Below are 57671 nucleotides of genomic sequence, written 5' to 3'. Positions count from 1 at the left end.
CTATGGATTGATATTCTTTAGAAGAACATACTTTTTTAAAAGTTAAAGAGGTTTGTTGTTTTAGCAGTTGCCAGTAATATGACCAACTTGAGGGGAGAAAATCCATCTCTATTTCATCAATAGTCATGTTCAATAATTTCTGTCTAGAATATCCTAATAGATAACAGGCAGCATCATTAATATAGTAAAATCGACCTTGATGATTTAAACAAAATATCGCTTCCTTGACTTGATTTATCAAATGCTGAATCAAAGAAAAGGGTTCATCTAAGTTTGACTGAGCATATGTATTGATAGAGGGAAGAGTTTGACTGGAAAACATAATTTTTAGCAATTGTATAGTTGTACTTAGATTTTGGGCTTTGGTTAGAAATCACTTTTGTCCAGATTTCTAAGTCATGGATTTGTTGCTTTTATCTACTTATTCAGGGTAAACAGAAGTTTTTATGCGATTTCTATGACACTCTGTAAAAATATAATTTTGCCACTAAAAAATCTGGGGCTGTAATTGTTCACAGCAAGTATGATTCATACATAAGCAGAATTACGATTATGTAGGTTATGTCATACATCGTTTATTGGTGTCAGTTTCATGAGCTGATGAACTAACACTAAAGAGACAAACGTGACAAGAGATGGCAATAGAAAGCTGATCTATTCAATGCTGTACTTTACTGTAGGTTGTTTATTTGTAAAGTGCGTGAGTCCTTGTCGTGTATTTATTCATCAAGAAACATACTAATTTTTATGTCACTCCGTTACATAACTTAACAAATGAGTTGATGGGATGTAGTCTAGTCTGCCGTGTGAACTCGTCTAAACCCTAAGGAGTAAGAGCAAGACAAGAGCGATCGCAAATACTAAGGAATATCTGGTTAATAGATAACTTCTTAAGGAGAGCCAATGCCTTCGGCAACGCTAAGGGCGAATGCAGACTTGTAGGCGTTAGTGTGGATTTAAGTGGATATAAAACTTTTTGCTACCAAGATGAGGACTTTTAAAACGCCTTCTCAGAGAGTAAGTAAGTCGTGGAAAAAATTTACAAGTATGTAACGAACAATTAAACGTAAGAATTAGAATTAAATCTGATACATGGTACACGGTAGTTACCTTTTCTCTATCAATCACAGCATTAGGCTTGCGTCTAACTCTAGATAAAAAATCTCCATTTTTAGCAGAAAATAATCCATTGCATGAGCATTAAAAAAAAACTAACCTCAAATTAGAAATAATAACTATTGTAAGAAAGCTTAGTTATTTATTAGATGTGTTATACCCTCAATTAAACATTGAATCCTTGACTAACATAGGTTAAGCAACCTTGGCTTATTCTATGTTTAATTCAATCCATCTATTGAGTAAATATACATCTTAATTTATATCTTTCACCTTCTCAATAAGCTTGTAGTGGGCAATGCCAACCTACGAAATTATCAGCTTTTGGGACTGTTATTTTGTCAATAAGAGAATGGTGTAAGATTTGAGTTAAATAAGTACGATCTTAAATTTGGTAGCACAATCAATGAAAAAATTAGCAATTATTGGCTCTGGCATTTCCGGTACTCCTATTGCCTATTATCTACAAGATCAATACGACATTGAAATCTACGAAAAAAGTAGTCGTATTGGTGGTCATGCTCATACATTAGATTTCGATGAAGATGGTCAAAAAATTTCTATTGATACAGCTTTTGTCGTTTGTAACAAGCCTAATTACCCCAATCTAATGAAATTCTTTGCTGATTTAGGGGTAGAGACTCAAAAACATTTAGGAGGATTTAATTTCTATAATCTAAATAGTGGAATGCAGTTTAATTCCTTAGATTTAGAACTTTCTATAGAAGAATTTCAGAAACAGCAACCTCCAGAATTAGTTGCCTGTTATCACGAAGCTAAACGTTTTTTTTCTGAGGCTCGCTCTGATTTTTGGGAAGGAAAAACACGAGTTTCAATGCAAGAATATTTGGATGCTAATAATTATAGTCAAGGCTTTCGAGATAACTTTGTGATGTTAATGGGTTCGGCTGTTTGGTCAATTCCTACTGATTTATTAATGGAGTTCCCAGCTTCGACTTTTATCAGCTTTTTTATGACTCATGATCAAGGAGGTTTAGGAGGCAAAACTGTAGAATGGGAAACAGTGAAAGGGGGAAGTAGTCGCTACGTTGAAAAAGTTAAAGATGCCCTCAAACGACCCATTAAGATACAACAAGAGGTAATTGCAGTTAAAAAACTGTCAGATGACAAAGTTATCGTCAAAACTAAGCATGATGAAGCCATTTTTGATAAAGTTGTCATTGCAACTCATGCTGATCAAGCCCTGGAAATTCTGGCAGAACCAACTGAATTACAGCAAAAAGTATTGGGCTGTTTTAAATATAATGAAACATCTGTAACGGTTCATACAGATCCAGTGATCATGAATCCAGATCGAAGCAAATGGCAATCTTGGAATTATGGTCAAGTTGTAAAAGAAAGACAACTGTATACTTATGTGACTTATTATTCTAATAAAGTGCATAGTTTTTCAGCTAAGAAAGATTATTTTGTTTCGTTAGACACTCCACCTATGGCTATTGATGAAGATAAAATCATCAGAGTTATTAAGTATAGACACCCTGCCTATGATATGAATACTTTAGAGGCTCAAAAACAGATTTATCAGTTGAATGAAACTGGGCCTATTTATTTTTCAGGTACATATTTTCATATCAAAAAGCGAGGTATAGATTCATATGGCTTTCATGAAAGTGGTATTGGTTGTGCTGTTGAATTAGTTGAGCGTCTAAAAAATCTTAATCTTAACACATAATTTAGCAAGAGAACTAGTTATTTAAAACTACTGTTTTACTACCTAGAAACTGAGAAATGAACCAAAATTTTTGGACGACTGTGTTGGGATTAGCCTCTGTAATTGTGCTGAATACAGATTTTCCTGTTCAAGCTGAACCTGTTATTTATGTTGAGACGGGAGGAAAAGAAAGCCTTACCTTTGATCCTGATGGACTAGCCTACTTAGAAAGGATTGGCTTATCTTTAAGATCCATTGAAAGCACGGACACTCCTGCTCCAGGATACGATCATGCTTTTGATATTCTTCCTGTAAGTTCAAACCCTAAAATACGGGGAACTAATTGGGTATTTAGTTACGATAGTAAAACAGGAAATTATGGAACTATTAGCGGAACCACGGAATTTACAGGGAGTGTCTTCTTTAATGTGGATCAAACTAAGCTCAATCTCCCCCCTATATTGCAGATAGGAAATTTTTCTGCTTCCTCTGAAATTAATACCGATCCGAATATTCCTCAACCGTTCTTTGTTTGGATCACAGATACAGCCAATACAGGCTTAAAAGTTTTCACAACTGTAGAACCTGAATTTCCCAACGTTGATTTAGAAAATCATACTTGGTCACTAGAACCAGTAGGAGTTCTCATCACTAAAGAATTTAGTAATTTCCTGATAGCAGCAGGGGCAACTCAGTCAGCCGAAGGTGTACAAGTTGCTTTGGCTAGGGCAGATCGTGAATTTGTACTCGTCTCTGTCCCAGAATCTTCTGCTATTTTAGGAATTTTATTTACCTCTGGTTTAGGGTTAATTGTAAAACGCAAAAATCAAAGAAGTAGATAGGCACAAATAAACCGAACTATGTAACAAAATGTAAAAACCTCAAAATCCTTGCGATTGCTACCCTGCGGGAACGCTCCGCCAACACTGCGCTACGCTCCGTTCGCAATGACATACCTTGAAATTTTCCCGCCTACCTACTTACTAATTCAATATCATTATTTGGAGTCAAATCACTAACTATGCGAACTCAATACCTTTCTATATTACTGGGAATGACTGTCACAGCAACCGCAAATATGATATCCGCAGCACCAGTGCGTGCGGCAAGCCTGAGTTGCGAAACTGGCAATTTCTTCGATTATAGTTCAGTCCAATTTATCAAAACCCGACCTCTTTCATCTAATAACTGTTTACGGTTATTTGGAGAGCGAGTGGGTGCGACAGATCCCGATCCTCAAGGATTTGTGGCATATGGATTTGGTCATATAGAAATGAGTCTTAATTCTCCTAATAATCCTGCTCCTTACTATGCTGCGGGGATTGATTTTAGTCCTGAAAATCTACCAGGGGCAAGACAAGCAGCTACTTTACTTGATGACATTACAGGCTTTGGCAATTTTGCGACCTTCTTAACACAGAATAATATTGCAGCTGATCGGATTGGATTTAGTTTTGGTCCAAAAGATAGGGACTTTACCAAAGCTTTGAATTTAGGAGAAGATATCAATGGAAAAAACTATTTTTCTTCTCCTACTTCCACATTAGAGGAGCGTATCTATTCAGCTAATCCTGATGAAGTAGAAAGTTTTCTCTTGCTAGATGGTAACAAGTTTGTCACCTTTGGCTATAGCGATATTTATTCATTTTTGGAATATGGCGCAACTCGCGCTCCTGACGATGACACTGAAGCTATTATTAGCAACCCCTTTAGTGTATTTAAAGTTGCAGGACTTAATGGGTTAGGTGATGGTTTAGCCGATGCGTTTTTAGCAGATGTAAAAGGGAATAAAATCCAATTAGTGAGTGAAGATGCTGGAGTTGTTCCTGATTTCGTATCTGTTTCCGATCCTTTCGGCCCTTTAGATCCCATTGTCTCGATTCGTTTTCCAGTTCAATTAAGAATTGTAGACGTTCCTGAACCTTCTATAACCTTTGGCTTTTTGGGGCTAGGTTTACTAGCCTTTGGCTCTCGGCTCAAACATAAAAATCGTCATCGTTGTTAAATTCAGGACTTAGGTACTCAGGCTGTCTATTGAGGCTGGGTGTAAGGGTGTAAGGGTATAGGGGTGTGAGGGTTTTCAACATTTACATCCCTTATTTCCGTACCTCTATATCCTTGTCCAAACCCTTGATTTTTAGTTTTCATGGGTAAGTATGGAAATTCATCCAGGGGCAATGGGCAATATTTCCTGCGTAATTAAGACCTAAGGAGATGATAGTGATAATAACCTTCAGATAGTGCTTTAGGAAAATAGTTAATATGCAAGATACCAATCCTGCTTCATGTTCATCACCGGAAGAAACTCTAGAGATTGCTGCCTCCTCTGTTGAACACAATAAAACTCCTAAAAGCTCTTTGAGGTTTTCTTGGGGATTATGTCTAAGTAGCCTACTCTTGCTAGGATTGGGTTTTTGGCTGGGTTCAATTCGTCAAACACTAGAACCCATTAGTTCTGCAATAGCAGAAAATCAAAATTTCCTGCCCGTGGAAGTGGATAATCTAGTTGCTGCCAGTTCTTATCAGCAGTCTCGTACCTATACGGGAGAAATCGTTGCCCAAAATACTAGTAGTTTAGGATTTGAACGGGCTGGTAAAGTTGCCCAACTTACGGTAGAAGCAGGACAATGGGTGAGTGCAGGTACTCCCTTAGCCCGTTTAGATACCAGTCAGTTGATGGCTCAAAAGCAAGAATTATTGGCTCAAAAGCAACAGGCACTGTTCCAATTGAGAGAGTTGCAAGCTGGGCCCAGGGCAGAAACCATTGAGACAGCGAGAGCTAAACTAGCGCAAGAACAGGCGCTACTCAAGGAAATGCAATCAGGGCCTCGGATACAAACGATCGCCTCAGCACAGGCTAATGTCAATAATTTACAGGAACAGTTAGAATTAGCACGCTCTAAAAGTAAGCGACGAGAAGCCCTTTATAATCAAGGAGCGATCGCTCGTGAACAATTTGACGAAGCGATTACCGATGTTAATAGTCAACAAGCTAGGGTAAAACAAGCCCAAAGTCAACTGGATGAATTATTAGCCGGAACTCGCTCAGAAGTGATTACAGCTCAACAGGCTAGGGTAAAACAAGCCCAAAGTCAGCTCAATGAATTATTAGCCGGAACTCGTTCAGAAGTGATTGAGGCTCAAAAAGCCGCCCTCAAACAATTACAAAGCCGTCTAGCCAGTTTAGAGCTTGATTTAGAAAAAAGTGTTCTCAAAGCTCCTTTTTCTGGTAAAGTTTCTCAGCGTTATCTTGATCTAGGTACAGCCGTTTCTAGTGGACAAGCGATCGTCCGTCTGGTTCAAGTAGAACAGGTGAAAGCCCATATAGGCATTCCCGCATCCCTCGCCTCTCAAATTAAAATCGGGGAAGTTCAATCAATACAGGTGGGTCAAAAATCCTATCGGGCAAAGGTTGATTCCTTCTTACCAGAACTAGACAAAGCTACTCGTACCATAACCATAGTTTTAAAATTGGAAGATGCTGCCAGTAAAACTTTAACAGCAGGGCAAATCGTCAATTGGCAACTAAAACAAAAGATATCAACTTCCGGTTATTGGCTGCCAACAACAGCATTAGTACGTGGTATACGGGGGTTGTGGTCTGTCTACATTTTAGGAACAGTTCCCGGAGGCTTTGAAGTAGAACGTCAGGATGTAGAAGTTCTTTATACTGACGGCGAACGGGTTTTGGTAAGAGGAACCCTAGAAGGTGATGAACAAATTATTACTAATGGCACAAATCGGCTGGTTCCTGGCCAAAAGGTGCGTCCTATCTCAATAGGGCGTTCCAAATGAATCAATTCAAAATACCCTGCGGGAACGCCAAGGGCGAACAAAATTCAAAATTCAAAATTAAAGACAGCCACCCACAAGGGGGAGCCACTGCGGTGGACGGGTTCCCCGGCATATAGCAAGTGGCGTTGGGGTTTCTACCTACATTGGGAAACAAGGATTTTTTCTCTGACGAGACGCTAACGCGAACGCCCACTAGGGGCGAGGTTTTAAACCTAACTTTCTCCTATAAAAATATCCTATGAACAATCTTTTTTATCAGAATGTCCGGCTACTAATATTAACAGTTTTAGCGATCGCTGTTTGGGGCTTATCTTCCTTTTTTAGTTTACCTCGCATTGAAGATCCAGAAATTACTCCCCGATTTGCGGTGATTACAACGAGTTTTCCAGGTGCGGCACCAGAACGGGTCGAAACCCTAATCACCGATAAATTAGAACAATCCCTATTTGAAGTAGAAGAAATTAATAATATTGAATCCACCTCACGTCTGGGATTCTCCAGCATTACAGTTGAGTTAAACGAAACAATCAACGATGTCGATCCTGTTTGGTCACGGGTGCGGGCTAAAATCAATGATACGATTCCCCTATTGCCTTCAGGTGCCGCAACTCCTAAATTTGAACAATCGAAACCTAAAGCTAATGCTTTAATTGTCGCTTTGACTTGGGATTTGGAATCCGCCCCAAATTATGCAATTTTAAGCCGTTGGGCGCAAGAATTAGACGATCAATTACGTTTGATTGGGGGAACAGAAAAGGTCGAGCAGTTTGGTACCCCCCAAGAAGAAATTACCATTGAGGTAAACCCAAAACAACTAACGAATTTAGGGTTAACAATACAATCTCTTTCTCAACAAATTTTACAGAGTGATGCTAAAGTTGCGGCAGGGCAACTGCGGAGCAACCAAAGTAATTTATTATTAGAAATTAATGGAGAACTTGATTCTCTTGACCGTCTCAATCGCTTATCAATTCAATCGGGTAACTCCAGCAATGTAGTACGACTAGGAGATATTGCTCAGATTAAAAAGGGAATTTTAGATCCCCCTAGAGAATTAGCTTTAGTTAATGGTCGTCGAGCGATCGCCATCTCTGCGTTCGTTGAATCAGAACAGCGTTTGGATGCTTGGGCAGCGATCGCCAACACAACCTTGAAGAAATTTCAGCAACAATTACCAAAGGGCGTTGGTCTGCAAATACTATTTGACCAAAGTCATTACGTAGAACAGCGTCTCAACGAAGTGTTAATGAATTTAATCACTGGAGCTGTTTTGGTGGTTGGCATTACCCTAGTCATGATGGGCTGGAAGTCTTCGTTAATTGTTGGTTCTGCTTTACCTCTGTCTGTTTTCATGGTCTTCGGTAGCATGAAGCTTTTAGGGGTGCCGCTACATCAAATTTCTGTGACTGGTCTGATTATTGCCTTGGGACTGTTAATTGATAACGCCATTATCGTTGTAGATGAAGTTCAAATTTATTTACGAGAAGGACTAACACCTAAAAAAGCGGTTGCTACTACTGTCCGGGAAATCTTTTCTCCCTTATTGGCATCGACATTTACCAGTGTTCTGGCTTTTGTACCGATCGCCACTGCACCTGGGGGAACGGGGGAGTTTACGGGAACTATTGGAGTAACTGTAATTCTCGCCCTAGTTAGTTCTTTATTTTTAGCTCTAACAGTGATTCCCGCTTTAGCAGGTCGGTTACATTATTGGAAGCCCACACCAGTATCAGGAAGTTGGTGGCAAGTGGGCTTTTCTCACCATCACTTAGGCCAATTTTACAGTTGGAGTCTGGATCGCACTTTCAGCCGACCCTTATTGAGCATAGCTTTAAGCTTGATCCTACCGTTGTGGGGCTTTATGTCCTTGGCTAATCTGGAGCAGCAATTTTTCCCCCCCACAGATCGCGGTCAATTTTATTTAAATTTTGAATTGCCCATTCAAGCTTCTTTGCAACAAACACAGTCCCAAGTGACTCAAGCGCGAGAATTGATGTTACGCCATCCCGAAATTGCCGATGTTCAATGGTTTATCGGCAAAAGTGCGCCACCTTTTTATTACAATGTGATTCAAAATCGGGAAAATTCTCCTAATTATGCTCAGGGTCTGGTTCAACTTCAGAAAAATGTCAAGTCTGGTTCCTTAATCCGAACCTTACAACAAGAACTTGATCAAGCCTTTCCCGCAGCCCAAATTATTGTCCGACAGTTAGAACAAGGCCCACCCTTTGACGCACCCATTGAACTGCGAGTTTATGGAGCTGATTTAGATCGATTACGAGAGTTAGGAGATCAACTGCGAGCTGAATTGGCCAAAACACCCAATGTCATCCATACCCGCGCTAATTTAACCGAAACCTTACCGAAGTTGGCATTAAACCTAGATGAAGAACAACTGCGTTTAGCAGGATTAGACAAAACCACCGTTGCTAGACAATTGGACACCAACTTAGAGGGAATTGTTGGGGGTTCGATTTTCGAGGGGACGGAAGAATTACCAGTACGGGTACGTAGTTTAGAATCAGAACGAGGAAATTTAGGAGATATTGCTTCATCAACCCTTTTATCTCCAGGAAACTCAAACCAGTCTGGTAATAGGGTTGTTCCCTTATCTGCGGTTGGTAACGTGGAAATTGTTCCAGATGTGGTGACGATTTCTCGCCGCAATGGCAAAAGAGTTAATACTGTACAGGGCTTTATTCCCGCAGGAATGCTAGCAGCGCAGGTACAGAATGACTTTCAAGATCGTTTAACAGCAAGTAACTTTACCCTACCCTCTGGTTATTCTTGGGATTTTGGCGGAGAAGAAGGAGAACGGGGTGATGCTTTAAGTAACCTCATCTCTACCGTTGGGGTGTTAATGATTATGATGATCGCCAGTTTAGTACTAACTTTTAGTTCTTTTCGGTTGGCAAGCATTATTTTAGTGGTTGCTATTTTATCGATGGGTTTAGGATTGGGATCGTTAGCTTTGTTTAATTATCCTTTTGGATTTACGGCAATTTTAGGCATGATTGGTTTGATTGGTGTTGCCGTCAACGATTCAATTGTTGTTCTGAGTTCCCTTAACCATGACCCCAAAGCCCGTCAAGGCGATCGCTATGCAGCCAGAAAAGTAGTCATCCGTTCCACCCGTCATGTCATTGCAACTACTTTAACTACTATTATTGGATTTACACCCCTATTATTAGATACCAGTGGTTTTTGGCCACCACTTGCCATTACCATTGTCGGTGGATTAGGGGGAGCTACTTTAATTGCTTTATATTTTGTCCCTTCGGTATATTTGTTGCTGCAACGTTCATTGGTCAAGGATTCAAAAAAATCACTTGAACAATAATCAAAAAGATGAAGGAATTAACCTTACACAATTAATTATCAATAATTTCTCACTTTCTATTTGTAGAGGAGTTTAACTTCTCTACAATAATTTTATTTAGAAAAAATCCAAGATCATTCAACGTGATGAAAACCAACACATCAAGTTACAACTCTTGGGTGATTTGTCCCAAGCCAAATCCTGTAGCGGCTTCGCGTTTATTTTGCTTTCCTTATGCGGGTGGTAGTTCTTTTATTTTTCGCACTTGGCCAAATTATCTACCTGCATCTGTAGAGGTTTGTGCTATTGAACTTCCTGGGCGAGGAAGACAAATGCAGTTAGCGCCTTTTCACAAGATGGAACCGCTTGTGGAGGCGATCGCCTCCGCTATCTACCCATATTTAAACAAGCCCTTTGCCTTCCTGGGACATAGCATGGGTGGCTTGGTCAGTTTTGAGGTAGCGCGTTTCCTGCAAAAACAGTATGATACTCACCCCGTTAACTTGTTCATATCCGGTCGTCGCCCCCCACACATTCCCGATTTACATCCACCTATTCATAATCTACCCGAACCAGCTTTTATAGAAGAACTACGCCATCTCAACGGTACACCATCGACAGTATTAGAGAATGCAGAACTAATGCAGCTATTTTTACCGATTTTACGGGCTGATTTTGCAGTTTTAGAAACTTATACTTATACTCCTGAATTACCTTTAGAATGTCCCATTACAGTTTTTGGCGGATTACAAGATTCAGAAGTTACTGGTGATGAATTGCAAGCATGGCGAGAACAAACAAAAGCTGACTTTAACTTACATATGTTCCCCGGCGACCACTTTTTTCTACACTCTGCTCAATCTCTTGTACTCGAACAATTGGCTAAGTATTTGTCTGGAATTTAGGGGTGTAGGGGTGTAGGGGTATAAATTTTGGTTGGAAACTCCCTGTAGGTTTGGAACAACAGAATATTAGATATATTAATATTTAGTTCAGCATATATTATGTATATGAAATAATTTGAACAAGAGTTTGTAAATTTCTAGGGCTAAAACTTATAGAACTTACACATGAATGTTTAAAACCCTAAACCCTTACACCCCTACACCCCCACACCCAATCTCAACAAAAAATCTGCGTGCATCAGTCCTAACTTAAGAAAAATACATAAATTTTGTTGCCCTGGTACAGTTCCCTTCCCCCAGATAGTTAAAAATTTGTATTCTAAAGTTAATAGGTCTTAATAGTTCTTAGAAAAACTGGTGCAAGAAGATTTTAGATTAATTGTTGATTTAGTGTCAGTTCTCGCCGTTGCTGCCTGTGGTGGATTGTTTGCGGCGTTGCTCAAACAACCTGTGCTGCTGGGCTATCTCATCGGCGGGATGGTGGTGGGGCCGGCTGGGCTGGGGCTGATTAAAGAAGTTATTCAAGTAGAAACTCTGGCACAGTTTGGCGTTGCTTTCTTGTTGTTTGCCTTGGGCGTAGAATTTTCCTTTGCTGAATTGAAAAAAGTAAAGGCGATCGCCCTTGGTGGTGGTGGGCTGCAAATTGCCCTGACAATCTTAACTACAGTGCTGGTTTGTGGGTTAACGGGAGCCTGGGGAGCCTTACCTGCTAAGGGCGTGTTTCTAGGGTCGATTCTCTCCCTATCATCTACAGCCGTTGTTCTCAAGTGCTTGATGGAGCGTAACGAAACGGAAACGCCCCACGGTCAAGTAATGCTGGGGATTTTGGTAGTCCAGGACTTGGCGCTGGGATTAATGCTAGCGGTGTTACCTGCTTTGCATGAACCGGGGGAAGTTATTGTTGTGGCCGTCCTCACAGCCTTGGTCAGGATTGGTCTATTTGCGGCTGGGGCGGTGGCGGCGGGGATTTGGGTCATACCGCCTTTATTGCGACTGTTAGCCCGCACAGAAAGCCGAGAACTATTCTTATTAGGTGTGGTGGCGCTGTGTTTGGGTATTGCCCTGCTGACAGAATCTTTAGGCCTGTCAATTGAAATGGGGGCTTTCGTCGCTGGGTTAATGATATCTGAGGTGGAGTATGCCGACCAAACCCTGACCTATGTAGAACCCCTACGAGATATTTTTGCTAGTTTATTCTTTGCAGCGATTGGGATGCTCATTGACCCAGTGTTTTTGTTGCAGAACATAGAACTAATTCTGGGGTTGGTAGCTTTAGTTTTCTTGGGCAAGTTCTTGATTATTACTCCCTTGGTCAAACTATTCCGCTACCCATTAAAAACAGCCTTAATCGCTGGTTTGGGATTGGCGCAGATTGGGGAGTTTTCCTTTGTGTTAGCCAGTGAGGGACAGGCACTGGGGTTGGTTTCCCGACGCGTATATTTACTGATATTGGGGACTACAGCTGTAACACTCATGCTTACCCCATTTGTGTTACGTGTACTGCCAGCAGTATTTAACTTTGCCGAATCTATACCCTGGCTCAAACCCTACATAGCTGGAGAAGGTCAAGCATTAGATATATCAGAAGACCTACCATTTCAAGATCATGTAGTAGTGTGCGGTTATGGACGAGTAGGTAAGAATTTGGTGAAGTTGTTGCAGCAACACAACGTGCCTGTAGTCGTTATCGACCAATCAGAAAGCCGGATTCAACAGTTACGAGACGCGGAAATACCTTATGTATACGGTAATTGCGTCAGCCTCCACGTTCTAGAAACAGCAGGGGTAAGTCATGCCAAAGGTATGGCGATCGCTCTTCCTGACCCTATGAGTACCCGTTTGTGTGTGAAACGCGCCCTGGAACTCTGTCCTGAACTAGATTTGGTGGTTCGCGCCACCCAGGACAAAAACATTGAGTTGCTGTATCAACTGGGAGCGAGGGAAGTCGTGCAACCAGAGTTTGAAGCCAGTATCGAAATGGCGACTCACTTATTAACCGATGTAGGCTGGACATCAGGTTTATTACAACAAGAAATGCAGCAAATCCGCAGCGATCATTACTTAGATTTTCGCCCAGAACGGAACGCTGATGAAGTTTCCCGCCACTTACAGCAAGCTACTCAAGATTTAAATCGCCGTTGGTATGCTCTACCAGCCGATTCTCCCCTGATTGGGATGAATTTAGAAGAAGCGGATATGCGCTACTTAACAGGGGTAAGCTTAATGGCAATCCGCCGCGCCAACGGTGAAGAAATCGATTATCCCAACAATCAAACCAAATTAGCAGCAGGCGATCGCTTGTTGATTGTCGGCGCTAATGAAGAACTAGCAGCGTTAGAGGAATTTGCCCAAGGTAAGGTGGGTGTTCCCGGACAAAATAGCGCTTGTCAGTGGGTCGCCGTTGATGGTAACTCCGCCGTTTTGGGTAAAACCCTCAAGGATTTGGCACTGGATGTACAAAGCGGTATAAAAGTACAAGCGATAAGGCGAGACGGTAAATTTATTCGCTCTCCCAATGACAACATTGACCTGCGGACTGGCGACCAAGTTCTACTATGCGGTAGCCTCCCAAGTCTGAATCAAATACAGCCTCTATTTGCCGTAGTCAACGCAATACCCCTAGCGATTCCCCAAGTAAAAGCCAAGGAGACGGAAACTGTGAAAGAGATACGGGGTTAATAATTTAACATACCCTATGGGTACTCTGCGAGAACGCCTTTGGCGAACGCGGTAGCGTTCCGAAGGAAAGCTAAAGCTACAAAATTCGCGCATTAAGTAAAGCCGAACAAAATTAAGGTATGTCTACTTCTTTCCTAATCCCCAATCCCCAGTCCCCAATCCCTACCCTTTGGGTTTTAAATAAGCGATCGCTTGTTTCCAAATAGTAGTTTGACGGCTGTTTTCGTCAGCGACACATACACAGGTAGGGTCTTGCCATAAAACCCTACCTATAATTGCATCTCCTGTCACCAGTTTGATTTCTACTGGTGCTGCTTGTTTAATCAGGTTTTGTAGTTGACGAATACTAGGTAGTGAAGTGTCAAATTCAGTTATAGCCATTTTTGATAATGATGGAATAATTGAGGGATTGGAAACTGAGGACTGGGGGCTAGGGAATAGGGGCTGGGACATTATTAAGTCGTCTTATCAATCCCCAATTCCCAATTCCCGATACCTAATCCCCAATACCTAATCATTGATAATTCATCATGGGAAAAATGGCAATCGAATTTACTAAGTATCACGGTCTAGGCAACGATTTTATTCTCATCGATAATCGCGCTTCTAAAACGCCGGCAATCACTCCAGAGAAAGCGGTGGAGATGTGCGATCGCCACTTTGGTATCGGGGCTGATGGTGTAATTTTTGCTTTACCTGGAGAAAACGGTACTGATTACACCATGCGGATTTTTAATTCCGATGGTTCAGAACCGGAAATGTGTGGTAACGGTATTCGCTGTCTAGCTGCATTTCTGGCTGATTTGGAAGGTCTTTCTCGTAATAAAGATACCTATCGCATTCATACCTTGGCTGGTGTGATTACCCCCCAACTCACCCCTGATGGACAAATCAAGGTAGATATGGGTTTACCTCGGTTACTAGCTGGGGAAATTCCGACAACTCTTGGTGCTGCGGATGGGAAAGTCATTAACCAACCCCTAGAGGTGGAAGGGCAAACTTGGCAAGTTACTTGTGTCAGCATGGGGAATCCCCACTGTATTACTTTTGTGGAAGATGTGGCAGCGATTCCTTTAGAAACCATCGGCCCTAAATTTGAACATCACTCAGCTTTTCCTCAACGAACAAACACCGAATTTATTCAAGTTGTCAGCCGTGATTATTTAAAGATGCGTGTCTGGGAACGCGGCGCAGGAATCACTTTAGCTTGTGGTACAGGGGCTTGTGCTTCCTTGGTAGCGGCGGTATTGACTGGCAGAAGCGATCGCCTCGCCACTGTAGAATTACCTGGTGGCCCCTTGGAAATTGAATGGTCAGAAGTAGACCAAAGAATTTACATGACCGGCCCTGCTGATAGGGTGTTCACAGGTAAACTGTGAGCAGGATTCCTGGGTGCTGAGTTGAAAGACAACTCGTATAATGTTTTACACCCCTACACCCTTACACCTGGTCTCAACAAAAAATCTGGGTGCGTCAGTCCTAACTCATAACTAAATCAACAAACCTCAGGTTGTGGTAGTTTGATTTACAGATGTATACCAAAGGGCTAGCCCCCACTAGCCCTTTGGTATGACTTCCTCCGTAATTGGTTTGGACAACTAGGGAGGCTATAATAGCGTGGCAAATAACTCGGAAGAACTGCATCCAGAAGACGTTACAAATTATTTTCAGTCTTTAGATGGTTTGCACATTTTAGCAGTAGATGATAATGCTGATAGTCTGTTTTTAACTACCTGCGTTTTAGAAAGCTATGGTGTTCAAGTAACAACAGCCACATCAGCATTGGAAGCACTAGAGATTATCAAACAACTAAAGTTTGATATTTTGATTTTTGACATTGCCATGCCCGATATGGATGGATATACATTAGTAAATGAAATTAGAAACAATGCCCTATTAGACAACAGAAATATTCCGGCGATCGCTCTCACTGCACTAGGTTCAGAAGACAGTTTGAACATGGCCTTCATGTCTGGATTTCAAAGCTATGTTAATAAACCTCTAGATCCCAATATTCTGGTAGCAGAAATTCTCAAGCTCATAAGAAGTTCTGTATTACAAAATGGGACTAATAGTCATTAGTCAGAGACGGAATTAATCGCGTCTGTACAGTTGTTAGAAATGCGATTAATCCCGTGTGTACTGCTATTGTTTACCTATGGGAATAGCTTGTGGGGGAATTTCTGTAACTATGCGAAAAGGAAATGACTGGGTTGAAGCCAATTGAGCGTAATCCGGAGTGAGAAAGACCGCATACTTTTCGGCTTCTGGCGTGAGTTGTGCCGCCATTGCTAGAGCGATCGCCTTGACAAATTGGCGAACATCGGCAGCTTGTTCTCCCACTATTTCACCACCAGTCAGGGGTGTGTTGGGTTTGTCTACCTGATCTAATGTGGCGCTGGGGTCTTTTACACTCAAATGTGTACCGCCAATGATACCCACCAACCATTTAGGCGATGGAATTTTGCTAAATCCCATAATTTGTTCGGTTAAAGCAGGGGTAGTTTTATCTGCGGAAGCAGCGACAATTAAAGTCGGAATTTGCACCTTTGTTAAACCAGTTTCGCCAAACATTAATGAAGTCGTGGGAGTTAAAGCTATTGCTTGTTTAATTCTGTTATCCCGCAGTTGATAAGTTTTTTCTGGCAATTCTTGAGCAACACATTGGATAGTTTCTCCCAGGCTGAAAATAGTTAATTTATTCTGACAGCGTTCTCTGATTCCTGTTATTTGTAACTCGGCTCCAGCCAAAGATAAAGCTGTACCACCACCAAAAGAATAGCCAATCACCATCGTGTTATTAGTTGCCAGTTTCCCTTGTAAGGGATTACCTGTTGCTTGGTTGAGTTTTTCTAATACATCCAAAACAAAGCTGACATCTTGAGGACGATTTAAAAACTCTTGGGGTTCTAAAAGTCGCACTTTACCTTTGGTTGCTAAATCTGTATTTGCCTGATTACTTCCTGGATGTTCTAAAGCAACAAATACATAACCGTGAGAGGCAAAATGTTCAGCTAAATAGTGTAAATCTGTACGGACTGATCCCATCCCGTGGGAGTAGATAATTACGGGTTTTTCTTGAGTTGCAGATGTTGACCAGTATATATCCACCGGAATTTGGCGATCGCGTTTTTGATCATTCAAGTTCAATTTCAGTACTTGCACTTGAGCGTTTCCTGGTTGGCTAGGGTCAAAAGGTAAGGAAATCTGCGGTTTCGTCGTGGGATCAAGTTGAGGACTAATCGCCAGCATAAATTGTTGTGTACGCCAGAAAGCATTGTTTAAACTCCCCGCCACTTGGAAAGCTTGGGGTAAGTTAATTTCTAGGCTTCGACTGGGGTAAGCAGCAATAAAGCTGAGAATAGAAAGACCCTGCGGTGCTGTAGAACCCAGTACCAAACTAGCTCTTAAGGCTTTTGCCCCAGATTGATCTTTGCGAACCACAGCTGTAGCGAGGTCATTGAGAATAGTTGTCCCAATTTGGGTGTTAAGTAACCTGCTAATGGTAACAACATTCAACGGTACTCTCATCCTTAGCGCTTCGATGACAGTGCGGCGTTGTTGTTCTGATAATCGTCTGGTGAATAGGTTTAAACTGCTGGGAAATTCACCAGTCTCCGCCGCTTTCTGTAAATCAGCCACAGGTATAGATTCGGCAAATAACCCAAATCTCACTACGACTGTTTCAGCTGCTTGGACAGGAGTATTTGTAGCCAAAAATTGTGTGAGGGTGAGCGTGCAGAAAAAACCTATAGAAACTTTGATACTTTTCCAACTGATTCCCATATAAGTATGTATTCTCTGAAGTAATACTTAGGGGAATATAGCTAATCCTAGTGTATTTGGCTACTATAAGCTAAAAAAAGTAAGAAATAGATGTTTAGAAGAGACTATACCAAAAACATTTTTTTCATATAGCTGGGGACTGGAGACTGAGTGAAAAGTCTTTTTGTGTCTAAGTTTATCAGCTAAGGATATGCCTAACACACCCAGAAATCATACACCAAAGTTATCTATTGAGATGGGGTATAGGGGTGTAAAACATTTATTTTGAATTTTGTTGGCGTAGCCTACTCTTCTCCTTCAAAGACGCTAACAGTGGTGAGAGAATGCTACCGTGTTCGCCAAAGGCGTTCTCGCAGAGTACCCGTAGGGTATTGTGAATTAATTCATACTCTTATACCCGTGTACCATTGCGAAGACCCTTGATTTTTCGTTTTCCTACATAAGTACTATTTTAGTTATAAATACTCATCTTTTTGTCTAAAACACATTCAGTGTAATTATTGATGATTTTCATCAATAATCTGACTCAAAGCTATTGCAAGAGATCGATTTAGTCATCCAACGGTAAATTGTGAATTGGTATTATCCCCATTGGGTGTAGGCTAAATATATCCCACGCAAAAGTATAAAATGCCTAACCTTGCGAAATCGAAACGGGTTGTATTTACCGTCTTTTCTCTGGGGTTTCTCTGCTACAATCAAATAGCCTCAGCCACTATTACCGTACCTCTGCGTAGTAAAAAAGGCATGGTAGTATCTGCCCATCCTTTGGCAAGTGAGACCGGTGTAGCAATTTTACGCAAAGGTGGTAATGCACTCGATGCAGCAGTCGCCACAACTTTAGCAATTTCTGTTGTTGAACCATTTTCTGCCGGAATTGGTGGCGGGGGATTTTTGCTGATGCGTTCCCAGAAAACGGGAGAAATCAAAGCGTTAGATTTTCGAGAACGCGCACCCCTCAAAGCTACAAGAAAGATGTATTTGGATGATGCAGGGAAGGTGCGCCCAAATGCAAGTATCAACGGTTATTTGGCGGTAGCTACACCAGGAACAATCGCCGGGATGTATGAAGTACATCGTCGTTATGGTAAATTACCCTGGAATGAGGTGGTAAAACCTGCGATCGCACTCGCTAAAGATGGTTTCGTTCTCAGTCAAAAACCAACTTGGCGTTCCATGCAGGTACAGGAAACTCGCAAGCCAATCATTCTCAGCAACTCAGCAGCCAGGGAAATATTCACTCGCAACGGCGAATTTTATCAGCACGGGGAAAGGTTGGTGCAGCGTGATTTAGCACGCACTTTAGCGGAGATCGCCCAAAATCCTCAAAGTTTTTACATTGGTAATATTGCCCGTGCGATCGCGGATGATATGGCGAAAAATGGCGGCTTGATTACTTTAGCAGACCTGAAAGCTTACAAACCCATCTGGCTTAATCCTGTCTGTGGCAATTTCCGTCAAGCTAAAATCTGCTCAATGCCACCACCTTCATCAGGTGGTGTGTTGCTATTGCAGATGTTAAATATTATTGGTGACACAGATTTAAAATCTTGGGGTTGGCATCATCCCAACGCTTTGCATTTATTCACAGAAGCAATGAAAATTGCCTACAGCGATCGCTCACAATATTTAGGCGACCCCGATTTTGTCAAAATTCCTCTACAAGCGCTGATTAGTCCAGCCTATAGCAAAAAGCGTCGTGCAGAAATTGATTTACACAGAGCCACACCCTCAACTCAGGTCAAACCCATCGCCCCAGAAATTTTACAACGGTTTGGAAAAGCCGAGATTCCCCAGAGAGTATATGCAAATCGCTATGAATCTCCCGAAACCAGCCATATAAATGTCGTCGATGAAGAACGTAATGCAGTCAGCCTCACTTTTACCGTTAATTATGGCTTTGGTTCTGGAGTGGTTGCATCGGGGACTGGTATTTTGCTCAACAATGAAATGGACGATTTTGCTGCTGCGCCAGGGGTTCCCAATGTATTCGGGTTAGTAGGAAGCGAAGCCAATGCGATCGCACCCCGCAAAACTCCCTTATCGAGTATGACACCAACTATCATCACCGAGAACGAACGCCTCCGCATGGTAGTAGGTGCGCCTGGTGGTAGCACCATCATCACTCAAGTTTTGCAAGTTATTCTCAATGTTTTGGAATACAATATGAATGTTGGTGCAGCCGTATCTGTCCCACGCATACATCACCAGTGGCTACCCGATGAGTTACGAGTAGAACCTTGGGGATTAGATGCGCTTACCCTACAAGACTTACGCCGACGCGGACATAACATCAAAGAAACTAATCCTTGGGGTAATATTAATGCGATCGTTGTCACCAAAGAAGGCGACTTAGAAGGCGCAGCCGACCCACGCGGCGAAGGTATTCCAAAATCAAAATGACTGTCAACTGTCAACTGTCAACTGATAACTACTGACCATTAACAATAGACTCTGCATGAACACTGCTACCAAATTCGTTGGCACGGGCGCTGGGAACTAATGTCCAGCCTGCTTTTAGTAACTTCTGATAGGTTGCCCAACCTTTGGAGCCACCTGGTATCTGATAATCTGGTACTGAATATTGGGGAAAAGCTGTGTATGGTCGCCAGGGTTGGCTGGGTGCAGTTTGCAGATATAAAATTTTGTCACCATCTCCGCTAGTCTTAGATATCCAGCACATTTGTCGATACATGGCAGACTCCTTTGCATTAAGCATATATTGCATATTGACAGAATTTTGTCAACGGTCACATCACCCTTGTGGGATAATTTGAGTGTTCTTAGGGTATGTCAACTTATGTACAATCCAAAATCGTACAATTACGTAAATAAATATGAGAGATTTAGATTGCTTATTATCGGCTAACTAGAAAAATAAGCCGAATAAGCTTCATACCTGCCTTTAATCTAGGATTAAGATTTTTTCAATGGTATATGCGGTTTCTATAAGCGTATGTATCAACAGTTACTTTTTTAGAAAATATTTAAAGTTTTATTTCAAAAAAAGAGTTTTGACGGCATGACAAATGACCAATTAATGAACGATCGCCCGAATTTCTTCTACAATCTGCCCATAATCAGAATCGGACAAGACTGGTTGAGAATCTTGTAGTTGTATGGGTGAAGTGATATCAATCCATGATTTGCAGCCGCCATATTCTGCACAGTAGGGAATTTCCTGCTCTTGGGGTAGTTTGTAAGTCCGCAGGAGGAGAATAAATATTGGCTGTTGTGGCTTCCATTTTAGGCGATCGCTAATAAAATTCTCGTTCCAAATATGAAAAGGTAATAAGGCGTTGACAGTGACCTCATCACTGATGGGCAGAATATCGGTAATTTGCGCCCAACTTCCTATCCTCACCGTTTCTGGATGCCAACCAGATGTTACTGGGTGAACAAGACCTGCATATTCAGCCTTGAGTAAGGAAGGCTGTTGATGTTCATAGGTAGGATAAAGCAGAACTTGTTCATGAGCTACTTGAAAGCGTCCTTTGTTTTCATGAATACCGCCTTTCCGCAGTAACACGATTGTTTTGCCGCCTTCTAAGGCATTGATCGCCACTGCCCATTCTTTGAGGGTATGCACTGTTGTAGTCAAGTCGCTTCGCTCCAATTCAAAATTAAAGACAATGTTGGCGCAGCCTTCCCGTTTGCGGTAGCGTTGCGTAGCAAAGGGTATTTTGCATTTTAAATTCAAAAAAGGTCAATTCTGTTAGCATCGCCATCTACTGTAACTCTGATTTAATTTACAGCGAAGACCGTTAAAGTATAAAACTATCCAGGGAAGTGAATTAGGGAACCTTTATGGAAAAGCGCACACTAGGCACATCAGATGTCAAAATTTCACCCATTCTTATGGGGACTTGGCAAGCCGGGAAGAAAATGTGGGTGGGAATTGAAGATGCTGACTAGATTAAAACCATTCGAGCAGCTTTTGAGGCAGGAATTACCACCATTGACACAGCCGAAGTTTATGGCGAAGGACATTCCGAACAGATTGTGGCTGAAGCTTTGTCTGATGTGCGTGACCAAGTGGAGTATGCAACAAAAGTTTTCGCCAACCATCTCAAGTATGATCAAGTGATTCAAGCTTGCGATCGCTCTCTGAAAAATCTCCAAACTGATTACATAGATTTATACCAAATTCATTGGCCTGCTGGTGCTTTCAATAGTGAGATAGTACCAATTGAGGAAACCATGAACGCCCTGAACCACCTGAAAGAGCAGGGTAAAATCCGCGCAATCGGTGTTTCTAATTTTTCCCGCGCCCAATTAGAAGAGGCCTCACAATACGGCAGAATTGACAGCTTACAGCCTCCCTATTCTCTATTTTGGCGACAAGTAGAAAAAGATGCAGCACCGTACTGTGTGGAAAATCATATTTCTATCTTGGCTTATTCACCCTTAGCGCAGGGATTGCTGACAGGGAAATTTACTCGTGGACAGCAATTTGATCCAGCCGATAACCGAGCTAAAAATAAACTGTTTCAAGGCGAAAATTTTGAACGCGCTCAACAAGCTTTAGATAAACTGCGCCCCATCGCAGAGCGCCATAACGCTAGTTTGGCACAGTTAGCATTAGCTTGGTTAATTGCTCAACCCCAAGCGAATGCGATCGCCGGTGCGCGTTATCCTGAACAAGCAAAAGATAATGCCCAAGCTGCCAATATTCAACTCTCTGCTGAGGAAATTAGCGAAATTGATGCGATCGGTCGTATTGTTACCGACAATCATGATGATAGTCCTGTGATGTGGAATTGGTAAAGGATTTCTTAAATATCACCCCAATTATCCACAAAAGATAGTTGGGGATCAAAGCTTTAAGACTTTATTGCAAAAATCTACAAAATATCAACTTTAGTAAACTAACACTTGATCATCATTAACTAGGTGCTAACTTAAATATCAAGACACCAAAAACCAAACTAAAAGGGTAATGACTCGGTGTCTCCCGTCATCAGCCCAAGCAAATCCCAGCATATTTTATGCGATGTGGTAAAAAGCCCGAAGCAGGCAAAACCAAATCCCAAAGCGGAAAAACAAAGAATGCTGAATTTGCTGATTGTTATGTCCACCCTAGTTGTAAACTTTCTCAACTGTTTCCTTATTAAATTTAACAATTTTGAAACCTGTGAATTTTGGAAAACCTGGTCAACCTGCACCAGGTTTTTCAATATTTTAATGATTTTCAACATAAAGAGATGATAAAGTATTATACATAATGCAAGGAGTGTCATAATTTACGCTTGAGAACCCAGTAAAAAGACTGGGGTAAGACTACCAGTTTAAGACAGGTACTCAAGCAACCAAAGTAATTTGTTTGGGGTATTTTATGCACTTTAAATAGTACAGACAAGCCCACATTCGTGGGCTATTTTTTTGTTCACCTGGAAAAGTTGAATTTTTGATACTAGTGCTTAGGAACTTCCAGATAAAAAATATCCAAAATTTAGAGTGGGTCAGTGAGAAAAAACCTAGTGGTACCAAGAAATTATTCATACTGACGCACCCTAACAAGCTATAACAACTAACTCGACAGAGTAAGACTGATAAATCTGGTTAATTTTTAGCAGCACATATAATAAGACAGAAATATTTTTTGGTAGGAACAGGTAATGAAAAAAAATTATTTCGTAAAGAATGTTGTAGCCACAATATTCGTAGCAAGTCTTTCTTTATCTTGCAACACCAATATTTCCCAAAAAACAGAATCAGCACAGGCTGTTGGACAGCAGCAAACACAACCTCAAATTAACTATGGCGACTTAGTTATTAAAGAGCCGACAGATTATTTAATGATTCCAGTTAATTCCACAGGTAGGGATGTAGAAAAAGAAGTTGGTTTAGATGATTATTCGCGTTCTTCTAAAAGATATAATGTATTACTTTATAATTTTATATTTTATCGCAAACAAGACGGTGCGAGTCACCTTTTATTAAATAAAAAAGCAATTATTAATGACTTTGATTTAGTAGAAATAAAAACACCTGGTCAGCCATCCACAAGAGTTTGGCTTTATCAAATTATTGATCAGGATACTAATAAAGATAAAAAGTTTAATCAAGAAGATGCTGTAATTGGTTATATATCTGATTTATCAGGAAAGAATCTGCAACAAGTAACACCAAATAATTCTAAAATTATTAATTGGGTGGTCGTGCCAGGAAGGAAGGAAATTTTTATCAAAATTATCAAAGATTCTAATAAAGATAATAAATTCTCGGCAGCAGATCAGATAAATTTCGTGAAGGTTAATCTTGCCCAACCTGGCATTGGTCAAGAAATTATTAGTGGACAAATAGAGCAAGAAATTAAATCTCTTATTATGAAATAATAAATCTTATGTCGTGGACTGACACGAATAAAATGATGCAATACAAAAGAGCAAACAATTGTAGGTTGGGAAGCCACCGCCGTGGACGGGTTTCCCGACTTGGGGCGAGTGGCGTTTGACGTAAGGAAACCCAACACCAGGAATCTATGTTGAGTTTTCGGGATCAATGTTGGGTTGCGCTTTGCTTAACCCAACCTTGTATATTGAGGGAACACCAAAAAATAAATTATCCGAAATAAACAGCTTAGTAGGGTGCGTCAGTATGAATAACCTCTTGGTATAGTTAGGTTTTCTCTGGCTGACGCACCCTACAGTTTGGATATTTTTTTATCTGGAAGTCCCTAAGCTTGTCACGCCACTACATAAATGTTATTTATCGAGCAATTGAAAAAACCCATTCTTGTAAAAGTGGGTTTACTTGATTGGGTACTTCATCATGAGGACAATGACCAGCCCTAAGAAAATGTTCAGTAAGTTCTGGATAATATAAGCGAAACTTTTGAGAACGTTCTCTAGCATTCATCCAAGGATCAGCTTCACCCCATAACATTAATAAAGGACAAGTTAATTGCTTTAATAGCACATCAACTTTTTCTCCTTGAGGACTGCTAAAAACTGAGACAAATACATCCAGCGCACCAGCGTCGTAAGCAGGACGAGCAATTTCTTCAACTAATTGGTTTGTAATTGCACTTTTATCAAGATATACCTTTTCTAAAGTTTGCCGAATTACCCAACCTTGGCGCACGTATTGAAATAATAAAAATTGGGCTAAAGGTTGTCGAAAAATCCACTTAACACTATCACCAAATATTTTTTGTAAAGGTGAGGATTGTTTAGGAGGCTGAATTTGTGATTGTAAAGCCTCTGGTTCTGGTGTGGCTTGAGTTTCACTAAATGGCCCAGCACTATTGAGTAAAACTACACCAGCTGCGCTCTCAGGAAGTTGAGCAGCAACACACAAGCAAGCATAGCCACCAAGGGAATTACCTGCTAACACTGCTTTTTGACCAATAACTTCAGTGATAAAATCATGGAGTTGGTCACGCCACAAGTCGCCACCATATTGTAATTTAGGTTTAGCGGAACGCCCAAACCCCAAAAGGTCGATCGCAAATACTTCAAAATCATCACACAGTCCTGTGATATTCTTACGCCAGTGGTCTGTAGAAGCACCAAAGCCATGCACCAATAACAATGGTGGGCGCTGCGGTTGTTTTTCCCCCGCACGAACGTAGTAAATCTTATGCCCTCGCCACTGCCAATATTGCCCAGGAATTGGAGTTATAGAAGGGGCTGTATTTGTCTGCATATTACAAAGAAATGTTAAGTAGCTTTTAATAATTGTAGAGCTAGGAATGGGGAGTAGGGAAAGCAGGGAAAAGACAACTGTACAGACGCGATTAATCGCGTCTCTAACAACTGACTAATGATTAAAAACAATGATTACAGGCAAAACTAAACTATTGGGGGTAATTGGACATCCGGTGGAACATTCGCTGTCACCGGTGATGCACAATGCAGCGATCGCTCAATTGGGATTAGATTATGTATATCTGCCTTTTCCCATAGCACCAGATAATTTAGAAGCAGCGATCGCTCTTTTGGCTACTATTGGTGTTGTTGGTTTTAGTGTGACCATTCCCCATAAACAAGCTATCATCCCCCTGCTTGCAGAAATTAGCCCCGTTGCTCAAGCTATAGGCGCGGTAAATACCGTCACCCTTCAAAATAATCAATGGGTGGGGACAAACACCGATATAGAAGGGTTTATTGCCCCTTTGCAGACAACTTATAAACGAGATTGGAGTCAGCAAATCGCCGTAATTTTAGGTAATGGTGGCGCAGCTAGGGCTGTTGTCGCAGGTTGTTATCAACTGGGTTTTGCGGAAATTCATGTAGTGGGGCGCAATGTGCAACGCTTAGAAGAATTTCGCCACAGTTGGGAAAATTCCCCCATTGCTGAGAATTTACAAGTGCATACCTGGGATTATCTAGCAAAGCTTATCCCTCAAGCTAACCTACTGGTGAATACAACTCCCATAGGAATGTATCCGCAGGTTGATGAGTCGCCTTTGAGTGCAGAGGAACTGGTGAATTTACAAAGTGGTGCGATCGCCTATGATTTGATATATATTCCCAAACCAACGCAATTTCTCCAAAAAGCGCAACAACAAGGCGCAATTATCATTGATGGCTTAGAAATGTTAGTTCAGCAAGGTGTAGCAGCTTTAAAAATTTGGTTGCAGCAGGAAGCTATCCCTGTAGATGTCATGCGTCAAGCTTTAATTAAACATTTAGGTTTAAAATGAAATCACCAACTAATTATCTCTACCATCAACTTTGTTTAAAATAATCTGAATAGCATTGATGATTAATTCTGGTTGATCAATCCAAACAAAATGTCCGCTTTTTTCAGCATTAATTTGTACACAATCTGTAGATAAATTGACTATTTGTTTGTGCATTTGCTCGCGTAAGTTATTAGCTGCTTTCAGAGGTAACAGGATAGTCCAAAGGGAAGGATGGAAAAAAGTATTCGCTTTGATGCTAACTATGGGTAATCCCCTAAATTTCCTAGTTAACTGAAGTTGGCGGCTGCTTTTATCCAGATTTAAGAGTTCCCTAATCATGGTAATCCAGTGTTTGGGACGGCAAAAAGAAAGCTTAATTGGGTTGAGTACTGCTGGAGAAAATTTAATTAATTCTCGCTTGATAATCTCAAATGTACCAATCACTTTGAGTAATCTGATAATTCCCAAGATTGAGCCTAAAATGGACATAACAAAGCCAGAAACAAAAAATAGTTTTAAAGCCTGTAAATAGATGGACATTTTCAACATTTCCGTTTCATGAAGTCCATCAGTAAGTACTATTCCTACTACTTTATCTGGGAAATAGTGAGCATACAAGCGCACGTTATAACTACCAAAAGAATTGCCCACCAAAATATATGGTGGCTCAATTCCTGCTAGTGTGAGGAGAAAGTCTAACTCTGCGACAATTTGCCTACTTGTCCGTGGATGAGGACTATGATCACTCCAACCATATCCAGCCCGATCATATATGCAAACTCGTGTCAGTTTGGCTATTTCTTCCACAAGTAAATAACCTTCAATTCCACCTAAACTGTGTTCTAAAACCACAGTGGGTCTAGAATGTCCCGCCGTGTAGAGGTGCAAGCGATATCCACCCACATCAATCAGTTTTCCTGGTGGCGACTGTCGATTTTCTATTAAAATAGCGATCGCCTGATAAAAAGTTGTAGCTAATATTAAAATAATTTCGATAGGGGACGACATATGGGCAACGCTCATCAATCAACCTGCATCGAGTGTAAGGTTGATTTGTGCTTCTTCTTTCCTATTTTCCCTGCATTATCTCCTTCTACCTCTTCGGCCAGCGCCAGTTGTAACGATTCCACTCATATACACCCGCAATTTCATACTCAGCGCCGTTGTAGAAGCGCACGACGCAATTAGTGGAAGCATCGTCTATTTGAATCACGATCGCACTAAACCATTCTCGTTTGCAAGGCCCATCTTCTTGCACCCATTCCCAGAGGGCATTGGAAACTTCGATGCGATCGCCTATTCTGAGTTTTAGTGCTTCCTCAAAATAAGCATACTTGTCAAAATGATATGACTCAACACGGTTTAACCACTGCAACCCATATCGTTCCCTCACAAACTGCACATTTCCTGAGTCTTGATTATGCAGCCAGTCGTTGAGTAACTGCACCTTCCAAGTGCGGTCTTGTTCTTCTTCCGTCTTAACAAACGCTAAAAATGTTTCTAATTCTTCTGGGGTGAGTTCATCCAAAGGATTAGGAGTATCTGACCCACCAGATAAAGATTGCCTTTGAATTTCCTCCAAAACTTGCAATAAAATCTCCTTCTGCCTAGCACTGAGAGGACAGCTAGCTGCATCACAACGATGAAAAGCTGTTTGCAAGACTGTGGCAATCTCATCTGGAGTCATAACTGAATTGCGATCAAGGGCCTAATCTAATAATTATTACAAAAGTAAATAAAAGTGATGAGTCATCAGTCAACATACACCAGTCATCAGTCCCCGTTATAAAGTTTATGTATGTTTCCTTGCTACCTTATACAGATATGAAAAAGAAAAACAGTACGGCACTAATATTCAATTTTCAGCCTTTAGCTAAACTCATCACGACCATCGTTATTTCCTGTCTGGTGGTTTTGATTTCCTGGGTATGGACTCCATCTGCTATGGCGTTGACTCAAATTAAACTATCTGATTTGTCTTATCAGGAGTGTCCAGCAGAACTAGCACAGGGGACTGTAGCTACTAACAGCAGTACATCCGCTAATTGCTTTATTGTCACCGGCAAAGCGGAAAATGGCACTTATAAGACGGTATACGATGCGGATATCTACGGGCGCATTTATGATGCTAACAACGACCCGATATTACAAAACCGCACCCGTCTGGGTTCTATTGCTGAAGTTCCACCAGGAATCAGTGATTTTGAATTGAGAATTACTGTACCAGCAAATCAGCCTTTACCTCTGAAGCTGAAGCAGTTTAAAGCGTCTGGTTTTAGCGCCCAAGTCCGCAAGTAGCTGGAAATGAAGAGACTTGTAGAGACTTGTTTACCTTACGTCTCTACAAGTTTATGGTTCAGGTTGATTAAAATCCCTGTACAAATGGCAATCTAGTTAAAGTTCTGAGTAAGTCGCCAGTTAAATTCAACACTAAAAAGGCGAGGATAGGAGAAAAATCCATACCACCCAAGGGGGGAATAATGGAACGGAACAGATTTAGATAGGGGTCGGTTATTTGGCTTAAAGCCGCAAATGGTTGGTTGTACCAATCAATCTGAGGAAACCAGGTTAAAAGAACCCGGATAATGAGCAAATAGCTGTAAATAGTAACGAATGTAACTAACGTAGTAATCAGTAAATTCATGGATGGTTTAGTTTCCTACTAGGTGTTAAAGCGGTCTTATTATTGATTTTAATTTACTCTAAGCTATGACGTATGTGGATGGTTGCCGCATTAACCGCCATTATCTTAGAAATGGGGATTAGGGATTGGGGATTGGGAAGAGGAAGGGAAACAAGGAGTACTGCCCCTGCCTACTCCCAACAAGAATTATTTAAGAATCTTTGTTAAGGGAGCGATCGCCTGTAGACTGTGCGGGACTACCATTAACGTTTCCTAGATGCTTTCTGACTTCGTCAATTGTGGCATTTAGCTGGGCAATTTTATCTTCTAGCGATCGCCTTGCTGATTCCATTTCTAGGTTATCGCCATCTGGGGATATCATTTGACGACGTTTGCTTGGTACTTTCCTGCTTTCTCCTGAGCCATTAATTAACTCTTTCCCGTCTTCGATTAATTCTTCACTTTGTCGAGAAGCAATCACAGCACCCAGAATACCGCCGACTACGCCGCCGAATACTGCCCCTGCGAAAAAACCGCTAGCAAAACCATCACGCTGACTCATAATACCGCCTTGAAGCAACTTTTACATTAGTTAAGCTATTTTCCTTCCCTAGCTGCATACTAGCTCATGTCCCAAAAATGCGATCGCCTGCGTCGCCTAATCCTGGGACAATAAACCCTTTATCATTAACCGTTTCATCAATTGTTGCAGTGTAAACTATCAAACCAGAATAAGCCGCATTCAATTTTTGTAAAGCTGGTGGTGCTGCCACTACAGAGACAATTCTCACTAAAGACGGATCAACGCCACGTTCTGTTAGTTCTGACATTGCCTTCATGATAGACCCACCTGTCGCTAACATCGGATCGGTAATTAACACTCTAGTTTGGGGGTCAAATTTTTCTGGCAATTTGTTGAGGTAACATGAAGCTTCCAATGTCTCCTCATTACGCACCAAACCCAAGTGATAAATTGAAGCCAAAGGTAAGACAGTTTGCGCCCCCTCTAATAAGCCTAATCCTGCTCGTAAAATCGGTACCACTGCCACAGGCACTTGGGGATTGATGACAGTTGCTGGGCATATCTCTAAGGGAGTTTGTACAGTCGTCTCGTCTGTAGGCAACCATTCCCGCGCTGCTTCATAAGTTAGCCATCTACCCAATTCGGTGATAGCACTACGAAATAAGACTGAAGGTGTGGCAGCATCACGGGCAACTGCCAGCCAGTGCTTAATTAGAGGATGGGGAGGAACGTAAACACGCAGTTGTACCGTCATAGCCGGAAATTGCCAATTTTAATTCTGTGAGAACTGAAACATCATCATACTCTGTCTCGTAATTTGTAATTCGTAATTCGTAATTCGTAATTAATTTGGCTTAGTAGGTGGGCATTTGTGAGCTAAATCTGAGATATCGGAATTTAATGCAAAAGATTTTCATTAATAGTTGACAGGTATTCTCAATCCGAGTTATATTATTTGTCAGTGTTCTCCTCTCTTTAAGGATCGGCAGACGGGATTAGTCGGCGGTAGCAGGCTCATCCCTCTTTTTTGTATGGGTAAACACTTAACAATTCAAAATACCCTACGGGAAGCAAGCTACAAAATTCAAAATTAAGTTTTTACATATCTTTGCCACTGACAACTGACAAAACTCTATCCCCTTGTGGGTCGAGTTTTTATTTACGATAAATTTGAGGAAACTGCGTAAGCTTTACCAGATATAGATGTATTATGAAATACGGTTTGGCTGGTTAATTCCATGTAAGTGCAGCTTTTATGTCCGTAACCTCAACTACTTCCCAAAATTCTTTGTTTGATGTCATCGTGATTGGGTCTGGCATTGGCGGACTAGTGACAGCAACCCAACTCGCAGCCAAGGGAGCGAAAGTTCTGGTACTAGAAAGCTATATCATTCCTGGTGGGAGTGCTGGCTACTTTGAGCGTCAAGGCTATCGATTTGACGTTGGGGCTTCTATGATTTTCGGGTTAGGGAACAGAGGGACTACGAACTTACTCACCCGCGCCTTACAAGCTGTAAATACTAGTGTAGAGGCGATCGCTGATCCCGTACAAATCCACTACCACTTACCCAACAACTTAAACCTGAAAGTTGACCGGGTTTATGATAATTTTTTGCAAAATCTTGCTGCTCACTTTCCTCATGAAAAAGAGGGGATTCGTCGCTTTTATGACGAATGTTGGCAAGTATTTAAGTGTCTCAACCGCATGGAGTTGTTGTCATTAGAAGAACCTCGGTATTTGCTGCGATCGTTTTTACAGCATCCTTTAGCGTGTCTAGGTTTACTTAAGTATCTACCGCAAAATGTCGGGGATATCGCCCGTCGCTACATCAGAGACCCAGAATTATTGAAATTTATCGATATAGAATGTTACTGCTGGTCTGTAGTGCCAGCAGCGATGACACCGATGATTAACGCAGGTATGGTCTTTTCTGACAGGCATTATGGCGGTGTTAACTACCCCAAAGGTGGAGTAGGTCAAATTGCCCAAAAGCTTGCAGAGGGCTTAGAAAAAGTCGGTGGTCAGATTCGATATCAAGCCAAAGTAGCAAAAATCATTACTGAAAAATACTGTGCTGTCGGTGTACAACTAACTAATGGTGAAATTTATCGAGGCAAACGGATAGTTTCTAATGCTACACGGTGGGACACATTTGAAAAATTACTACCTGTAGATAAAATACCATCTAATGAGAAAAAATGGCAACAGAACTATAAAAAATCGCCCAGTTTTTTGAGTTTACACATGGGGGTGAAAGAGTCAGTCTTACCTCAAGGGACAGAATGCCATCACATTATTTTGGAAGATTGGCAAAACATGACTCAACCAGAAGGCACACTGTTTGTCTCCATACCCACCTTGCTTGATCCAAAATTAGCCCCAGAAGGATACCATATAATTCATGCCTTTACGCCTCATTGGATGAATGATTGGCAGGGGTTGTCTGTGAGTGACTACGAAGCGAAGAAAGAAGAGACAGCCTGGCGAATTATCGACCGACTGGAAAAGATATTTCCTGGCTTAGATACAGGGTTAGATTATTTAGAAGTAGGCACACCCCGCACCCATCGCCGTTTTCTGGGAAGAGAAGACGGCACTTATGGCCCCATCCCCAGGCGTAAACTGCGGGGGTTATTGTCCATGCCCTTTAATCGCACCGCTATCAAGGGACTTTATTGTGTAGGAGACAGTACATTTCCCGGACAGGGTTTAAATGCAGTCGCCTTTTCCGGCTTCGCCTGCGCCCATCGTATCGCCGTCGATTTGGGGTTGTGATGGGATGAGGAAGGCGGGAAGAAATACAGCACTGGTTGAGGCTAGGGACTTCCAGATAAAAAATATTGAAACTGTAGGGTGCGTCAGTGCGAGAAAACCTAGCTGTACCAAGAAATCATTCATACTGACGCACCCTACTAACTACTAAGCGTCTAGTTGGAATAATTTATGTTTTTTAATTAAATAAACATGGTTATAAAAAATCTGTCTCCTTGAGAAATTGTAAAATTTCTTTGTTGACAACTTTTGCAGAACCACTAGAAGCGTCATGATAGCAGTTATCCAAAATTCGCAACTTGGAATTAGGCAAGTGTTGATGCAATTTTTCCCCGTGGCTGGCAGGAAACCAACTATCTTGATCACCCCATAAAATTAATGTGGGAGCCGCAATTAAATTCAACTTATTTTGAATTTCACTGAGCATATTTGGTTTATTGGCTTGCCAATTCTCGATTTCTCTTGCCGCTATTTGTAACTCTTCGGCAACCTTCACCAAAGTACCGGGAATTTCAATAAATGGGTAAGTAATCCAATACACATCTTCTTGAGTCAAAATTGACGGATCAAACAGCACTTTACGCCTTTCTATCGCCATAACTTCTCTAACTATTGGCGCAAATAAATAAGCTAAACGCAAATCATCGATTGTTTGTAATATTTCTATTGGTGTTTGGGCAAGGATGGACATGGCCCAATGAGGTAGACTTTCGGTAAAAATTGGTGCATTAATTACTACTAACCGCCCGATTAATTCGGCATTCCTTTGTGCCAAGGCCAGGGCAACTAATGCACCTAAGGATTCAGCGACAACAATAGCTGGTTCATCACATAAACATTGAATAATACGCTCTAATTCAATGACTTGATGCCCATTTTTTTCCTGACGCAAACAAGGTTTATCCGAAAAACCGAAGCCTTTAGCATCTACACAAATGACTCGAAAATACTTAGATAATGGAGCTACACTATAACGCCAATTATAGCTCCAACTGCCCATACCGTGTATGAGAAATAATGGTCTACCTGTACCTTTTTCACCGTATGCAATTTGTACAGGATACCCATGAACATCACTAATTATCAGACTTTGCCGCCCCTTGGGGAAAGTCTCTTGCCACCAATCTTTCATGTCTTTGCTCAATGAGTGATCTCAACACTCGTTAAGGCATTCTACAGCAGAAATTGGGGAATGGGGAGATGGGGGAGGGTGACTGTTGACTGTTGACTAATCACTATTTAAGTGTTTTTCTATTAGCTTGATGTTATATTCGTTTGCTGTCCACGCAAAGTCAAACAGGTCGCCGATGATGGGGAAACTACCTAATAAACTATCAATGATAATATTCAATATCATTCTACTCAATATCTTTTTAGGCACACCTAGCCGCCTTGCTTCAAATACTATGTAACTGGAAAGTATTAAGCCTAAAGCATCACCACCAATGGGTATAAATCCGATTAGTGGGTCTAAACCAATAGCTATTGGTGTACCAGGAATAGTTATGACTGTATCTAACAAGCGGCTTAATTTACGTAGACGCTTTAAAGTAACGGCTTGAGCATTATAGTCAATATCAGGGAACTTGGGAGAAGAATTAGGCATTCAGGCGAGCGCTTGTTTTTCGCAACAAAATTGTTCAATATTTTACTGCTATTTGTGAAATTTACAAGCGTTGTCACGATACTTATTAACGAACCTCTTGTGCTAGATCCTTGGATGGTTTTGAGCGCATATCTTCACCGACAGTTACGTTTAATTGGTCGCCGATTAACAAAACAGCCGCACTCATCCACAGCCACAGCATTAACACTATCACTGTCCCCACAGCTCCATAGACTTTGTTATAGTTACCAAAATTTGCTACATACAGTCGAAATAAGGCAGATAAAATTGCCCAGAAAATTGCGGCGATAATTGCTCCTGGCATTATGGGTGTGCCTGGTTTCCAAACACTAGTCCCATAACGATAAATAAAACTAAAGGCTGTAGCCACAATTCCCAAAGCTAAAGGCCAGCGCAATAATTGCCACAGATGCAATAGGAAAATCAAAGCACCATTTTCATTTACCACCATTCCCAACAATAAATCACTGATAAAAACTAAGAAGGAAGCCAGTACCAACAGCAAGATAGTACCGACTGTTAAGCCCAAGGACACAAGTTTAGACTGCCAAAACGGGCGGATCTTTTCTTGAGGGATTTGATGGATTTGATCAAAAGCAGTCATAGCAGTACTTACAGCACCGGAAGCTGTCCAAATAGCTATGACAAAACTCAGAGAAAACAAGCCACTGTTGCGAGAGTTGGCAATTTCTCTACCAGCAAACTCTCGAATTAATACCATTGCTTCTTCTGGTGCGACTTGGCTTAATTGCGCCGCTAGTTGTCTAAAGGTGTCTTGCAAGGAGTCGGCAAAGAAACCAATGGCGGTGAGTACGGCGAGAATTGCCGGAAATAAAGATAACATCGCATTGAAGGCAATTTCAGAAGCCAGTCCCAACAGCCGCCTTTCCGTTGTTCTGGTAAACGTTTTTTTGAGTGTGCGCCAATTGAGATGACGAAAGAAGCGAAAAAAACGAGACTGAACCATGATTTTCAGTGATGGCAGATAAGTTTCCTTAAATAATGTGCCAGATTTGACTGGCGATCGCATCTACCGTAAAACTGGTTATGCTAAGTTGCTTAACTGCCTTATCTGTCTTTACGTTGTATTGACACAGTACTGAGCCAAAATGTGCAACGTGGAAGTTGTGCATTTCGGCTCACACTTGTTTTATACAGAGAAGCAGTTATACTTTGTTTGTTTTATTAGTTTACTAACTAAAACTGCTTATTTAAAGAATAATTGCCTTTATACAGTCCAAAACTAGGAGAAGTAAGTAAATAAATGGCTGAAAGTAGTGAACTTGGTCAACACCTAACACAACAGTGGCTAACAGAAATCCAAACACTCAAGCAGCAGTTAATAGAACAGCAACAAGAACGCAACGCTGCTTGGGAAAGTGCTGAAAAGTGGCGTAAACTCTACAACACAGAAGCAGAACAACGCCGCACAGATACGGATTTCTTTCGCCAAACGATCGCCTCCCTCAAGGCGGAAATTCAACAACTCAAGGGGATTGACGGACAAACCTTACCCGACGCGACAACTAGCGTCGGCGTGCAGCAGGAGTTGGCACAAATCCGCACTGTGGAGGATTTGAAAGCCAAACTGGTTGAAGTGATCAAAGAACGCGATCGCCTACGCCAAGCCTTGAAAACAGAACAAGAAAACCACGCCCAAACCCGCAAAAGTTTAACTACTGCTTTGGGTGATGCGATTGATAGTTTGGCAAAGGAACGAGGACGGGGTGGAGAGTAGAGGGGCAGGGGAAGCAGAGGAGGCAGGGGAAGCAAAGAAGAATGACAACTGACAATTGTACAGACGCGATTAATCGCGTCTCAAAACTCTTAAAATCCCATCGCTTTAGCTACATCTCCTAAATCTGCCTCAAGGCCTTGTTTAAATTGGCTGTGACTGTGTTTAATTGCTGTGTCTGGGTCTTTAAGACCGTTACCTGTGAGGACACATACTACTGTTGCGCCTGTGGGTACTTGGTCTTTGACTTTTAATAAACCAGCAACGGAAGCAGCGCTGGCGGGTTCGCAGAAAATGCCTTCTGATGAAGCCAATAGTCGGTATGCGTCGAGAATTTCTTCATCAGTAACGGCGTTAAAACTTCCTTGACTGGCTGATTGGGCGGCGATCGCTTTATCCCAACTCGCTGGGTTGCCAATACGAATGGCGGTGGCGATAGTTTCGGGATGAGATATCGGCTGACCATTTACCAAGGGGGCTGCACCGGCTGCTTGGAATCCCATCATCTGAGGTAGGCGATCGCATTTCCCGGCTTGATGATATTGACAAAAACCCATCCAATATGCTGTGATATTTCCCGCGTTACCAACTGGGATGCACAACCAGTCTGGAGCATTACCCAAAGCATCAACAACCTCAAAGGCTCCTGTTTTTTGACCTTCCAAGCGATAGGGATTGACTGAATTCACCAGGGTGATGGGATAGGTTTCTGCCATCTCGCGGACAATTTCTAAGGCTCTATCAAAGTTGCCTTTAATTGCCAATACTTCTGCACCATAAAGAAGTGCTTGCGCCAGCTTACCCAAGGCAACATAACCATCAGGAATCAATACAAAAGCCTTCATCCCACCACGACGGGCGTAGGCTGCGGCTGCGGCTGAGGTATTGCCTGTACTCGCACAAATGACCGCTTTGGCTCCAGCTTCCTTAGCTTTGGAAATTGCCATAGTCATACCCCTATCCTTGAAGCTGCCAGTGGGGTTGAGACCATCGTATTTCACGAACACACTTACTTGTCTACCGATACGTTCTGCGATCGCTGGCACCGGAATTAAAGGAGTGTTACCTTCCAACAAAGTTACAACTGGCGTTTGTTCACTGACAGGTAAATACTCACGATAGGCTTCTATCAGTCCGGGCCAGGGTTGGCGATGAGATTTAGCAACAGACAAGCTCAAAGTCACAGGATTTAAAAGTTTTTCGCTAAGGATTGGATATTGAAGATTTTCATAAGTGGGAAAGTTAAAGAAGGAATATGTTTAAACTTTAGTCCCTCTTTTTGCGACTTTTCCTTCCAGAAGATTAATATTATCTCTTTTTGTACAAGTCTTCCACTGCCAATTGTATAAATGTCAGTTTATCTCAAAGTGGGGATTGGGGATTGGGGATTGGGGACTGGGGATAGGGCGAAAATCTTGGAGTAAGTTCTCCCCCTGCCTCCCCTGCCCCCTGCCTTTTCGGGAACTTTGGATAATTTTTTGAGTTCAATAGTATCCGTGAAATTTCTTAATAATCTTTATACAAAAAATAAATAGTGGGTATTACTCCTCAGGGCAAAAGTGATATACTGTGCTAAGTAGATGCACCCTGATGATCTGGAGAGCTGCCCAAGTGGCTCTCCTTTTTTACTTGATTGGGAAGCAGGGAAAAGAAGTCACACCCCATGTCAAGAATTACGAATTACAAATTACAAATTACGAATTACAAATTGCAAATTGATATAATCGCCAGTCAAGCCACTAAGTTTAGTTGTAGGGGTAAAAATAAAGATGGCAGACTGGCAGGAAATCACTGGTGGAATTACAGCACCAAAAGGTTATCGGGCGGCGGGAATTACAGCAGGACTCAAACCTTCGGGGTTGCCAGATTTAGCTTTGATAGTATCAGATGTAGAAGCGATCGCAGCTGGTGTATTCACAACCAGTCAAGTAAAGGCTGCTTGTGTAGACTACTGTCGGCAACGTTTACAAGCCAAGCAAAGCGCTCGCGCCATTCTCTGCAATGCCGGACAAGCCAACGCCGCTACGGGTAGTCAAGGTATTAAGGATGCAGAAGAAAGCGCCGAGTTGTTAGCAAAAGAGTTAAATATTTCCCCCGAATTAATTTTGTTGGCTTCTACTGGGGTAATTGGTCAACGAATTAAAATGGATGCCTTACGCAATGGTATTCCTAAACTAGTAGCATCCCTAACTAATACAGGTTCAGATGCAGCCGCCGGGGCAATTATTACTACAGATTTGGTCACAAAATCTATTGCTTTAGAAACCACTATAGGTGATCGCCCAGTCCGTATTGGTGGTATCGCCAAAGGTTCAGGGATGATTCATCCCAACATGGCGACAATGCTAGCTTTTGTTACCTGTGATGCCGCAGTTTCTCCCCATCTTTGGCAACAGATGTTAGCTAGGGCAGCCGATAGAAGTTTCAATTCCATTACAGTAGATGGAGATACCAGCACCAATGATAGTTTAATTGCCCTAGCCAATGGGCAATCTCGCACCCCAGCCATTACTGAGGTAGGCGCAGAATCAGAAAAATTAGAGGCTATGCTAACAGCAGTATGCCAGCATTTAGCCAAAGCGATCGCTCGTGATGGAGAAGGTGCAACCTGTCTTATAGAAGTGCAAGTTACAGGCGCACATGATGAACAAGCAGCTAGACAAATCGCCAAAACTATTGCTGGTTCATCATTAGTGAAGTCTGCAATCTTCGGGCGTGACCCCAATTGGGGACGCATCGCCGCCGCCGCCGGACGCGCTGGTGTTCCCTTCGAGCAGGAAAACCTGCAAATTCAGCTAGGAGATTTTTTACTCTTAGAAAATGGTCAACCCCTCCCCTTTGACCGTGCAGCAGCTAGTGCGTATTTAAAACAAGCCGCCACAGGCGCTTATCTTCAGCAAGATACGGTCTTAATTTCCGTAAAGGTCGGTAATGGTCACGGCACTGGCAAAGCTTGGGGATGCGATTTAAGTTATGACTATGTGAAGATTAACGCTGAGTATACAACTTAAGATTGGGGAAAAAAGTCAAAAGTAAAAAGGTAAAAGGTAAAAGATTTTTTTTCGACTTTTGCCTTGGATTGGGGATTGGGTAATTGTCTGTAGGATAGAAGATGAAAAGCCATTACTTACGATGGACAGAACGCCATCACTCATTACCAACAATGCAGATTACCCAAGGTCTTCATACAGCCATTCTCGTGACTGACTTAGAACGCTCGGAACAGTTCTATAGTCAAGTGTTGGGATTGTCCAAAATTGACCGCTCATTAAAATATCCGGGTACATGGTATCAAGTCGGCAACTATCAAATTCATTTAATCGTTGCGTCAGATGTACCCACCGACAACCCCAACGAAAAATGGGGACGTAATCCCCATATTGCTTTTTCTGTCGCTGACTTAGAAGCAGCCAAGCAAGAGTTAATTAACAAAAACTATCCCATTCAACCAAGCGCCTCTGGTCGTCCCGCCCTTTTCACCCAAGACCCAGATGGGAATATTATCGAATTGAGTCAGCAGTAACAGTTAACGGTCAACTGACAACTAACTAATGAAAATTATCGCCTACACCTACACCGATCCTCTCTTAGAAACTTCTCCTGTGCAGATTAATTGGGAGTGGGAAGTGGAACGGGTGTATGCGGATTTAGGACAGCGCTCAGAATGGCAACAATTATTGACTGATTGTCAAGCTGAATCTTGTGATTATTTAATTGTGCGGCGTTTGGAGGAATTAGGGGATAATTTAGAGGAGGTAAGCGATCGCCTCAATCAGTTAGAGGCCATGAGTATAGGTATCATCGCTATAGAACAAGCCTATAACTCAGAAACTTCTCATCTGCGGGCTGATTTGCTGAGATTGTTACAGGAAATTCAACGTCAACATCGCAGTCGTCGTATTCGTCAAGGACACGCTCGTAATCGTCTGGATGCTGCACCACCTCCTGGTAAAGCACCCTATGGTTATCGCAGAGGTAAAGATAAATATATTATCGACCGCAGTACCTCCCCAGTCGTGAAGGATTTTTTTGATAACTTTTTACTATATAGTTCTCTGCGTGGTGCAGTCCGTTACTTAGCTAAAAAATACGGTAAGAAAATCTCTGTCACCACTGGTAAGCGTTGGTTAACTAATCCTGTTTATCGTGGGGACACCGCTTATCAAAATCGGGAAATTATCTCTGATACCCATATTCCCATCATTTCTAGAGACGAAGCTGCCCAAGTTGACCGACTTCTACGCCGCAATAGCCGTTTACCTTCCCGCAGTGCTAGCGCGCCCCGTTCTCTAGCTGGGTTGGTTGTTTGTCAACAGTGTCAGTCGCACATGACAGTTACCCGTGTCACCCAACGTCATCAAGATAAAGAGTATCTCTATTTACGTCCCATCAAGTGTCCCCAAAGCCCCAAGTGTCGGGCTATTGCTTACCAAGAGATTTTGGAACAGACAATTGCCAAGGTTTGCAGTGAATTACCTTTGGCAGTAGCAGGGATGAATTTTCCCCAACTGGATACTGTTAAGAATAGTTTAAAAGCAGCGATCGCTCATCAACAAAATATCCTGCAACAGTTACCTAATCTAGTGGAAACCGATATTTTAGACCCAGAAACAGCCAAGTTAAGAACTTACAAACTCCGTACAGAAATTTCCACACTACAAGCAAAATTAGCCACCCTTCCTCCGGTAAATTTGCTATCTGTTGCTCAGGCAGTTTCTATACCTCAATTTTGGTTAGACTTATCAGAATCCGAGCGCAGATTTTACTTGCGAGAATTTATCCGACAAATTGAAATTATTCGTCAAAACCAACACTGGGATTTACAAGTCATGTTTATTTTTTAGTCAGTCAACCGCCAACTATCAACAGTCAATACTCAAGAGTTTTACTCCCCTCTTCCCTAACTCTAGTCACCATTTTTACCAAAAGTTTGTATCATTTTAAAATGACAGAAATTATTAAATAAATTAAAGCAAAATTTAGGGAAATTTCCCAAAAAAATTATCGCTGCTCAGAGAAAATTGAGCTAACCTGGGAATTTAGTATTTATTCAGTAAACAAGTTGTTACTGGGTGGCACATTAGAGATTCACTTTGATCTCTATGTAATCAAACCAACAAGTAAAATGATTATCATAGAATATGCAGGAAGGAAGCTTTATTTGGGGTCATCTGGAAAGACAGCACCGTGCAGTTGATAAATGGATTGATCGCTTATGGCTAGTAGTGTTGTTAATTGCAGCATTACTATTGTTCAGCGTTAACTTGGGAGGATTACCCCTGCAAGATTGGGATGAGGGAACTATAGCCCAAATCGCTAGGGAAATAACACAAGAATCGGCCAATTCCCTACGTTGGCTATATCCCACCCTGAGAGGGCAACCTTATCATGATACACCGCCTTTCATGCACATACTAATTGCAGGGGCTTACTATTTAGGAGGTGTAAATGAATGGACGACACGTTTACCAGGGGCAATTTTGACCGCCTTATCAGTACCATTACTATATTGTCTTAGTAGAGAAATATTCCGTCAACGCTGGGCAGCGATTTATAGTGCCTTAATCTACTTAACGATGTTACCTGTAGTCCGTTATGGGCGCTTGGCGATGTTAGAAGGGGCGGTGGTGAGTTTCTTGTTGGTGATGATGCTGTGCGTGTTGCGATCGCGTCGAGATTTACGTTACTGTCTCGGCATAGGTTTAAGTTTAGGATTAATTTGTCTCACCCAAGGACTATCCGGCTTTTTATTAGGTGCAGTCGTCCTAGTGTTTTTGTTTTGGGATACACCAAGACTACTTACCAGTTATTATTTATGGATAGCGATCGCTATGGGACTTTTGCCTGTAGCTGGTTGGTATGGCGCTCAAGTACTACACTACGGCAATGATTTTGTCCAGAATGGCTTACTTCTTCCATCCCTACAACAAGCTGGTATAGTTGATCACAAGAATACTAAACCATCTTGGTTTTACATGGTTGAACTCCTCAAATGGACTTGGCCTTGGCTAATCTTCTTACCACAAACAACCAAGTTACTTTGGGAAAATCGCAATCTTAGCTGGGCAAGACTCATACTTGTATGGAGCATAGTTTATTTACTACTCATTTCTCTTGTGAGTGTGAAACTTGCTTGGTACATATTCCCCATTTACCCCAGCCTAGCCTTAGCTTTTGGCGCACAGTTAGCAGAAATAGAAAACTTACCTTTACTATCATCCTATCCCCGCGCTTGGGTGGCTGGTTTGTCAATCTTAGCCGTAGTAGCTTCAGCTGCTAGCATTCACTTTAGTTGGGGAATAGCTGCAAAAACTGACTTACAGCTAATTTTTGCCGCAGTCGCTTTGACGATGATTATGTCAGCTATTCTAGCAGAACGAGGGGACGGACAATTTCTCAAAATATTGTTTTGGGGTAGTTATATTTCCCTGCTGCTGTTGATGAAATCTAACTATTGGGTTTGGGAATTATGGCAAGCTTATCCTGTAAAACCTGTAGCGGCGATGATAGAGAAAGTAACTCCAGCTGCAAAAAAGATTTATACATCTTTTCCCTATCATCGCCCATCATTGGATTTTTATAGCGATCGCCATATTATTCCCGCCTCTGCCGAAGAACTAAAACATCATTGGCACTACGACAGACAACCATATCTACTCATCAGTTCATCAGATTTCCAACGTCTGCAATTAGACTCCGTGCAGATACTAGACAAAACGGAAAGTTGGCAACTAGTAACCAAAGAAACTAATCGGTTGTAAAAAAGTGCAGAGTGATTTTAGGGTTAGCGGGGCATTGAGCAACCTACTGAGTTAGGAGAAGGATATCATTAATTCTTATTTCTCCCTGCTCTCTGCCCCCCTTCCTCTTAAAAGTCCCTACTTAACTTCCTCGGTTCCTGGCAGTAATTGCTGATTGTAATTCGTCTCTTGTTGAGTGATAGTCATCATCCCCAAGAAAATAGCACTTCCCACCGCCAAAGCTACCAAAGGACGCTTAAAAAGGATAAAATCTCTTATAATTCTGGATATAGGACTACTTTGACGACGTAAAGCGGAACAGATCATGATCTGGTTGAGCGTAAAGGGGTCACGAACATAATGGCCGCTTTGACAGACCACCACTCTTTCCTGACAGTGCGGACAAGTAAATAAACCTATATAACTTTTGATTGGTTTTGCCTTAGTGTATCTTTGGCAAATTGGGCAAGTAACGTAATGATTATCAAAGGTGTGTGTATTCATCTACCTCGTCCGCTAGTCCATTTACTCGCTATATTAAGAATACCCATATTAAGTTCCCCAGCAATACTTAGTAGACACGCCAGTGTAGTATAAAAGTATCCTTTAACCACTCACACGGTTGTATTTCTACTAAGGACGACTTAATGGTTGCAACACGAGTATAGCTAGATTTAAGGAAATATGTCTCTTGTTTTTTGCTGATTTGTCACTCGTTTACTCAGTGCGTACATATCATACTCTTGCGTTTAAGAAAGAGGATTACCGTCGGGAAAATAGGTGTCAGGATAAATCCCATAGAAGCCAGGAGAGAGAGAATAAGAAGGATAAATGTCCAACGTCTATCATCATTCCGTCCTTAGGTTCTCTATCAAATGACCGTCTAGCTTGGAAAAGTTGTGTGGGTCAAACGGGGCTTAAGCCCATACTGAGTCCTATTAACGGTAGCGAAGCATTTAGTTCCTACTAAGTAAGAATCTCTAAACCTGTAACCCCTTTTTCGTCCTTGATTTGTGTACGCACTACATAACAGCTACTTACACTTTGTAATTTGCCATTGTTACTTTCTGATCCATCTTTTCTCATTTAACCATTATCTCCAGAAAAATTTGGTTTAGCAAAATTTTTTTTAGCTACAGATTGTAAATTTGGTTTACTAAATTTACTTGTCTGGTTGATAAATAATGACTGACAATAAGAAATAGCAAATAAAAATTTACATTTTTTCTTACATTTACCTCGCCTTTCAATGACTCTACTGCCTCCCACTGAGCTGAGGAAGGTAACAGAACCATCTGCTTTTCCTACACCTTCCGCCCAAGTCACACATCTCATTAACCGATTTCAACTTTCCCCAGAAACTATCGTGTTGTTTTTAGCCGTACTCATCGGCGGTGGCACTGGTATGGGGGTGGTGACTTTTCACTATTTGATTGAGCTGATTCACCACCTGATGCTAGAAAATCTGATGGGTGCAATAGGTGTTTGGGGCGCTTGGACATTAGCTCTTGTCCCCATTTTAGGAGGGCTAATAGTTGGATTAATGCGCTGGCGCACACAAGACTTTGGCCCTGGACTGTCCTCACTCATTGCCGCTTCTGAGGGTGGCGAAATCAAAGGACAATTGCGTCCTGTGACGAAAATGTTAGCGGCTGCGGTTTCTTTGGGGAGTGGTGCTTCTTTGGGGCCAGAGGGGCCAAGTGTGGAAATTGGCGCTAATTTCGGAATGCTGTTGTCCTTAATATTACAAGTCTCGCAAGAACGCCAGCGTTTACTTTTAGGTGCTGGTGCGGCAGCTGGCTTGGCGGCGGGATTTAATGCACCAATCGCTGGGGTATTTTTTGCCTTAGAAGTAGTCATGGGGGCAACATCTTTTGCCACTTCCGCCGTGAGTGTAGTACTGTTGGCGGCGGTAGTAGCGGCTTTAATTGCACAAATTGGTTTAGGGGCGCAACCTGCTTTTGCTTTACCAGTTTACCAAGTCCGCAGCCCTTTAGAATTGCCCCTTTATCTGGGTTTGGGGTTGGGTGCTAGTTTGGTTTCTGTAGCTTATAAACAATCAATTAATTGGGGAAAAGCTTGTTTTGCCGGTTCGATTCCTGGGTTTCAATTTTTAGGGAAAATTCCTCAGCCAATTCACCCCATCATTGGGGGTTTCATTATTGGCATAGTAGCTTTAAAGTTCCCACAAATTTTGGGCATCGGTTATGGCACCGTACAAGCGATGCTGCAAGATGTCAAATTTTCTCTAGATTTGTTATTGATATTGTTGGTTTTAAAGTTGCTGATGACAGCCATTAGTGCGGGTAGTGGTTTTGTTGGCGGTTTGTTCGCGCCGGCAATGTTTTTAGGTGCTTCACTGGGTTCAGCTTATGCAAAGATTCTCACCCTTATAGCGCCAGGAATCGGCGAATATATGGCAGCACCTCCGGCTTACGCAATGGTGGGTATGGCTGCCGTCTTAGCTGGAAGTGTGAGAGCGCCATTAACCTCAATTTTAATGTTATTTGAACTTACCCGCGATTACCGAATTGTTTTACCTTTAATGGCGGCTGTGGGCTTAAGTGTATGGCTAGTGGAAAGAATTAAACCCAATACTAATTCTCATACTAATTTACAGCAAATTGGTCTTTCAATTCCGAAAGACCAAAAAGTAGAAATTTTGCAGCAAATTTTAGTAGAGGATGCTATGCTTGCTTGCCCAAAAAAGCTACCTGCGACTTTGGGTATTTTAGAAGCTGCTAGAGAAATGGTAAGCGATCGCACACGCAGTGCTTTAGTTATTGATGACGCAGAACAACTAGTTGGGATTATCTCCCTAGAAGACCTCAACCGTACCCTTTCTCTATGGCAAAATTACCAGAATTCTGCAAGTGAAATCCAAAGTAATTTCACCAATCAAAGCATCATCGATATCTGTACAAAAGAGATCCTCTATGCTTGGCGTGATGAACCTTTGTCTGAGGCTTTAGACCGCATGGAGGTTAGAGGTTTGCATCAGTTACCTGTGGTGGCACGAGACAATCATGACCATATTCTAGGGTTGCTAGATAGGGAGCAAATTGCATTAACGTGTAACTTGGCAGTCACACGCCAGACACTTTACCGTTTGGTCAGTAGTCATCAGTCATTGGTCAGTGGAAAAATAACAACTGACAACTGACAACTGACAACTAACTATTAATTATGCTGTAGCTTCTGCGATTTCCAGGATTTCTCTTTCTTCGCCATCTACTTGTCTAAGACGGATGTGCTTTTTCCCTAAAGTGATGACAAACTCATCTCCTGGCTTGAGGTTCATCTGTTTTGTATAAGCTGAACCAATCAACAAGTTACCATTTGATTGCACACTAATTCTATAACTAGCACTCCGTCCACCACGTCCGTTGGCATTAGGAGCGCTGTCTAACTGAATGCCTTCTGCATCAATTAGGGCGTTTAAGAATTTCATCATATTGACACGCTCTATACCATTTTTGGTAACGGTATAGTAGCCACACTGTTTAGCTTTTTCTTCTTTGCTAAGGTTCTCTAGCTCTTTGACTTTTTTGAGCAGTTCTTCACCGACTAGGGGTTCTATTTTTTTCTGTTTAGGCATCAACTTAGGTCAAAAATCAGGGGTTTAAGTAGTTGAATCGATTTTATTTTAGCTGACGTTGAGCTAATAGGAACAATATCCTTTAGTTTTTATCTCAGCCTAGCCAAGTATATTACACTCATAAGCAAAATTGTTGCACAATTACCAATATTTGCAAGACAATTTAATTTTGATAATCGAGATAACTATATATAGTTAATCAATCACTGCTAAACTATATTTATTTAAGTTTTCTAAAGTGGAGTAAAAAGTTGTCTCCTTAGTCGGCTTGATTGTTAAGGAGAAAAATGATAAGTAAAACTGATCCTTAGTCATTGGTCATTAGTCATTGGTCATGAAAAAACAACTGACAACTGACAATTGACAACTAAAGAAAATGAAACTAACAACCAAAGGACACTATAGTGTAAAGGCTTTGCTGGACTTAAGTTTGCAACCTAGCTATGGCCCTGCATCTGTGAAAGCGATCGCTAAACGTCAAGATATCCCAGCTCCATACCTGGAAAAATTACTAATAGAAATGCGTCGTGCTGGCTTAGTCAAATCAATTCGAGGTAGCATTGGTGGCTATCAACTAGCACGAGAACCAGCAAAAATATCCATAGGACAAATTTTAGAGGCTGTCGATGAAACTATCACTAATTTACCCCGCCATACTCCGACCCCAGCACAAACAGAAGATTGGGTAACATTTAGCCTTTGGCAAAGACTCAACCAAAAACTAAAAGAGGCTTTATACAGTATTACTTTGGCAGATTTGTATTACGATGCCCGTAGCTGGCAAGCTTCTCTGGGAGAAGAAGCAAATTTTGTGGTTTAACAATCGTCAGTTGTCGGTTGACATTTGTTTTCCTTCATGACTAATAACATCTATGTCTTAATCATTGCCGTAATTTTAGATTATTTAATAGGTGATCCTTGGGGTTGGCCTCATCCGGTGCAAGTTATGGGATGGGTAATTTCGTGGTTGAGCAAAATTTTTCTCCAACTGTGTCAAAAATCTCTAACACAACGCCTAGCTGGGATTATTCTCGCAATAATTTTGATTGTTGGTAGCGGTGGGGTTGGTTGGTTAATAATGCAAATGACGAGATGGCTAAATCCTATTTTGGCGATCGCGCTAGAAAGTATTATGTTAGCTAGTTGTTTTGCTTTAAAAAGTCTAGCCAAAGCAGCTATTGATGTTTTACAACCTTTAAAAGTAGGGGATTTAACACTAGCTCGGCGGACTTTAAGTAATTATGTTGGTCGAGATACAGACAACCTACCAGAATCAGAAATCCTCCGAGCAGTTTTAGAAACAGTTACAGAGAATGCGACAGATGGGGTGATGGCTCCATTGTTTTACGCTATTGTTGGTATCTGCATTCCCCATGTGGGGCCAGTTCCTCTGGCTTTGGCATATAAAGCCAGCAGCACCCTCGATTCGATGGTGGGTTACAAAGAAGCACCATATACATATTTAGGATGGTTCAGCGCGCGACTAGAAGATTACTTAACTTGGGTACCTTGTCGCTTGACAGTGATAACTTTAGGATTATTATCAGGGAAGGCTGGGGATGTGTGGCGAATTTGTCGCCGTGATGCAATTAATGATCCTAGTCCCAACTCAGGTTGGAGCGAATGCGCCTATGCAGCCATTTTGGGTGTACAGATGGGGGGAACAAATTGGTATCGTGGAATAGCCAAGCAAAAACCACTCTTAGGAGATCCCACTTCTCCCATCAACCCGCAACACATTCAAACAGCTTTGCAACTAACTAGATATAGCTTTTTGCTCTGGCTAGGTGTGGCGATCGCTATACTCCTGATACGCTAAAGGTATGCGGGAGGAGAAGTAGGGGAAGCAAAAGGAAAACTTGCTCAAACATTTTCCGCTACCTCAACTCCTAGTACCAATTTGAAAAAAGAATGCGACAGATATAAAGCCCCAAACGCTTGTTCTGCCTTGATTCTTGATTTTGAATTTTGAATTTTGAATTTTGAATTGGTATAACTTCCCCCACTCCCTATTAACTCATTCCCAGGGGTATCGTTCTATGGCTACGCCTGTCAAAGTGGTTGAAATTCTTTCCGCCGAAGACCTCCGCCGTACTTTAACGCGATTGGCATCTCAAATTGTTGAAAGAACACGGGATTTATCTCAATTAGTCCTACTAGGTATTTACACTAGGGGCGTGCCACTAGCGGAACTACTAGCACGTCAAATTGAAACCCTAGAAGGTATTAATGTCGGTGTAGGAGCTTTAGACATTACCTTCTATCGGGACGACCTTGACCAAATTGGTTTACGAACGCCAGCTAAAACCAGCATTACGCTTGACTTGACCGGAAAAACAGTCGTTTTGGTAGATGATGTCATCTTTAAAGGAAGGACAATTCGTGCAGCGTTAAATGCCGTTAACGAGTACGGTAGACCGGAAGTAATTCGTCTAGCAGTGTTGGTTGACAGGGGTCATAGGGAAGTCCCCATCCATCCAGATTTTGTTGGTAAGCAGTTACCCACAGCGAAAGAAGAAGTGGTCAAAGTTTATTTACAAGATTGGGACGGCAGAGATGCGGTGGAGTTAGTTGGTTATTAAAGGTAAAAAATAATCCACGAATTGCCAGGTAGTCTACTTTACTTTTTTCTGCCATTTATCTGGAGTTAGACTCATGGGTAGTAGTTGTGTTTTATGGCTGTTGCCAGTACAACCTAGACACAACAAAACTTTTCACCCAATCCCCAATCCCCAGTCCCCAGCTATACCATCACCAATTACCGCAGATATTATTAGAAATGGCGATCGCTAGATCCATGTCTTAAGTATAAATAAATTAACCAAGCCAGGATTCCGAAAGCTAAATTAGTTAAAAACCGGCTCATAATCAGCCAAAAAAAATCGGGTGAAAAAACCTGTGCTGGACTCAAGGGACTAATCACTCTAGCTAAAAGAAACAGCCCGAAAATGGCATTACCTCCCAGCATAAGGGCAAATAGTACTAAACCCCTTTGCCAGTAACGATGGAGGGAAGTATGACCAGATATTAAATTCAGGGGACGCTGGGATGTAACTTTTCGTAGCAATTGTTCCATACGCCAAAACATCCACACCAATAACGGAAAGAAACCATAGCTGAGGAAACGTAGAGGTGGTGAATAACGCCAAGCACTAGAAAGTACATTGACGAGAGCATGAAAAATTACCGAGTTAATCCCCGCTCGTACTAACAGATTTTTGTGGTGATTTAATCGCTCAGTTGCGTGAAGGTATTTCCCTAAGGCGTATCCCCAAGGAGCAGAAAACATGGCGTGTACTGGTGTGCCAATACTCCGCTCAAGGACGGTTGCTGTGCCATGATAAAGATAAATCCAGTTTTCTTCTGCGGTGAATCCTAACGCCGCCGCGATGGTAAAGAGAAAAATGCTACTAGATGTGAGGTGATAACGACGTTGAAAATAATAGTTGGCGACAACAACTGCTAATATCTTGCAACCTTCCTCAATCGGGCCGATCGCTATCAGTTGACGTAAAGCGATACCAAAAAGCGATCGCTGTATTCTTTGCCAGTTTAATACCCAATTGGCGACAGAATCAAACACATATTCCAAGCCCAAGGCCAGAAAACCAGATATTGCCCCTAACAGAAATAACCACAACAGCACAGATAAAGGCGGGGCATGGGGTACACGATAATAGTAGTACCCCAAAAATACTAATGGTGGAATCACCGCCCACAGCAACAGGAATAAATCAGTCACGCACTTGAGCAATAACTGTGCGATGACGAGGGCTATTTTTAGTGATTGTCGGAGTTTGGAAACCAGCCTCTACTAAAGTCTGCTCAATATCCAAAGCGAAATATTGATCCATATACGGTTCAGTGCTTTTGAGCAGTGTCAAAATGTAGGGCGGCATTTTCTTGTAAGCTTCTGCTTGCGGATTCATATCCATGATAGATATGTGACCACCAGGACGCAATATACGCCGCACCTCTGCGAAAATCTTTTGGGTTGCAAATTGAGGTAATTCGTGGCAAATCAAGAAAAGCGAAACTAAATCAAAAGCTTTATCTGGCAATCCTGTAGACTCGGCTGTAGCATGAATCCAATTGATTTGAGCCTGACTTTGTTGGGCGCGATATTTAGCTACAGCCAAAAAATAAGGAGACAAATCCAAACCTGTAACTTGAGCATGGGGATAAGTTTCTTGTAGGGTAAATGTACTTAAACCCACGCTACAACCCAAGTCGAGAATGTCTTGCGGTTGAGGAACTTGCACTTTGAGAATGTCGTGATAACTTTGGCGCAGTTTTGCATCACCGTCGGCTTTCCCATCCTGCCAAATTCTTGCATGGACAGTACGCGCCGCCACTTCCAGTTCAAAAGCTGCTTGCCAACTTAAATCCCCCTCATCATAGCCGTGAAATGAAGTCAGGTAGTAATCTGGGTAGGTGATTTGCGGATTTTGTACTTGAGCAAAATCTTCTGTCCAGTTACGGGCTTGTAATGTCTTGACTTCATTGATCCAAGGTACGCCAATTCTTTGGGCCCGTTTAATCATCATTTGCCTAGCTTGGTGCTTGGCGAGGTTGGCTAGAGGCTTAATGGCCAGTATGCCATTCACCAAGCGAGAAGCTATACCAGGAGCTTTGTTTATAGCAACAGTCATAAGTCAGTTTGCGTTGAACAGCCTTTTTTACTTATGACATACTTGCGGGATGCAAATCTACTCAACCAAGGTAAAACTTAAAAGTTGACATCACCGTAAGATACCCGACTTCTTAGAGAAGTCGGGTATCTTAAATCGCTACTTTGCTGTACTAGGTTTGAGGGCTAACAACATCTCCACTTGACTCAAGGATTTATCAGGGCTATTAGCAGTGATACCCAAACCACGAATAGAACTGAGAACCGCGTTAGCTTCTGGGGGGATAGGTTGCTGTGTTTGGGTGGCAAAACGATTGAATAAGGTCATCGTTCTGTCCATATCTAAATAGAAGTAGCCCCCGTTTGGCTTTTGTAAAGAACCTGCAATGGCTTTAAAACTGTCGCTGTTGTCTAGGGTTTGATTCTTGGCATTTGCCAAAGCTTCCGCAACAGGGCCGCCAACTGCTAAAAATACGGTATCTTGGTCTAACCAACCGTGGGCGAATAAAGCTCCTTGTTGGGGAATTTGCCATTCGGTAACGTCTTTACCACCAATATTTCTGGTAGTGATGTTGATTTGTTGAGTTTTGGCGAGAGTATCCAGCTTTGTCAAAGTGGCTTCTGCGGTTTTGCGATCGCTCGTATCAAATACCCACGCGCCACCAAAACCTATGCTAGCTAATACACCTTGGTTCGAGGGAATTGCACCAAAAGCAAATTCTTGATCCATCCAGCCAAAAATGTCTTTATCCAGGTCGAGATTAACTAGTTTGGTCTGTGCGCGTACTTGTTCGAGCGCTTGCTTAAATTCTGGATAATCTTTCGACTGTTCGACAACTGTTGACCACCCTTTACTAATTCCTTGTCCGCTAATGAGGGCAAAAGTCTCAGCCGGAAATTGACCTAATATTTTCGATTCAGAGTTTTCATATTGGAATTTATTCAGTTGGGGATCTAAATTAGCGATCGCCTTTAATCGTAAACCTGCATCATCCACTCCCACACCCGCAGCCATCGATTTTACTTGCTCCAGTTGTTTCAGTGTTTGGGGATTTACCTGATTTCCTTGGGGACTTGCGGCTATCAGTTGTCTCACCATCCCTGGATAATCAGGAATGAAAACTTGAGCCAGGGAATTTTTTACATCCACACCCTTGCTGAGAATACTATTAGCTCCCTCTTTAGCCGCAAAGGATGGTTGACCTTTATAGGTATCTATAGCTTGTTCTACAATTGGTTTTTCTGGAGAAAACACTAAGTAGCTATTATTCAAAACAGCACTATATGTTGGCGCTCCAGTCTCAGCCTGAGTTTGTGTAATTTTTTCACCTTTATAATCAGTTTCTTGGGATTTGACCCCTTTTTGTGATTTTAATTTATTAGCAAAATTTAACGCGCTCAGTTTATCTTTAATCCCAACTACCATTAAAATCTGTGGTTCCTGGCGTAGAGCGATCGGTGGATTTGCTCCAGGTGCAGGTGCATTAAATTGGGCAGGTTTGGCTGCATTGGGAGGTAACACAGCCACCATCACCCCGCCTACCCAAGGTTTGATATCTTTTTCGTAGGAAATACTGCCATCCTTCGACATTTCTTTATTAAAATCTTCCAACCCCTTAGCAACTAGCTTTTGTGCTTCAGGTGTGCCGAATTGTTGTAACTTTTCCCAGGCTTGTGGATCAGTAGTAATGTAGGTAGCCATTAATGCTGTTGACGGCACTAGTTTAGCGCTACCTAAAGCACCAGAACCATCCCCAGAAGGCCCTTTAAGATACATATAGGCAGCTACACTTCCCGCCACGACTACAGCCGCGCCAACAACAGGAATTAGAAGTTTTGATTTAGTTTCTGGCATTGTTTAATCCTCTTTCGCTTAAATTGTCACTAAGGGTACTGTAGACCTTCCGGAATTGTTCCCAATTCCTCAGCATTTTTTAGAATTTATGTGTAAAAATTAGCAATTTGCTAACAATAAGTAATTAAAGTGTCCAAAAAGTACTTCAAAAGTATCAAGCTTGAATCCGTAAATGATACAAAAAGAACCTAAGGAGGACAGAATAAGCTATTACGCTTTTAAATTACATAGTCACTTGTATGGTTTGTTGACTGTCAACCGTCAACCGTCAACAGCCAACACGAAAAAATATGCAGATTAAATGCCTGACAGCTTAACATTTTGGGCGTTGCTAAGTTACCCCGCAAATATACAACGGTAAAAAAGCAACTAAAGGCCGTTTATGAAGTTAAGATGAGATTAACAAGAAATAATCAGAGGTATTTAGGTATCGATTGCTTTTATAAACTTATGTAACGGTTTTTGTAACTCCCCCCCGATAGTTGGTTGCTGTGCCATACTAGAAAGTGAGAGTTAATTCGGCGACCGCGTTTGTTTTTAGTATTGACGGGCTTTTCCTTTTGGTATTTACAGACTTTTCTCCGAAACCTAAATCTCTACGTACCTATGATTTCGGAGACAATCTATGTCAGTTTATGTAGGCAATCTTTCTTACGACGTTACAGAAGATAGTTTGAATGCCGTTTTTGCAGAATATGGTTCTGTAAAGCGTGTTCAACTACCTACCGATCGTGAAACAGGCCGGATGCGCGGCTTTGGTTTTGTGGAAATGGGTTCAGATGCTGAAGAAACAGCAGCCATTGAAGCACTTGATGGTGCTGAGTGGATGGGACGTGACCTCAAAGTAAACAAGGCTAAACCAAAAGAAGATAGAGGTTCTTTTGGTGGTGGTAATCGTGGTGGTTATGGTGGCGGCGGCGGACGCAACCGTTACTAAGCTTGATTGATGTGATGCTTGAAGCTTAACACATTGATTCAGCACATTCATTGCACTTAATAATGGCTCAAGCATTTCTGCTTGAGCTTTTTTAAGTTTCTTGTTCTAAAATATACTTAGCTTTTAACAATTCTTGCTGATGTTCTTCACTAACTGTGGGATATTTAAGATTTAGTTGTTTTAACTTTGTACAAATAATATCAGCCACTACAAGACGTGTAAACCATTTGCGATCGGCTGGGACGATATACCAAGGGGCCCAGTCAGTACTCGTATGCTGAAAAACCTCTTCATAAGCCTGCATATAATCATCCCAGAAAGCTCTTTCTCGCACATCATTTACAGAAAACTTCCAATTCTTTTCTGGATATTTAATCCGTTCTAAAAACCGCCTTTTTTGCTCAGATTTGGAGACATTCAAAAAGAATTTCAGAATTATCACTCCATTATTAACTAAATATTTCTCGAAATTATTAATTTCCTCAAAACGCTGTTTCCATATCTGATTCCCTTTATGATTATGAGGAAGTTGTTGCTTTTTAAGAATTTCTGGATGTACCCGAACTACCAGTAATTCCTCATAATAAGAACGGTTGAATATGCCAATTCGTCCCCTTTCTGGTAGAGCTTTTGATGAGCGCCACAGATAATCATGATCTAATTCTTCATCACTAGGAGCCTTAAAACTAAACACCTGAAACCCCTGAGGATTTACACCAGACATTACGTGTTTAATCGTACTATCTTTACCAGCTGCATCCATTGCTTGAAAGATAATCAACACAGCATAAGTATTTTGAGCATAGAGAATATCTTGATACTGCGCTAATTGTTGAATATTTGCCTGTAATTTTTGGGCTGCTTCAGCTTTTTCGTGATATCCGTCTTGATATGCAGGATCATAATCCTTTCTTAGAGAAATTTTTGACCCTGGGGTAACAATAAAAGCATCCTGATTCATCTAAATCAAGTTAACAATCTAAATTATCTTTGTTATGTAATATCAAAGACAGCAATTACTCTGATACTTTTCTTATTTCTTAACTTTTGACTCTTCATGGTAAGGACGCATCGCTTCTCGACCTAGAAGAAACATTCCCGCTATACCCAAACTGACAAACCAAATGTATTGATACCAGTATTGCCGAATCTGCCCAACAGTATTTAGTTCCGGATGCAAAGTATTCAAATAAAGTACCAGTACTAGTACTATCAACGCACCAAAGCCCACAAAACTTAACCCGATAAAAATCCTGGCAGGTCGTAATTCAAAATCGCTAATTTCTTCTAAATCAATTTCTGCCAGTTCCTTTAAAGATTCCTCTGCAACTGTAGATGCTACTTGCAAACCATTACCCAGTTTTGGAGGTAATAGTGGAGCCAGGGTAGCAACAGTAGGGCGACGTAGTAAAGCCTCTGTACTGCACAAAATTTCTAATGGCTTACGAATTGTAGGCGATGGCGTTCCGCCCAGCGTAGCTGAACGCGCAAATTCTACATCATCAGGAGTTGGGGCGGTGGTTTTGTTTTCAAAATCCATATCACGCCAGACAAGTAACAGGATTATCAATAGCCTAACTAATTAACTAGGTTGAATGCAAATGTTTATTCCGTCCCTTATCTTATGGGAATATTCTCATGCGGCACTTAGTTTTATGAAGACTTTTCTGGAATATCTCAAGCTTATTTAGTAGTCATTGTTGCAAATTTTAGCGATCGCCACCTATTTCCAAGGTTAGCGCTAGGATGGCTATGTATTTTTAAACGGTATAAATATGGCGCAAACTTTTTACGTAAATCCAGCTACAGGCAATGATGCAAATCCTGGTAGCCAAACAGTTCCATTCAAGACGATTACCCAAGCCCTCAAGGTTGCCTCTCCTGATACAACTATTCAACTGGCAAACGGTAGTTACAATGCTGCAAGTGGTGAAGTTTTTCCTCTCACAATCCCCTCTAGCGTCAAAGTGGTAGGTAACGAAACCAGCAAAGGCAGCAATATTTTAATAGAAGGTAGTGGAAACTACCTCAGCCGTACTTTTGCGGGACAAAATGTCACTTTTGTACTTCTGAACAACGCCGAACTGCGAGGCGTAACTGTCACAAATCCGGCTAGTCGTGGCAGTGGTGCTTGGATAGAATCAACTACACCTACCGTTGCTAATTCCACCTTCATCAACTGCAAACGTGAGGGAGTATTTGCTACAGGTGATGCCAACCCAGTAATTATTGGTAATGTATTTACAGAGAATGCCGCTAATGGAATAGCGATCGCTAAAAACTCCAAAGGACAAATTCAGGGTAATGTCTGCTTTAAAACTGGCTTTGGCATCGCAGTCAGTGATACCGCATCACCCACACTGATAGATAACAAGATTTACGAGAATCGTTCAGGGATAGTTGTTTCTGGTACTGCTCGTCCCATATTACGTAATAATCTCATTGAAAATAATACTGATGATGGTTTGACAGTCATTGGTAATGCTCTACCAGATATAGGTAATACTAGTAATCCTGGAGGTAATACCCTACGCAATAACGCCAAATTTGATTTGCAAAACGCCAGCTCTAATAAGTTGATTTCTATAGGTAATCAAATAGACACAACTAAAGTCACAGGCAATGTAGAGTTCATAGTCAGTCAGCTTCCAACCCCAACACCAAACCCAACACCAGTCCCAACACCAACCCCAACACCAGTCCCGACACCAACCCCAACACCAACCCCAACACCAACACCGACACCAACACCAACACCAACACCAACACCGACACCAACACCAACACCGACACCAACACCGACACCAACACCAACCCCGACACCGACACCAACACCGACACCAACACCGACACCGACACCAACACCAACACCAACACCGACACCAACACCAACCCCGACACCGACACCAACACCGACACCAACACCGACACCACCCCCAACACCGACACCAACACCAACCCCAACACCCAAACCTATAAACTTAAAAGATATTGGTAATCATTGGGCAGCACCATTTATTCGGGAGTTAGTGCAACAAGGTATCGTGAGTGGTTTTCCTGATGGCACCTTTAAACCAGATGCGACAATGACGAGAGCGCAATATGCAGCCTTGTTAGTCAAAGCCTTCAACCCATCACCAAATCGGGCTGTAATTAGATTTAAAGATGTAGCAGATAACTTCTGGGCATTTAAAGTCATCCAGCAGGCCTATCAAGGTCTATTTCTTGCTGGTTTTCCTGATAACACCTTCCGTCCCAACGACAACATTCAACGAGTACAAGTGGTAGTCTCATTAGTAAATGGACTAGGACTTGGCTTATCTAATAACGTTGCAAATACCATCAAAGCATTTGATGATCAAGCTAAAATTCCTGACTATGCCAAAGACGAAGTAGCCAAAGCTATAGAAAAAGGCATAATTGTTAATTACCCAAACATCAAACAACTCAACCCCACCCGCGACGCTACACGCGCAGAGGTAGTGGCGATAGTTTATCAGGCTTTAGTGGATGGCGAGCGTGTAGCGGCGATTAACTCGCCTTATATCGTAAATGGTTAGTTTGTAAGTTGATTTCTAAGGTTGGGTTTCTCAGCTTGTTTTTATCTAGTCAGAATCCCAACCCTTTTTATTGAAATTGGAATTATGGCGATCGCCCCAGTAATTATTCAATCTTCATACTCAAGTCCAACCACTTTGACTGAGTAATCGGCGCACTACTAGAAATATAATCAACACCAGTCTCAGCCACAGCGCGAATAGTTTCCAAGGTTACATTCCCAGAAGCCTCAATTTTCACACCATTATCCTGCTGACGAATCAACTGCACCGCCTGACGCATCAAATCCACAGGCATATTGTCCAGCATAATAATGTCAGCTTTATATTCCAAAGCCTCTTTTACCTGCTCAATAGTTTCCGTCTCTACTTCTATGGTTAACGTATAAGGAATCTGAGCGCGGATACGGGTAATAGCTTTAGCAATTCCTCCAGCTGCCGCAATATGGTTGTCTTTAATCATCACCGCATCATCCAAACCCATCCGATGATTAGTCGCCCCACCCACAGCAGTCGCATACTTTTCTAAAAGTCTCAGTCCCGGTGTAGTTTTGCGCGTATCGACTAAGCGGGCAGGTAAATCTGCAATTTTTTCTACATATGTATTGGTTAGCGTTGCAATGCCACTCAATCCCATAGCCAAGTTAAGAGCCACCCGTTCCCCCATCAACAAAGCATCCAGCGAACCATGAATTTCAGCCACAACCTGTCCCGGTTCACAGAAAGCACCTTCATCAATAGTAGTTACAAAGCTAACTTTTTCATTTAAAAGCTGAAATACTCTTGCTGCAACTGGTAAGCCAGCTATTACCCCTGGTGCTTTCGCTATCCACTTCGCTGATCCTAGCGTAACATCTGCCGCTAACAGACCATTCGTAGTGCGATCGCCCCTACCAACATCCTCCAACAACCACCCACGCAATAACGGATCTAACACCAGCCAAGGCGGCAAAACACCAGCTTTACTCACGACTCTATTACTTCCCTAACAACTTTCAGGAATACTATAGCCTAAAACCCTCACCCCATAAGCTTTGTAGCGACAGCAAATAAAAGGCGAAAAAATTTTTGAGAAAGTAGTTGACAAGGCAGAGTAGGTTAGATATATTGGATAAGTGCCTGAGAGAGGGGCGCGACGAAGCGCCGCTCGGAGGGAGCCGAACCTT

Annotated in this window: 50 protein-coding genes and 1 pseudogene (1 of these 51 running past the window's edge); 27 read left to right on the top strand and 24 right to left on the bottom strand. The window is 41.8% G+C overall.

Features of this window, described 5'->3' with window-relative positions; genetic code table 11:
- Nucleotides 1-322, bottom strand: the start of a protein-coding gene (locus H6G14_RS18405) for a helix-turn-helix domain-containing protein (RefSeq protein WP_190568774.1). It extends 512 nt beyond the left edge of the window; only the first 322 of its 834 coding nucleotides appear in the window; its start codon is at nucleotides 320-322; its stop codon lies off the left edge, out of view.
- Between the two features lie 1200 nt (nucleotides 323-1522).
- Here H6G14_RS18405 and H6G14_RS18400 point away from each other — a divergent pair.
- The 7 genes from H6G14_RS18400 to H6G14_RS18370 all read left to right on the top strand — a co-directional run bounded on the left by H6G14_RS18400 (nucleotide 1523) and on the right by H6G14_RS18370 (nucleotide 13489).
- Complete coding sequence (locus H6G14_RS18400; RefSeq protein WP_190568773.1) at nucleotides 1523-2812, top strand: NAD(P)/FAD-dependent oxidoreductase; 1290 nt, start codon at nucleotides 1523-1525, stop codon at nucleotides 2810-2812.
- Between the two features lie 56 nt (nucleotides 2813-2868).
- The gene (locus H6G14_RS18395) at nucleotides 2869-3633 is read left to right on the top strand and encodes a PEP-CTERM sorting domain-containing protein (protein ID WP_190568772.1); all 765 of its coding nucleotides are present in this window, start codon (nucleotides 2869-2871) and stop codon (nucleotides 3631-3633) included.
- 179 nt (nucleotides 3634-3812) lie between these two features.
- Nucleotides 3813-4796, top strand: coding sequence for a PEP-CTERM sorting domain-containing protein (locus tag H6G14_RS18390; protein WP_190568771.1), 984 nt, complete (start codon nucleotides 3813-3815; stop codon nucleotides 4794-4796).
- Nucleotides 4797-5053: 257 nt separating this feature from the next.
- Entirely contained in the window at nucleotides 5054-6586 is a 1533-nt protein-coding gene (locus H6G14_RS18385) for an efflux RND transporter periplasmic adaptor subunit (protein WP_190568770.1), read from the top strand.
- A gap of 238 nt (nucleotides 6587-6824) precedes the next feature.
- Nucleotides 6825-9926 carry an efflux RND transporter permease subunit gene (locus H6G14_RS18380; RefSeq protein WP_190568769.1) on the top strand — a complete coding sequence of 1034 codons (3102 nt, stop codon included), beginning with the start codon at nucleotides 6825-6827 and terminating at the stop codon, nucleotides 9924-9926.
- 125 nt (nucleotides 9927-10051) lie between these two features.
- On the top strand, nucleotides 10052-10810 hold the full coding sequence (locus H6G14_RS18375; RefSeq protein ID WP_190568768.1) for a thioesterase II family protein: 759 nt from the start codon (nucleotides 10052-10054) through the stop codon (nucleotides 10808-10810).
- A 357-nt stretch (nucleotides 10811-11167) separates the two neighbouring features.
- Nucleotides 11168-13489 carry a cation:proton antiporter domain-containing protein gene (locus H6G14_RS18370; protein ID WP_190568767.1) on the top strand — a complete coding sequence of 774 codons (2322 nt, stop codon included), beginning with the start codon at nucleotides 11168-11170 and terminating at the stop codon, nucleotides 13487-13489.
- A 162-nt stretch (nucleotides 13490-13651) separates the two neighbouring features.
- Here the strand turns inward: H6G14_RS18370 and H6G14_RS18365 are convergent, their stop codons facing one another.
- Nucleotides 13652-13870 (bottom strand): Hfq-related RNA-binding protein, encoded by a 219-nt coding sequence (locus tag H6G14_RS18365; RefSeq protein WP_190568766.1) that lies wholly within the window; start codon nucleotides 13868-13870, stop codon nucleotides 13652-13654.
- Nucleotides 13871-14028: 158 nt separating this feature from the next.
- Between H6G14_RS18365 and dapF the strand changes: the two genes are divergently transcribed.
- Both dapF and H6G14_RS18355 read left to right on the top strand, forming a co-directional pair.
- The gene (dapF, locus tag H6G14_RS18360; protein ID WP_190568788.1) at nucleotides 14029-14868 is read left to right on the top strand and encodes a diaminopimelate epimerase; all 840 of its coding nucleotides are present in this window, start codon (nucleotides 14029-14031) and stop codon (nucleotides 14866-14868) included.
- Nucleotides 14869-15106: 238 nt separating this feature from the next.
- A complete protein-coding gene (locus H6G14_RS18355; RefSeq protein ID WP_190568765.1) occupies nucleotides 15107-15571 on the top strand; it encodes a response regulator in 465 nt (154 codons plus the stop codon).
- 63 nt (nucleotides 15572-15634) lie between these two features.
- Here the strand turns inward: H6G14_RS18355 and H6G14_RS18350 are convergent, their stop codons facing one another.
- The gene (locus H6G14_RS18350; protein WP_190568764.1) at nucleotides 15635-17275 is read right to left on the bottom strand and encodes an alpha/beta hydrolase; all 1641 of its coding nucleotides are present in this window, start codon (nucleotides 17273-17275) and stop codon (nucleotides 15635-15637) included.
- 630 nt (nucleotides 17276-17905) lie between these two features.
- Between H6G14_RS18350 and ggt the strand changes: the two genes are divergently transcribed.
- The gene (gene ggt, locus H6G14_RS18345) at nucleotides 17906-19678 is read left to right on the top strand and encodes a gamma-glutamyltransferase (RefSeq protein ID WP_190568763.1); all 1773 of its coding nucleotides are present in this window, start codon (nucleotides 17906-17908) and stop codon (nucleotides 19676-19678) included.
- Nucleotides 19679-19706: 28 nt separating this feature from the next.
- On the opposite strand, the gene H6G14_RS18340 is transcribed toward ggt, so the two are convergent.
- On the bottom strand, nucleotides 19707-19970 hold the full coding sequence (locus H6G14_RS18340; RefSeq protein WP_190568787.1) for a hypothetical protein: 264 nt from the start codon (nucleotides 19968-19970) through the stop codon (nucleotides 19707-19709).
- Between the two features lie 342 nt (nucleotides 19971-20312).
- Nucleotides 20313-20876 carry a DUF1802 family protein gene (locus H6G14_RS18335; protein ID WP_242053474.1) on the bottom strand — a complete coding sequence of 188 codons (564 nt, stop codon included), beginning with the start codon at nucleotides 20874-20876 and terminating at the stop codon, nucleotides 20313-20315.
- 206 nt (nucleotides 20877-21082) lie between these two features.
- Between H6G14_RS18335 and H6G14_RS18330 the strand changes: the two are divergent.
- Together H6G14_RS18330 and H6G14_RS18325 are read left to right on the top strand one after the other, a co-directional pair.
- Nucleotides 21083-22042 (top strand): annotated as a pseudogene (locus H6G14_RS18330) (aldo/keto reductase).
- An 851-nt stretch (nucleotides 22043-22893) separates the two neighbouring features.
- Nucleotides 22894-23613 (top strand): hypothetical protein, encoded by a 720-nt coding sequence (locus H6G14_RS18325; RefSeq protein WP_190568762.1) that lies wholly within the window; start codon nucleotides 22894-22896, stop codon nucleotides 23611-23613.
- 373 nt (nucleotides 23614-23986) lie between these two features.
- Here H6G14_RS18325 and H6G14_RS18320 read toward each other — a convergent pair whose 3' ends face one another.
- The gene (locus H6G14_RS18320) at nucleotides 23987-24925 is read right to left on the bottom strand and encodes an alpha/beta fold hydrolase (protein ID WP_190568761.1); all 939 of its coding nucleotides are present in this window, start codon (nucleotides 24923-24925) and stop codon (nucleotides 23987-23989) included.
- 130 nt (nucleotides 24926-25055) lie between these two features.
- Between H6G14_RS18320 and H6G14_RS18315 the strand changes: the two genes are divergently transcribed.
- Nucleotides 25056-25925: a shikimate dehydrogenase gene (locus H6G14_RS18315; RefSeq protein ID WP_190568760.1), complete on the top strand. Its 870-nt coding sequence runs from the start codon at nucleotides 25056-25058 to the stop codon at nucleotides 25923-25925.
- A gap of 9 nt (nucleotides 25926-25934) precedes the next feature.
- Here H6G14_RS18315 and H6G14_RS18310 read toward each other — a convergent pair whose 3' ends face one another.
- Both H6G14_RS18310 and H6G14_RS18305 read right to left on the bottom strand, forming a co-directional pair.
- Nucleotides 25935-26930: an alpha/beta fold hydrolase gene (locus H6G14_RS18310; protein ID WP_242053473.1), complete on the bottom strand. Its 996-nt coding sequence runs from the start codon at nucleotides 26928-26930 to the stop codon at nucleotides 25935-25937.
- 70 nt (nucleotides 26931-27000) lie between these two features.
- Entirely contained in the window at nucleotides 27001-27594 is a 594-nt protein-coding gene (locus H6G14_RS18305; protein ID WP_190568759.1) for a hypothetical protein, read from the bottom strand.
- A 137-nt stretch (nucleotides 27595-27731) separates the two neighbouring features.
- Here H6G14_RS18305 and H6G14_RS18300 point away from each other — a divergent pair, with 137 nt between their 5' ends.
- Nucleotides 27732-28205, top strand: coding sequence for a biotin carboxylase (locus H6G14_RS18300; RefSeq protein WP_190568758.1), 474 nt, complete (start codon nucleotides 27732-27734; stop codon nucleotides 28203-28205).
- A gap of 67 nt (nucleotides 28206-28272) precedes the next feature.
- On the opposite strand, the gene H6G14_RS18295 is transcribed toward H6G14_RS18300, so the two are convergent.
- The 3 genes from H6G14_RS18295 to upp all read right to left on the bottom strand — a co-directional run bounded on the left by H6G14_RS18295 (nucleotide 28273) and on the right by upp (nucleotide 29807).
- Nucleotides 28273-28551, bottom strand: a complete 279-nt coding sequence (locus tag H6G14_RS18295; protein WP_010996222.1) for a YggT family protein — start codon at nucleotides 28549-28551, stop codon at nucleotides 28273-28275.
- Between the two features lie 190 nt (nucleotides 28552-28741).
- Complete coding sequence (locus H6G14_RS18290) at nucleotides 28742-29092, bottom strand: ssl2009 family thylakoid membrane protein (protein WP_190568757.1); 351 nt, start codon at nucleotides 29090-29092, stop codon at nucleotides 28742-28744.
- A gap of 64 nt (nucleotides 29093-29156) precedes the next feature.
- Nucleotides 29157-29807: a uracil phosphoribosyltransferase gene (gene upp / locus H6G14_RS18285; RefSeq protein WP_190568756.1), complete on the bottom strand. Its 651-nt coding sequence runs from the start codon at nucleotides 29805-29807 to the stop codon at nucleotides 29157-29159.
- 501 nt (nucleotides 29808-30308) lie between these two features.
- Between upp and crtH the strand changes: the two genes are divergently transcribed.
- Nucleotides 30309-31829: a carotenoid isomerase gene (crtH, locus tag H6G14_RS18280; RefSeq protein ID WP_190568755.1), complete on the top strand. Its 1521-nt coding sequence runs from the start codon at nucleotides 30309-30311 to the stop codon at nucleotides 31827-31829.
- 193 nt (nucleotides 31830-32022) lie between these two features.
- Here crtH and H6G14_RS18275 read toward each other — a convergent pair whose 3' ends face one another.
- The 4 genes from H6G14_RS18275 to H6G14_RS18260 form a co-directional block, all read right to left on the bottom strand.
- Nucleotides 32023-32958 (bottom strand): alpha/beta fold hydrolase, encoded by a 936-nt coding sequence (locus tag H6G14_RS18275; protein WP_190568754.1) that lies wholly within the window; start codon nucleotides 32956-32958, stop codon nucleotides 32023-32025.
- A 96-nt stretch (nucleotides 32959-33054) separates the two neighbouring features.
- Nucleotides 33055-33432, bottom strand: coding sequence for a DUF4112 domain-containing protein (locus H6G14_RS18270; RefSeq protein ID WP_190568753.1), 378 nt, complete (start codon nucleotides 33430-33432; stop codon nucleotides 33055-33057).
- Nucleotides 33433-33517: 85 nt separating this feature from the next.
- Nucleotides 33518-34420 (bottom strand): YihY/virulence factor BrkB family protein, encoded by a 903-nt coding sequence (locus tag H6G14_RS18265; protein ID WP_190568752.1) that lies wholly within the window; start codon nucleotides 34418-34420, stop codon nucleotides 33518-33520.
- Between the two features lie 28 nt (nucleotides 34421-34448).
- Nucleotides 34449-34586: a hypothetical protein gene (locus tag H6G14_RS18260; protein WP_190568751.1), complete on the bottom strand. Its 138-nt coding sequence runs from the start codon at nucleotides 34584-34586 to the stop codon at nucleotides 34449-34451.
- 131 nt (nucleotides 34587-34717) lie between these two features.
- On the opposite strand from H6G14_RS18260, the gene H6G14_RS18255 reads away from it, so the two are divergent.
- The gene (locus H6G14_RS18255; protein ID WP_190568750.1) at nucleotides 34718-35191 is read left to right on the top strand and encodes a hypothetical protein; all 474 of its coding nucleotides are present in this window, start codon (nucleotides 34718-34720) and stop codon (nucleotides 35189-35191) included.
- 89 nt (nucleotides 35192-35280) lie between these two features.
- Here H6G14_RS18255 and thrC read toward each other — a convergent pair whose 3' ends face one another.
- Entirely contained in the window at nucleotides 35281-36372 is a 1092-nt protein-coding gene (gene thrC, locus H6G14_RS18250; RefSeq protein WP_190568749.1) for a threonine synthase, read from the bottom strand.
- Nucleotides 36373-36957: 585 nt separating this feature from the next.
- Between thrC and argJ the strand changes: the two genes are divergently transcribed.
- The 4 genes from argJ to H6G14_RS18230 all read left to right on the top strand — a co-directional run bounded on the left by argJ (nucleotide 36958) and on the right by H6G14_RS18230 (nucleotide 41949).
- On the top strand, nucleotides 36958-38199 hold the full coding sequence (gene argJ / locus H6G14_RS18245) for a bifunctional ornithine acetyltransferase/N-acetylglutamate synthase (RefSeq protein WP_190568748.1): 1242 nt from the start codon (nucleotides 36958-36960) through the stop codon (nucleotides 38197-38199).
- 152 nt (nucleotides 38200-38351) lie between these two features.
- Nucleotides 38352-38711 carry a VOC family protein gene (locus H6G14_RS18240; RefSeq protein ID WP_190568784.1) on the top strand — a complete coding sequence of 120 codons (360 nt, stop codon included), beginning with the start codon at nucleotides 38352-38354 and terminating at the stop codon, nucleotides 38709-38711.
- A 28-nt stretch (nucleotides 38712-38739) separates the two neighbouring features.
- Nucleotides 38740-40032, top strand: coding sequence for a recombinase family protein (locus H6G14_RS18235; protein ID WP_190568747.1), 1293 nt, complete (start codon nucleotides 38740-38742; stop codon nucleotides 40030-40032).
- Between the two features lie 297 nt (nucleotides 40033-40329).
- Nucleotides 40330-41949 carry an ArnT family glycosyltransferase gene (locus H6G14_RS18230; protein WP_190568746.1) on the top strand — a complete coding sequence of 540 codons (1620 nt, stop codon included), beginning with the start codon at nucleotides 40330-40332 and terminating at the stop codon, nucleotides 41947-41949.
- A 117-nt stretch (nucleotides 41950-42066) separates the two neighbouring features.
- On the opposite strand, the gene H6G14_RS18225 is transcribed toward H6G14_RS18230, so the two are convergent.
- On the bottom strand, nucleotides 42067-42432 hold the full coding sequence (locus H6G14_RS18225; protein ID WP_190568745.1) for a hypothetical protein: 366 nt from the start codon (nucleotides 42430-42432) through the stop codon (nucleotides 42067-42069).
- 745 nt (nucleotides 42433-43177) lie between these two features.
- Between H6G14_RS18225 and H6G14_RS18220 the strand changes: the two genes are divergently transcribed.
- A complete protein-coding gene (locus H6G14_RS18220) occupies nucleotides 43178-45091 on the top strand; it encodes a chloride channel protein (RefSeq protein WP_190568744.1) in 1914 nt (637 codons plus the stop codon).
- A 21-nt stretch (nucleotides 45092-45112) separates the two neighbouring features.
- On the opposite strand, the gene H6G14_RS18215 is transcribed toward H6G14_RS18220, so the two are convergent.
- Entirely contained in the window at nucleotides 45113-45526 is a 414-nt protein-coding gene (locus tag H6G14_RS18215) for an AbrB family transcriptional regulator (RefSeq protein ID WP_010996238.1), read from the bottom strand.
- A 376-nt stretch (nucleotides 45527-45902) separates the two neighbouring features.
- On the opposite strand from H6G14_RS18215, the gene H6G14_RS18210 reads away from it, so the two are divergent.
- The 4 genes from H6G14_RS18210 to H6G14_RS18195 all read left to right on the top strand — a co-directional run bounded on the left by H6G14_RS18210 (nucleotide 45903) and on the right by H6G14_RS18195 (nucleotide 48319).
- A complete protein-coding gene (locus H6G14_RS18210; protein WP_010996239.1) occupies nucleotides 45903-46346 on the top strand; it encodes an Rrf2 family transcriptional regulator in 444 nt (147 codons plus the stop codon).
- 36 nt (nucleotides 46347-46382) lie between these two features.
- Complete coding sequence (gene cbiB, locus H6G14_RS18205; RefSeq protein WP_190568743.1) at nucleotides 46383-47345, top strand: adenosylcobinamide-phosphate synthase CbiB; 963 nt, start codon at nucleotides 46383-46385, stop codon at nucleotides 47343-47345.
- Nucleotides 47346-47565: 220 nt separating this feature from the next.
- Complete coding sequence (pyrR, locus tag H6G14_RS18200) at nucleotides 47566-48108, top strand: bifunctional pyr operon transcriptional regulator/uracil phosphoribosyltransferase PyrR (protein WP_011319864.1); 543 nt, start codon at nucleotides 47566-47568, stop codon at nucleotides 48106-48108.
- A 73-nt stretch (nucleotides 48109-48181) separates the two neighbouring features.
- Nucleotides 48182-48319, top strand: a complete 138-nt coding sequence (locus H6G14_RS18195) for a hypothetical protein (RefSeq protein ID WP_190568742.1) — start codon at nucleotides 48182-48184, stop codon at nucleotides 48317-48319.
- Here H6G14_RS18195 and H6G14_RS18190 read toward each other — a convergent pair.
- The 3 genes from H6G14_RS18190 to H6G14_RS18180 all read right to left on the bottom strand — a co-directional run bounded on the left by H6G14_RS18190 (nucleotide 48300) and on the right by H6G14_RS18180 (nucleotide 52011).
- The gene (locus H6G14_RS18190) at nucleotides 48300-49268 is read right to left on the bottom strand and encodes a PrsW family glutamic-type intramembrane protease (RefSeq protein ID WP_190568741.1); all 969 of its coding nucleotides are present in this window, start codon (nucleotides 49266-49268) and stop codon (nucleotides 48300-48302) included. The genes H6G14_RS18195 and H6G14_RS18190 overlap by 20 nt on opposite strands.
- Nucleotides 49261-50178 (bottom strand): class I SAM-dependent methyltransferase, encoded by a 918-nt coding sequence (locus H6G14_RS18185; RefSeq protein WP_190568740.1) that lies wholly within the window; start codon nucleotides 50176-50178, stop codon nucleotides 49261-49263. Before H6G14_RS18185 ends, H6G14_RS18190 begins: the two co-directional genes overlap by 8 nt.
- A gap of 138 nt (nucleotides 50179-50316) precedes the next feature.
- Nucleotides 50317-52011: a DUF3352 domain-containing protein gene (locus H6G14_RS18180; protein ID WP_190568739.1), complete on the bottom strand. Its 1695-nt coding sequence runs from the start codon at nucleotides 52009-52011 to the stop codon at nucleotides 50317-50319.
- Between the two features lie 625 nt (nucleotides 52012-52636).
- Here H6G14_RS18180 and H6G14_RS18175 point away from each other — a divergent pair.
- The gene (locus tag H6G14_RS18175; RefSeq protein WP_010996245.1) at nucleotides 52637-52948 is read left to right on the top strand and encodes an RNA recognition motif domain-containing protein; all 312 of its coding nucleotides are present in this window, start codon (nucleotides 52637-52639) and stop codon (nucleotides 52946-52948) included.
- Between the two features lie 91 nt (nucleotides 52949-53039).
- On the opposite strand, the gene H6G14_RS18170 is transcribed toward H6G14_RS18175, so the two are convergent.
- Nucleotides 53040-53909: a polyphosphate kinase 2 family protein gene (locus H6G14_RS18170; protein ID WP_190568738.1), complete on the bottom strand. Its 870-nt coding sequence runs from the start codon at nucleotides 53907-53909 to the stop codon at nucleotides 53040-53042.
- Nucleotides 53910-53981: 72 nt separating this feature from the next.
- Nucleotides 53982-54488, bottom strand: coding sequence for a hypothetical protein (locus H6G14_RS18165; RefSeq protein WP_190568737.1), 507 nt, complete (start codon nucleotides 54486-54488; stop codon nucleotides 53982-53984).
- A 235-nt stretch (nucleotides 54489-54723) separates the two neighbouring features.
- On the opposite strand from H6G14_RS18165, the gene H6G14_RS18160 reads away from it, so the two are divergent.
- Nucleotides 54724-56508 (top strand): DUF1565 domain-containing protein, encoded by a 1785-nt coding sequence (locus H6G14_RS18160; RefSeq protein WP_190568736.1) that lies wholly within the window; start codon nucleotides 54724-54726, stop codon nucleotides 56506-56508.
- A 103-nt stretch (nucleotides 56509-56611) separates the two neighbouring features.
- On the opposite strand, the gene nadC is transcribed toward H6G14_RS18160, so the two are convergent.
- Nucleotides 56612-57475 carry a carboxylating nicotinate-nucleotide diphosphorylase gene (gene nadC / locus H6G14_RS18155; RefSeq protein ID WP_190568735.1) on the bottom strand — a complete coding sequence of 288 codons (864 nt, stop codon included), beginning with the start codon at nucleotides 57473-57475 and terminating at the stop codon, nucleotides 56612-56614.
- Between the last annotated feature and the right edge of the window lie 196 nt (nucleotides 57476-57671).

This window comes from Nostoc parmelioides FACHB-3921 (assembly GCF_014696625.1).
Lineage (GTDB): Bacteria > Cyanobacteriota > Cyanobacteriia > Cyanobacteriales > Nostocaceae > Trichormus > Trichormus parmelioides.
Note: the sequence above shows the minus strand (reverse complement) of the source record. Positions and strands in the feature narration are given on the sequence as shown.

Excerpts from the sequence above, each read along its gene's own strand:
- H6G14_RS18400 (WP_190568773.1), top strand. The coding sequence starts at position 1,523 with ATGAAAAAATTAGCAATTATTGGCTCTGGCATTTCCGGTACTCCTATT.
- H6G14_RS18395 (WP_190568772.1), top strand. The coding sequence starts at position 2,869 with ATGAACCAAAATTTTTGGACGACTGTGTTGGGATTAGCCTCTGTAATT.
- H6G14_RS18390 (WP_190568771.1), top strand. The coding sequence starts at position 3,813 with ATGCGAACTCAATACCTTTCTATATTACTGGGAATGACTGTCACAGCA.
- H6G14_RS18385 (WP_190568770.1), top strand. The coding sequence starts at position 5,054 with ATGCAAGATACCAATCCTGCTTCATGTTCATCACCGGAAGAAACTCTA.
- H6G14_RS18380 (WP_190568769.1), top strand. The coding sequence starts at position 6,825 with ATGAACAATCTTTTTTATCAGAATGTCCGGCTACTAATATTAACAGTT.
- H6G14_RS18375 (WP_190568768.1), top strand. The coding sequence starts at position 10,052 with ATGAAAACCAACACATCAAGTTACAACTCTTGGGTGATTTGTCCCAAG.
- H6G14_RS18365 (WP_190568766.1), bottom strand. The coding sequence starts at position 13,870 with ATGGCTATAACTGAATTTGACACTTCACTACCTAGTATTCGTCAACTA.
- dapF (WP_190568788.1), top strand. The coding sequence starts at position 14,029 with ATGGCAATCGAATTTACTAAGTATCACGGTCTAGGCAACGATTTTATT.
- H6G14_RS18350 (WP_190568764.1), bottom strand. The coding sequence starts at position 17,275 with ATGGGAATCAGTTGGAAAAGTATCAAAGTTTCTATAGGTTTTTTCTGC.
- ggt (WP_190568763.1), top strand. The coding sequence starts at position 17,906 with ATGCCTAACCTTGCGAAATCGAAACGGGTTGTATTTACCGTCTTTTCT.
- H6G14_RS18340 (WP_190568787.1), bottom strand. The coding sequence starts at position 19,970 with ATGTATCGACAAATGTGCTGGATATCTAAGACTAGCGGAGATGGTGAC.
- H6G14_RS18325 (WP_190568762.1), top strand. The coding sequence starts at position 22,894 with ATGAAAAAAAATTATTTCGTAAAGAATGTTGTAGCCACAATATTCGTA.
- H6G14_RS18320 (WP_190568761.1), bottom strand. The coding sequence starts at position 24,925 with ATGCAGACAAATACAGCCCCTTCTATAACTCCAATTCCTGGGCAATAT.
- H6G14_RS18315 (WP_190568760.1), top strand. The coding sequence starts at position 25,056 with ATGATTACAGGCAAAACTAAACTATTGGGGGTAATTGGACATCCGGTG.
- H6G14_RS18310 (WP_242053473.1), bottom strand. The coding sequence starts at position 26,930 with ATGAGCGTTGCCCATATGTCGTCCCCTATCGAAATTATTTTAATATTA.
- H6G14_RS18305 (WP_190568759.1), bottom strand. The coding sequence starts at position 27,594 with ATGACTCCAGATGAGATTGCCACAGTCTTGCAAACAGCTTTTCATCGT.
- H6G14_RS18300 (WP_190568758.1), top strand. The coding sequence starts at position 27,732 with ATGAAAAAGAAAAACAGTACGGCACTAATATTCAATTTTCAGCCTTTA.
- H6G14_RS18295 (WP_010996222.1), bottom strand. The coding sequence starts at position 28,551 with ATGAATTTACTGATTACTACGTTAGTTACATTCGTTACTATTTACAGC.
- H6G14_RS18290 (WP_190568757.1), bottom strand. The coding sequence starts at position 29,092 with ATGAGTCAGCGTGATGGTTTTGCTAGCGGTTTTTTCGCAGGGGCAGTA.
- upp (WP_190568756.1), bottom strand. The coding sequence starts at position 29,807 with ATGACGGTACAACTGCGTGTTTACGTTCCTCCCCATCCTCTAATTAAG.
- crtH (WP_190568755.1), top strand. The coding sequence starts at position 30,309 with ATGTCCGTAACCTCAACTACTTCCCAAAATTCTTTGTTTGATGTCATC.
- H6G14_RS18275 (WP_190568754.1), bottom strand. The coding sequence starts at position 32,958 with ATGAAAGATTGGTGGCAAGAGACTTTCCCCAAGGGGCGGCAAAGTCTG.
- H6G14_RS18270 (WP_190568753.1), bottom strand. The coding sequence starts at position 33,432 with ATGCCTAATTCTTCTCCCAAGTTCCCTGATATTGACTATAATGCTCAA.
- H6G14_RS18265 (WP_190568752.1), bottom strand. The coding sequence starts at position 34,420 with ATGGTTCAGTCTCGTTTTTTTCGCTTCTTTCGTCATCTCAATTGGCGC.
- H6G14_RS18260 (WP_190568751.1), bottom strand. The coding sequence starts at position 34,586 with ATGCACAACTTCCACGTTGCACATTTTGGCTCAGTACTGTGTCAATAC.
- H6G14_RS18255 (WP_190568750.1), top strand. The coding sequence starts at position 34,718 with ATGGCTGAAAGTAGTGAACTTGGTCAACACCTAACACAACAGTGGCTA.
- argJ (WP_190568748.1), top strand. The coding sequence starts at position 36,958 with ATGGCAGACTGGCAGGAAATCACTGGTGGAATTACAGCACCAAAAGGT.
- H6G14_RS18240 (WP_190568784.1), top strand. The coding sequence starts at position 38,352 with ATGCAGATTACCCAAGGTCTTCATACAGCCATTCTCGTGACTGACTTA.
- H6G14_RS18235 (WP_190568747.1), top strand. The coding sequence starts at position 38,740 with ATGAAAATTATCGCCTACACCTACACCGATCCTCTCTTAGAAACTTCT.
- H6G14_RS18230 (WP_190568746.1), top strand. The coding sequence starts at position 40,330 with ATGCAGGAAGGAAGCTTTATTTGGGGTCATCTGGAAAGACAGCACCGT.
- H6G14_RS18225 (WP_190568745.1), bottom strand. The coding sequence starts at position 42,432 with ATGAATACACACACCTTTGATAATCATTACGTTACTTGCCCAATTTGC.
- H6G14_RS18220 (WP_190568744.1), top strand. The coding sequence starts at position 43,178 with ATGACTCTACTGCCTCCCACTGAGCTGAGGAAGGTAACAGAACCATCT.
- H6G14_RS18215 (WP_010996238.1), bottom strand. The coding sequence starts at position 45,526 with ATGCCTAAACAGAAAAAAATAGAACCCCTAGTCGGTGAAGAACTGCTC.
- H6G14_RS18210 (WP_010996239.1), top strand. The coding sequence starts at position 45,903 with ATGAAACTAACAACCAAAGGACACTATAGTGTAAAGGCTTTGCTGGAC.
- cbiB (WP_190568743.1), top strand. The coding sequence starts at position 46,383 with ATGACTAATAACATCTATGTCTTAATCATTGCCGTAATTTTAGATTAT.
- pyrR (WP_011319864.1), top strand. The coding sequence starts at position 47,566 with ATGGCTACGCCTGTCAAAGTGGTTGAAATTCTTTCCGCCGAAGACCTC.
- H6G14_RS18195 (WP_190568742.1), top strand. The coding sequence starts at position 48,182 with ATGGGTAGTAGTTGTGTTTTATGGCTGTTGCCAGTACAACCTAGACAC.
- H6G14_RS18185 (WP_190568740.1), bottom strand. The coding sequence starts at position 50,178 with ATGACTGTTGCTATAAACAAAGCTCCTGGTATAGCTTCTCGCTTGGTG.
- H6G14_RS18180 (WP_190568739.1), bottom strand. The coding sequence starts at position 52,011 with ATGCCAGAAACTAAATCAAAACTTCTAATTCCTGTTGTTGGCGCGGCT.
- H6G14_RS18175 (WP_010996245.1), top strand. The coding sequence starts at position 52,637 with ATGTCAGTTTATGTAGGCAATCTTTCTTACGACGTTACAGAAGATAGT.
- H6G14_RS18170 (WP_190568738.1), bottom strand. The coding sequence starts at position 53,909 with ATGAATCAGGATGCTTTTATTGTTACCCCAGGGTCAAAAATTTCTCTA.
- H6G14_RS18165 (WP_190568737.1), bottom strand. The coding sequence starts at position 54,488 with ATGGATTTTGAAAACAAAACCACCGCCCCAACTCCTGATGATGTAGAA.
- H6G14_RS18160 (WP_190568736.1), top strand. The coding sequence starts at position 54,724 with ATGGCGCAAACTTTTTACGTAAATCCAGCTACAGGCAATGATGCAAAT.